Genomic DNA, 57,671 nt, shown 5'->3' on the forward strand with positions numbered 1-57,671 from the left:
CACTCGTTACGTGAACGTGTATGAACCGAATAGAGGTCCACGGGATGAGACGGACGGATCCTGCCTGCGTCACCAAAAGGCCTTTGGCGTCGATGACGTAAGCGGTTGTGATCATTGTGGATCCCACGCGAGGCATCACGACTTGCGTGGTAAAGCTGTACGAAGGAGGGTCGTCCGTCTGCAATCGAGGGCTCTCGTGCGTTCAAAATCAGAAAGCCGGGCTAACCCGGCTTTCATTACTCATCGGAACGGCCAGTAGCTGGTGGCGACCTGATACCATTGCTGTAGGTAGACCCAAGCGGTGCCGAGCGCTGCACCCACCACGAACACTACAACGAACAGTGCGACCGCAACAAAAATCGCTAGCACCTCAGGATTGCGATCACGCGCAAACTCGTCCGCCAATTTCTGCTCGTGGTACATGTGAAGCAGGCTTTTTCCGTTCATCTTACCGTTCCTGGTCGTCTCGATCGCGCTTGTCTTCGCGCTCCTGCCTCAGTTCATCAAGGCGGTTCAACTGCCTTGCCGGAGGCTCCGCCTGCGAGACTTCGCCTTCTCGGACCGCTGCCTTTTCTTCTACTACAGGACGCGCGTTCGGAGAAGTCTCAACCCCGACAGTCTTGTCATCAAGCTCCGGAACAACCTCGGCTTACCATCTGCGCCGGGCGACCAGTTCAAGACGCCATCGATGGCGGAATGACCAAAAGCCAATGTCGCGCCACTGAAGAGAAGAAATGGCGTAAAATACCGCATAATTTATAGGGTTTTCGGCCTGCTTTTAATCCCTGGAAATCGACCCTTGGAATGACTAGTCGGAAATCAACTCTGCGCGCTGGCCGGATTCGATATTTCCTATTTTGACAGGTTCGCAGTAAACCCCAAATTCGCGACCTGCTTTTCTCAATACCGTTCTAAGAATCTCCGGCTGTTCCGGCAGATCAGGCTGTGCGGCAAGGATCATTCCGCACCGTTTTGTGAGGTCTGTCACCTCGACCTCCGCCAGCCCGAAACTAATGACCTTACCGATCCATTGAAACTCAGCAAAACCTGTCACATTACTGGTTTCGAGCAGAATATTTGGCCGAAAGCGCAAACGGTCAACCGTACTATCCGATAACATTTGTTGAAGCTCAGCCAGTGACGAAGTGGTGACCAAGTGAAGTGCCGATCTCGAATATCGGTTCTCGACAGTGGGAAGAGAAGGAGCAAGCGGGTCCGCATCGATGAAACTTCCGATACCGACGTCGAACCCGAAATACTTCGAAAGTTCCAGTCGCAATTGAGGATCTTCAATATAGAAATTACACCCAGTTGGAAACGTGATCCGCACACCGCCATCATCAATGGCGCTGCGGAGGAAAAGTGCCGGCCGCCATCGAACGTCTTTTTCCGGCGCTGCGGCGATGCCGGATGCATTGTCGAACAGCGCAAAACGCCTGTCGCCGACGATGCCCGCTGGCTCTATTTCTGCGCATTTGCATCGTTCTCCACCAAGCGAGCTTACCGGGAAACGCCAGATCTCAGCGACTTTCCCGATAACGTGTTTTGAGCGAAAAGTGACCGTCATATCTATTCTGTCCGCTACGTCAGGCTGTGAGCAGCAAGTCGGCTGTCGTCGCCCGAATATCGTCGAGGATAGCCTGCGCGACCGCCTGCCCCAACTCCGCGGCGCTGGTGATACCTTGTACAAAGGGGTTCTTATGCAACAGGAATGGTATTGCCACGCAATAAAGCCGGTTGGATAACAAGCCGGTATCGCGTGGACGATAGCATTCGTCGACCTCGATACCACCGGTCCTCTTGAAGTTGTGGCCTGTCGTATCGGCTATTAATCCAGTCGAAGCCACGCGCGTGACAGCCGGTTTGACAGCTGCCTGCTTCACGAGCGAAGGAAACGGGAGGTCCCGTGCCGATAACGCCGTTTGGCCGGTCGCATCGATGAAACTTTCGAAGACTTCTTCCGAGCCGGCCGTGGTCACTCTGGCGCCCCGCGCAAGGCCACACGTGTCTATTGCGTAATCTTCTCCCAGCGCGATAATTTCCAACCTGCCAGCGTTTCGAAGCGCAAGCAAACGCTTGATCGAAAGGTGGGGTACGGTCGCATATTCATCGATGAATATACTTTTAAACGATCGGTTGAACCGCGCTAGGTCACGCGTGTCCAGGTGCGGGATTGCTCTGGCGATGATTTCATGTGTGATGAGTATGGCGTAGCGCCAAGGCACAGTGAATCGCTGCTCTGCGTTGCGTTCGACTTCGGCTAGGTTTGCTGCTGCCCAGACAAACGGATCCACTCCCGACCGGCGTGAGTAATATGCGTCAGCAAAAGTGTCCGCCGTCAGGCAATTTAGCCCTATTTCGGCTGCGTAGTCAGGATCGGCGGTCGCGATTTCCCGCTTGAAGAGCTCGAAAACCCTGTCGAGCAAACCGGCAGAGCCAATCTCGATTTCGCTATTGACAGCTTCCTGCGTGCAAACACTCGGTGTCCGGTAGGGAAGCGGGCAATAGAAATCCGCCTCCGGTAACAGTCCCTTGCGGGACATCATCACGGCTGTGAAGTTTTCGTGCCCGGCGGATGCGTGAAACCTCATTGTTCCCGTGTCGTCATAAACAAACGAGCCGCAGGATACCGCGACGGTCAAAAGCGCGTCGATACTGCTGAGCGACGTCCCAAGTATCCCAAGCCTTCCATAGCAGGAACTTTTGAGCGCGGAAGCGGGCCACGGAGACGCAAAGTAGCCTGGTTGCACTTCGGTCTTATCAGGCCAATTATGGCCCGTTGCCATCACGACGTGGTCATAGATCGCGTCGAACTTTCCGTCAGGGCTTTCGACGCAAATTCGGATATGGTCGACGTCGAGCGATATATCACTGACGCGGTGCCCGGGGCGGATATCGATCTGGTGACCTTTCTCGACTCCATAATCCACAAGCGCACTGAACTGCTCTTGAAAATAATCACCGAGAACCAACCTCGGGTAAAACGCACGCTCGCTGATGGCATCGCGTACAATGGCAAAACGGTTAAGATAATCGTCTTCCTGGCGAGATAGCCATTCCACCAGTGACAGCGGCAACGGCGGTATCTCGATGCTCGGAATGTTGGAAAGCATGACAGGATCATTTGAGCCGGGAAGATAGGGCGTTCCCTTCCCCGCCAGCATTTCTGCTTCAAAGACAGTAATACTCATTGGGGAAGGAGAATGAATAAGGCGCTGAAGGGAAAAGATTCCGGTCGGACCCGAACCAATAATGCAAATGCGACTGTTCATGCATACCATCTCCAACGCCACCCTTTGCAGCGCCGGTTTATAACGGTGTGCAGCGCGGACTGTTCCAGGGACTGCAAAATCACGTTCGATCGATGCGCTGTGACGCGGCGATTCTGCCAATGACGCTGGTGTGCGGATTCGTTAGGGATAGGATATCGCCCGTTCCATCTTGTCACTACGATATCAGAATACCAAATCATGACGGTTAACTCACTGCGGTTTTCATGACAGTCATAGCTTCCTACATCTACCGCCTTGGCCAGCGTGCCGAAGAACTCCCCTTGACTGGCCGACCGTTCCCCGAGAGGGACGGCGAGTTTGCCTGGATCGGTATTACCGAGCCGACCGTCGAGGAAATGGCGAGCCTGAAGTCGATGTTTGACCTGCATCCACTCGCCGTCGAAGACGCACTGAACGGGAGGCAGGTGCCGAAAGTTGAGGTGTACGGCAATCAGCTCTTCGTCATCATCAAGACCGCTCATCTTGAGGGCGACAAGATTGCCTATGGCGAAACCTGTATTTTCGTCGGACGGCACCATGTGATTTCGGTCCGGCACGGTTCGGCACGCTCCCACAAGGAATTGAGGGAGCATCTCGAACAGTCTCCGCAACTCCTCGAACATCGCCCGGACTATGTCCTGCACGGTATCATCGATTTCGTCGTCGACGGTTATCTGCCGATGGTCGAGACGCTGGAGGACAAGGTGCTTGAGATGGAAAAGCACATGCTGATTGCATTTCTCGAAAGGGAGCAGATCAGACGGCTTTTCCGCATGCGACGGCAGGTGATCCGCTTTCAGCGCATTCTAGGCCCGATGGAGGAGGTCGCTGGCAAGCTCGCCAATCTGGAGCTGCCCTGTATTGATGAGAACGCCAAAGCCTATTTTCGGGACGTGCTTGACCATGTACGGCGCGTCGAATTCATGATGTCAGGCTTGCGGGAAGTTATCACTTCCGTGTTCGAGGCCTCGAACCTGCTTGAACAGCAGCGCCAGGGTATGATCACCCGCCAGCTTGCAGCCTGGGCCGCGATCCTGGCTGTTCCAACGGCGATCGCCGGCATTTATGGAATGAACTTCGAGCACATGCCGGAACTGAAATCGGAATACGGCTATTATGTCGTGATCGCCGTAATCATCACCCTTTGCGCGATACTTTATTACCGGTTCAAGAAGACAGGATGGCTGTGATATATCGAGCAACCTTTACTCTCCATTCTGTGCAACGGCCCCAAATCACGGACAACGCTGAACCTGTTCAGGAGTTAAATTGGCTACCGGATTGATCGCATTGTTTGACGACGTGGCAGCGATAGCTAAGGCTGCCTCCGCGTCCCTCGACGACGTCGCAACCCAGACTGCCAAAGCCAGTGTGAAGGCGGCAGGTGTCGTGATCGACGACACCGCCGTCACGCCGGCCTACGTCGTCGGTCTGGCTCCCGCGCGTGAACTGCCGATCATTGGCAAAATTGCGCTTGGATCGCTTAAAAACAAGCTGATCTTCCTCCTGCCCATCGCTCTCGTCCTCGGATATTTCGCTCCCTGGCTCATCACACCGCTCCTGATGATCGGTGGCATATACTTGAGCTACGAAGGCGCGGAGAAGCTACATGAGGCATTTTTCGCTCATGCCCCGGAACACGGTCCGGACGACAACGCGGCGCTTGATGCAACAGATCTGGAAAACCGCAAGGTCGCAGGCGCGATTCGTACCGACTTTATCCTCTCGGCCGAGATCATGGCGCTGACACTCGCTGGTGTCTCCTCCTCCGGCATCTATACCCAGGCAGGGGTCCTGGCGGCGGTTGGCATCCTGCTCACCGCAGCCGTTTATGGCGTGGTCGCGCTCATCGTCAAAGCAGATGACGTCGGATTGCACCTGACGAAGTCCGGTGGACCCTTGTCAAGAACGGTCGGTGCCGGCCTGGTCAAAGGTGTACCGTTTCTTCTCAAGGCATTGGCAATCGTCGGAACGGCGGCGATGCTCTGGGTAGGCGGAAGCATTATCGTACACAGCCTCGCTGGGATCGGATGGCATCAGCCTGAACATCTGATCGAAACAGTCGCATCAAGGATAGAACAAACCCTGGTGATTGTCCCCTCCGTGACAAATTGGCTGGCCACCGCGTTTATTCAGGCGGTAATCGGTATAGCGACCGGCGGTGTCACGATCTTATTGCTGTCGATCTGGACGAAATTCACGCGTCGTATCGAACGACCCTAGTCACGTCTCCCGAACTTCTTGATCTATCCATGACGCTCGCCGAGCCACCTCCTCTCGGTGATCGTCGCGCGCGTTCTCGCCCTTTCCTGTCGATAATCGTGCAAAGCGAGCGCTCCACAAAAACTCGCGGGCAAGTTTTGACCTGAGACACGTTTAGCGCTCGGTGGTTTGATAGGTCAAAGTCTATATGCGCCGGTTGTCATTTAACCGCGCGCTAACTCTGGGAGCGGGTTTTCTCAAGCAGGGTGAACCGATCCCCGGCCGTACGTTTTGTTAGGTAGATGCGGAGGAGGAAACATGAAGCTCATAAAGATCGGATTCGGTTTGTTGCTGATCTGCGGTGCTCTTTATGTGGTGCTTGGGGAGCAGCTTAGCGGCGCGAGTGCGAATGCGTTCATAAATGCCCGTTTGACGACGATACGCGCTCCCATCGCTGGCAAAATTGAATTGATTTCCAGGCCGCTGGGCGCCCAGGTTGCGCAAGGCGATCCACTGGGCTCTCTTGAGGATCCTCTTGTTGACGGCATCCGTCTCCTTGATCTCGAACTTCAACAGGCCGATGCTCAGACCGAAATAAAAAGGCTCGAGACCGTCGTCACGTCTTTCGATGAATCGATTGATGAGTTGCAGACCCGCGCGGCTATCTATCGTGAGGAAAGAAAACGCCAGCTCGCGGCTCAGGCTCAGTCTGCCGACGCCTCGCGTGCTGCGTCCGAGGCACGTCTGAAATACGCGGAACTCAGCCGCGAGCGATCATCACGGCTAAGCGGTCAGGGCATTTCTACCGCACAGTCCCTTGAACAGGCCCAGTCACTTTCCGAGGTTTCCGCGCTGGAGGTCGCAAATGCAAAGGCTCAGGCCGCCGAAATCGTTGTGGCACAGAAGGCGGCCGAGCGGGGAGTATTCCTCGGAGACGGATTTAACGACGCCCCCTACTCCGAACAGAGGATTTCCGAGATCGACGTGCAGCGTCTGGAATTAAAAGCGCAACTTGAGGCGAAGAAACTGGCATTGGCTGCAATTTCCGATCGGCTGGCAAACGAGCGTCTTCGTGTAAACAGACTTTCTTCCTCAGATCTGGTGGCGAATGTGAATGGTGCGCTGTGGGAGTACCTCTCCGCTTCGGGCGAAACGGTCCAGCGCGGTCAGGACCTCATGCGCCTGATCGACTGCGACTCCGCAATTGTGACCTTATCCGTGTCGGAAAGCGTCTACAATTCCCTCAGGGTCGGCGCACCCGCGACCTTTCGCCTTAACCGAAGCCGTCAGGTTCTTCAGGGATCGGTAATCCGCCTTGCGGGTTCCGGCGCGGCTACGATCTATGAAAACATGGCAATAGCACCGAGTCAGCGCCACCTCCAAAGGTACGACGTGGCACTTGATGTGCCGGCTCTGCGGGACGACCCCGACCTTCGGTGCCTCGCAGGGCGCACGGGCAGGGTGTTTTTCGAAACGCGCGCTTTTGACTGGCTGCGAGGACTATGGAGATAGGACTTGGACAGTTTTCTCTATCTTAGCGAACTTCAGTCGAGCTTCGCTCATCTGGCTCTGGCCTTCGGGTGCGCACTCGTCCTGCCATACCTCCTGAACAATCGTAACTGGACCCACAGGACGTTCCTTTTCGCAATCGGAATGGCTTTAGCGGTGCGATATATCTGGTGGCGAGGAACCCAGACCCTGGCCCCGCCCGGCTTCACGCTGGACTGTCTGTTCAGTTGGTCATTCTTTGCTCTGGAAGCATTATCTGTTCTCTCGTCGCTGAGCGCATTTACAATCCTGACCAGAACCACCGATCGGTCCCCTGAAGTCGAGGAGAATAAATCCTGGTGGCAACCGGATCCGCCTCCAAAAGTCGCGATTCTGATCGCCACATACAACGAGGAGCAAGCCGTTCTGGAACGGACGGTCGTCGGGGCAAAGGCCAGCGATCATCCGGACGTCCAGGTTCTTGTGCTGGATGACGGGCGCCGTGACTGGCTGCGTGACTTCTGCGAGGAGCACGACGTTCGATACCTTCGCAGGCCAGATAACAAGGGCTCGAAAGCCGGCAACATCAATCATGCCCTGGGCGTTCTTGCGCAAGACGATCAACCGCCAGACTTCATAGCCGTGCTGGACGCGGACTTCGTTCCTCACACGGATTTTGTCTCGCGCGCACTTGCGCTTTTCCACGACCAGGAGGTCGGACTGGTTCAAACACCCCAGCACTTCTTCAATCCGGATCCTATCCAGCATAATCTCGGGCTCAGCCGATCGTATCCCGACGAGCAGCGCTTTTTCTTTGACCATTTACAACCAAGCCGCGACGGGTGGGGCATCGCATTCTGCTGCGGCACGTCGTCGGTGATCAGATGGAGGGCAGTGCAGGCCTCCGGTGGGTTCCCGACAGACAGCATCACGGAAGATTTCATGCTGACGCTTCAGTTGCAGGAGCACGGCTATCGGACGGTCTATCTGAACGAAGCGTTGACCGAGGGCCTTGCTCCGGAGGGGTTGAAGGAATACGTCACTCAGCGAGCGCGATGGTGCCTGGGGCTCATGCAGATTGCCCGGGGAAGGCTGGGTCCCTTCTCGCGGAACAATTTGCGGCTGCGGGACCGCTGGAGTGTCGTTGACTCGGTATTTTTCTGGCTCACCACCTTCACATTCCGCATCGCCTCCATGACCTTTCCTCTCTTTTACTGGTTTTTCAACATCACGGTGGTCAACGCATCTGTCTCCGATGTCATCAGCTATTTCGGGGCGTATATGGTCTGGATCCTGTTCGTGTTGAACTTCATCTCGTCCGGAATGGTGATCCCCATCGTCAATGACGTCAGCCAGTTGCTTGGTGCGCTCCCCATATCGAGAGCCGCCATTGTGGGGCTTGTGAAGCCGAAAGGTCATCCTTTCAGTGTTACGGCAAAGGGAGGAGACCGAACCAAAGTCGTTGTCCAATGGCGTCTTATGCGCCCCTTCCTCCTTTTGACGTTTCTGACCGTCGCCGGGGTCCTGATAGGTCTGGTCTCTGACCGTTTCGCGTTCAATGACGCAGGAGACGGGAAGGTCGTTATCCTGTTCTGGACTGTTTACAATCTGGTGATCCTTGCCGTAACGCTGCTGGTCTGTGTCGAATTGCCACGACGTGAGAAACACTATGCGGACCGTCCCGAGCGGGTCGTAATATCCCTCGGCGGTGCGCTGAAGCGCGTCTGGATGACGGACCTGACGCAGGAAACGGCCCGTCTCAGAGGGGTAGACGCGCCTATAGCTACCCAGATCATCATGAAACTCAAAGAAATCGGAGATTTCACCGCCACGGTGCTGAATCGGACCGACGACGGCCTGGTCGTTGCGCTGGGGTTGGATGAAACACAGTACCAGCTCTTGCTGAAAAGACTTTACGCTGGAGGGAGCGTACCAAGTGTCACGTCAACACGGCTATCGGCGATCATCAAGGATGCCACCACCCGTTTTGCCCGCCAGTAGTGGTCCAGCTTACTTAACCGCCGTCCTGCCGGTCTGCACTTGCCTGCAAGCGAGAAATTGCCGAGCCGATTGTCGCTAGTTCGGAAGTTCTCCTGCTCTCGTAGGGATATACGTTCTGTCCATCCGCAACGGCTTTGGCATTGACGGCGAGGTGATGGAACGGCCGGATAAACGAGACAATGAACAATGACATGAGGAGCAGAAGGAGCAGGGTCAGAAGAGACAAACTAATAAAAAGACCGCTGGAGAAGCTACTGGCCGCATTGCTGAATGCGTTCGCATCGATCCTCGCGACAATGGACCAACCGAACCTCGGTAGGCTTTGGTAGCTGGCCTCGGGAAGCGTGGCTACGAAGTAATTCTTGCCATCAGGCCATAACTCGAGGCTCACGCCGGCGGCACCTGTCCTTGCTCTTCGAAAGCTTGGCAGATCCAGGTTTGAAGGGCTCTCGTTCGTGGACGATATAACAGCCCTGCCCTCGGGATTGACTATGAGGACGTCGACGTCCAGGGCATCACTCAGCTCACGAATGTAGGCTTTTGCCCACTCCAGATTGAGATGAAGCCCAAGAACTCCTGTTACTGACTGACCAACACCGGTTACAGGGGCTGCCAGGTCGAGGAACCGTAACGGCTCCCCACTTTCGGGAGCAGGAAGTTTAGCCGCAAGAAGAACCGCTTCGTGCGCATCCCCGGCGAAGTTGCCCTGAAGTCCCCTCTGAAACCACGGACGGGATGACACGTCGGCGCCGACCAACAGACCGTTTGACGCGACACGGACTTTGCCGTCATTTCCGGCATAACCTGCCCACGACACAACCCGTCCGCTTCCCACGAGCGTTGAAAGATCGTCCTGGATCTCTTCAGGCTGGCTCACCGCAAGCGACCTTCCCAGCGTTTCGAGGTTTGTCCATTCTCGATAAAGGGAAGCGGCGAAGGCTGTTTGAACGCCCCGTACCCTGGTTTCCACGGCAGTACGCAGACTTGCCTCCTGGAAACTGAGCATTCGATCGTCAATCACCTTGAACACAATCGCGGCACCGACGAGGATACAGGCAAACATGAAGCCCGCCGTGACCGCACTCAACGATGGCAGGCGACTTTTTGGTTCATTGGACATGGACACCCGCGCGTTTTGTCGTGTCAACCTCGACCGAAACTAGATAACGGCCGGCGGGCGAGCAATCTGCCGATTATCAGGGGTTGTTTTTTCGGCGTGAGGTCGCGAATTCGGATCTGCCAGGCATCGCGACCAACCTCGTTCCTGCACGGAGCCAATGTGACGAGCTTGGAAGGCTTGCATCCCATTGGTGTTGAGACGAACGAAGCATTTCGCCAAAAGCAGGTCGTGTTTTGCGATAACAGGGCGAGGAACAAGCGGGGGAGCAGAGTTACCTGGCTCCGCCCGCCGCGGAGTGCGACGGTTGATCAGCAGTTTACGTTATACGACTGTCGGTCAGGCCAGAAACCCGCGTGACCGGGCAGCGTCGAGACGGGATCAGGGGTCGAGAGCAGCGCGCGAGCAGCATTCGGCGACAAGGGCCGTGCGAGTAGAAAGCCCTGCAGATGATGGCAACCGAGGCTCTCCAGAGCATCGCGCTGCTCCGTTGTCTCAACACCCTCAGCCGTAATCTTCAACCCCTTGGCCCGCGCGACATTGATCATGGCAGTGACGAGGGCCCTGTTGTCGCTTCTGTGGATTTCCTCGATGAATGATCTGTCAATCTTGATGCGATCCACCTCAATCTTTTGAACCCGCGAGAATGACGAATATCCTGTTCCGAAATCATCAATCGCAAATCTGACTCCGGCTGCGCGCAGGGCCGCAATGGTCCGTTCCGATCGGCCGTCCTCTCCGGTAGCTGCGCTTTCCGTTATTTCGATTTCCAGGCGGTTAGCCGAAACCTTCCATTTTTCGAGCGCAGCAATCACGTTCAGCGGATAGGCCGGCGAACACAGTTCCAGCAAGGAGGCGTTGAGCGCGATGTCGATGTCGGGAAAGTGCGCCAGCATGGAACAGGCGTCTTCTAGCACAATGGCTCCGATTTCGTGGATCAAACCGCACTCTTCGGCCAGCGGAATAAACTCTCCGGGGCTTACGTATCCAAGTGTGGGGTGGTTCCATCGGGCCAGCGCCTCGAGGGAACAGAGCATCCCGTCCCGTGCTGAGAAGACTGGCTGATAGAATATCTCTATCTCCGCGCGGCCGTTGACCGCCTTCCGCAGGTCAGCTTCCATAGCCCTTCTCTTGCGAAGCAACTCGTCCATGTGCTCGCCGAATATTGCGTAAGTATTCCTGCCAGCTGCTTTGGCGTGATACAGTGCGATGTCGGCCTGACGTATCGCCTCGTTTGCATCAAAGGCGCCGTTCTTTACGGCCACTCCGACGCTGGCACCAATTGTGACTTGCGTCTCCTCGATCTCGAAAGGCAATCGAAGGTCGTCCACAATGGCTTTTGCAACATGCTCGGGCTTTAGCAAATCGTTCGATGTGACAAGGACGGTAAATTCATCACCACCGATCCGCGCAACAAGACTGTCGGGCAAAAGGCTCGTGAGCCGTGCCCCGACAAGTGATATCAATCTATCGCCTGCAGGATGTCCAAGTGAATCGTTCACCTCCTTGAACCTGTCGAGATCGATGAACAGCACGGCGTGTGCCTCGTCTTCCCTCGCATTTTGCGCGGCGGTCGCAACTCTCGCATTGAATTCCGATCGATTGGCAAGGCCGGTTAGAATGTCGTGTGCCGCCTGATACTGCAACTGCTCCTGGTTCGCCTTCAATCGGTTCGACCGTCTCCAGAGGGCGTTTCCGCCGACGCTCGCTGCACTGAATATGGCAAAAAAAGCAAATGCGATCGCGGGAATGGTAGCTTCAAGGACTTGCTGGCCGGGCCTGAACGGCTGCCATTCGAAGTAGCCAACGACCTGTCCGGATGTTGAATGCAACGCAAGATAAGAAAAACGCGGGTCCGTTGGCTGATGAAGGGCAAATCGAAGATTTTCGAACTGGTATTCCTGCCCCACCGTTGCTGCGAGATCTCCGTCCAGAAATCGGACCGCAACATGCAGATTTTCTCGCCCCGGTTGCTGCTCGATATCACCCGTGTCGGAAACGATCGGTTTTATGCTTACGATCGCCGGACGTGAGCCAACGTAGACGATGTCGGCTTCTCCTATGGAGAGCACCTTGCTACTCGTTCCGTCCTGATCGCCTGCGATAAGGCGTTCCTTCAGCTTCGTCGCTAACGGGAGATAGGCGGTCCGCAAACCATCGGCGGTGGACGCGTCATTGTGATCGACAAGAAATTGATAGATCGGATCAAGGTCCGCTGTCAGCACGATTGCTGCATCGTGTCCGAAATAGGTATTCATCCATACGCCGAGATTGGTTTCCATCCAGTCTGGATTACGGGCAAGGGAGTTCGTGACGGCGTCATCCCAGACAGTGGCGCTTTCCTGATCATGAGCAATCGATGACTTGAGTTTCGATACCGTCAGGGCGACCACGTCACGCTGCCTTGCAACTGCGATACCGTCGCTTGCGATCGCCGCAAAATAGAGTGACAAGAGAAGCAGCCCGCAGATGGCGAATGACGCCATGACGGGCAGGCTAAATCTCCAAAACCATTTCGACTGCAGAAGGGTTTGCATCGTTTCATATCCGCCTGTGTTTCGTCCAGACTACGTGAACGAAACTTAAAGCGGCTGGAACCAACATGGTTAAGTCCGGTCGAAATCGCTTTCGTACGGTGCCGCACAAAACGGTTTCGAAAGAGGGATTGCGCTGTCACGGAGCGACCTGGCAATCTCTCCACCGACATGGTTGTAACGATGGTATTTTCATTCCGCAGGAGTAACACCCGGTGCCGGTCCGCTTCCAACTTGGCTTACGATGGCAACCTCTTGGCTTGCCGGCGCTCAGCCCGACTGCAAAGTTGCCAGACGCGATGAGGCACCAAAATAACAGAAAATTTGGGCGACTGGTCAAAACGGTGGAGCACCGTCGCTTCACGGGCGTGCGCATTTTGAGGTTCGTTATTTGAAGTTCGGGCACGCGCTGCGTCCGCTTCTCCTACCCCTGGCTCTGCAGTGGCAATTTTACCTGATGATTTCGTCTCGGTTGCGCTTCCTGGCGATTTGGCCATATTTGTCGGCTCAATAGTCACGGGGAAAGAAAAAATGTCGATAAATGCTAGGTCTCGGGTCGCGGTGGTGATGGCTGCGCTTCTCTTGGGGGCGAGCTCTGCGCTTGCAGAAACAGTGTTACACCGCGGTAATGCCGGCGAACCACAGACGCTCGATCAGGCACAGACCTCCATCAACATCGAGGCCTTCATCGTCAAGGATCTCTATGAAGGTCTGACCATCTATGACGCGACCGGCAAGATCATTCCGGGCACGGCCGAAAGCTGGACGCTGTCTGACGATGGTACCGTTTACACGTTCAAACTGCGCGCCGATGCGAAGTGGTCGGACGGTACACCCGTGACGGCGGAAGATTTTGTCTTCTCTTATAAGCGCGTCGAAGACCCGAAGACCGCAGCGAAATACGCCAATATTCTCTACCCGATCAAGAACGCCGAAAAGATCAACAAGGGCGAAACGCCTGTTGACCAGCTTGGCGTCAAGGCGGTGGATGACAAGACCCTGGAGATCACGCTCGAGCGGCCGACGCCGTTCTTCCTTGAACTGCTCGCCCATCAAACGGCTCTGCCCATTTCCAAGGCGAGTTACGAAAAGAACGGCGCGGATTTCGTGAAACCGGGCGTGATGGTGTCGAACGGCGCCTACAAACTCGAAGCTCATGTTCCGAACGACAGCCTCACTGTGGTCAAGAACACCAATTTCTGGGACGCTGCCAATACCAAGATCGACAAGGTGATCTTCTACCCGGTTGACGACCAGGCCGCCTCCGTTCGCCGTTTCGAGGCGAAGGAAATGGACCTCGCCTACAATTTTTCAGCTGACCAGATCGACCGTCTGCGCAAATCCTATGGCGACCAGGTGCACGTTTCACCGACGCTCGCGACCTACTACTACACCTTCGATACGCGCGAAGCGCCATATGACGACGTCCGCGTGCGCCGGGCGCTATCCATGGCTGTCGACCGCGAATTCCTCGCCAAGGAAATCTACAGCGGCTCGCAGGTTCCGGCCTATTCGATGGTTCCACCCGGCATGGATTCCTACGGTGAGCCCGCCAAGGCCGACTTTGCAACCCTGTCGCAGCTTGATCGCGAAGACGAAGCTCTAAAGCTCATGAAGGAGGCGGGTTACGGTGAAGGCGGCAAGCCTTTATCCATCGAAATCCGGTACAATACCAACCCCAACCACGAACGCGTTGCGACCGCCATTGCCGACATGTGGAAAAACACCTTCGGCGCCAAGGTCTCCCTCGTGAACCTCGACGTTGCCTCGCACTACGGCTACCTCCAGGAAGGCGGCAGGTTCAATGTGGCGCGTGCTGGCTGGGTCGCTGACTATGCGGATGCGGAAAACTTCCTTGCGCTCTCCATCTCGTCCAACAAGACCTTCAATTACTCGAAGTTCAACAACGCCGAGTATGATGCATTGCTGAAGAAGTCCTATGAGGAAAAGGATCCGGCAGCTCGCTCCAAGCTGCTGCACGAGGCCGAAGCAATCCTCATGAAGGAACAGCCGGTAGCGCCGCTTCTGACGCAGGCCGATCTTTGGCTAGTGTCCAACCGCGTCAAGGGTTGGGTGGACAACGCTGCCAATCAACACCTCAGCCGCTTCCTGAGCGTTTCCGAATAAGCAGCACTGGCACGGTGGCCCCGCCACCGTGCCATGCCGGAGCCCAAAAACATGATCTCGTTTATTCTGCGCCGTTTGGCGAGCGCCGTGCCGACGTTGTTTATCGTCGTCACGATCTCGTTTTTCCTGATGCGTTTTGCGCCCGGTGGTCCGTTCAATCTCGAACGTCCTCTCCCCCCGCAGACCATGGAAAATCTGATGAGAACCTATCATCTGGATGAGCCACTATGGCGCCAGTATCTCATCTATCTCGGCAATGCCGTCACCGGCGATTTTGGCCCAAGCTACATCTATAAGGACAACACCGTCGCGCAGCTGATCGGCAAGGGCCTACCCTATTCGCTCGAACTGGGTTGTTATGCTCTGTTGCTGGCTCTGGTGGGCGGCGTGCTCGCCGGCACGCTCGCAGCACTCAGGCAAAACAGCGCTTTCGATTTCTCGATCATGTCAATCTCGACAGTGGGCGTCACCGTCCCGAACTTCGTCGTGGCCCCTGTTCTCACGCTTGTATTTGCCGTGCTGCTCGGGCTTCTTCCGGCAGGCAGCTGGGGTGACGGGTCGCTACGCTACCTCATTCTTCCGATGATCGCACTTGCGCTGCCGCAGCTTGCGGTCATTGCCCGGCTGACGCGCGGTGCCATGATCGAGGCACTGCGAATGGACCACATCCGCACGGCCAAGGCCTATGGCCTTCCCGCGCGCAGCGTCGTCGTTTTCCACGCCATGCGCGCGGCAATGCTGCCGGTCGTTTCCTATCTCGCTCCCTGCGCCGCCGCGCTTTTGACTGGCTCGGCAGTCATCGAAACGATCTTCACCATTCCCGGTGTCGGCCGCTACTTCGTTCTCGGCGCCATCAATCGTGACTATACGCTGGTGATGGGCACCGTTGTTCTCGTCGCCATTTTCGTCATCCTGTTCAATCTAGTCGTCGATATTCTCTACGGCCTTCTTGATCCGAGGGTCAGACATGACTGATAGCCCCGGCACTAACCCTCATTCGCAACAAATCAAAAGCCGCAGCCTGTTCCAGCTGGCAGCCCTGCGTTTCAGACGCAACAAGGCGGCCATGGCGGGTTCCGTCATGTTGCTCCTTATCACTCTGTTCTCGTTCGTCGGGCCTCATTTCCTGGCACATACCTATGATCAGGTGTTTTCCTCCTATGTCTCGGTGGCGCCCAGTCTCGAGCCACGCCCGGATGTGAATAACCTTCAGGACGTGATGGAGGGTGTTGCGAGCCGGGCCCGCGTCGAGCTGAAGGAATTTGCCGTTGAAGGCCAGACTTTCACGGCGACCATCGCCTCCAGCAGCGCAATCGATCCGCGCGCAACACGCTACTTCGACCGTGCAAATGAATTCAAAAATACCAGGGTGACTGCGACCGAAGACGACGGACGCACGCTGAAGCTGGAAGGCGACGTCAACCGCGAATACTTTTTCTTCGGTACAGATTCCAACGGCCGCGACATGCTTGCGCGCGTCATGCTTGGCGGTCAGATTTCGATTGCGGTCGGTGTCCTGGCGAGCCTCGTTTCCTTGGGAATTGGCGTGGTCTACGGTGCAACAGCGGGCTATATCGGCGGGCGCGTCGACAACGTGATGATGCGCTTCGTCGAAATCCTCTATTCACTGCCGTTCGTCTTCCTGGTTGTGGTTCTGGTCGTCTTTTTTGGCCGCAGCTTCATCCTGATCTTCCTCGTCATCGGCGCAGTGGAATGGCTGGACATGGCGCGCATCGTGCGTGGCCAGACACTCGCCTTGAAACGACGGGAGTTTGTCAGTGCGGCGCAGGCTCTGGGACTAAGCGACTGGCAGATTATCCGCCGTCATATCATCCCCAATACAATCGGACCCGTGGTCGTTTTCGTTACGGTCGTCGTGCCCAAAGTCATTCTTCTGGAAAGCTTCCTATCCTTCCTCGGGCTCGGCGTTCAGGCGCCGTTGACAAGTTGGGGAGCGCTGATTTCCGAAGGTGCCAACAATATCCAGTCCGCCCCGTGGCTTCTGATATTCCCGGCGATCTTTTTCGTGCTGACCCTGTTTTCGCTGAATTTCGTCGGCGATGGGTTGCGTGATGCACTCGATCCCAAGGATCGTTGACATGAAGACGACAACTGACACCATTCTTTCCGTTCGCGACCTCAAGGTCGATTTCACCACGCCGGATGGCACTGTCCATGCCGTCAAGGGCATCGACCTTGACGTTAAACAGGGCGAAACGCTCGCAGTCGTCGGCGAGTCCGGTTCGGGCAAAAGCCAGACAATGATGGGCATCATGGGGTTGCTTGCATCCAATGGCGCCATCAGCGGCTCGGCGAAATATCGCGGAAAGGAACTTCTTGGACTGCCTGTCGGCGAGCTGAACAAAATCCGTGGCGCGAAAGTCACCATGATCTTCCAGGAGCCGATGACCTCGCTCGATCCTCTCTACCGGATCGGTGCGCAGATCGCCGAGCCGATCATTCACCACCGCGGTGGCAGTAAAAAGGAGGCGCGCGCACGCGTTCTCGAACTGCTGAGGCTCGTCGGAATTCCGGAGCCCGAGCGGCGTATAGACAGCTATCCTCACGAGCTTTCCGGTGGTCAGCGCCAGCGCGTCATGATCGCCATGGCGCTCGCGAACGAGCCGGACATCCTGATTGCGGATGAGCCGACCACCGCCCTCGACGTTACGATCCAGGCCCAGATCCTTGATCTTTTGAAGTCGCTGCAGCAGCGTTTCGGGATGGCGATCGTGCTGATCACGCATGATCTCGGTGTCGTCCGCCACTTTGCCGATCGCGTCGCGGTCATGCGACGGGGGGAAATCGTGGAGGCTGGGACAACGGAGGATATCTTCGAGCGCCCGAAGGCGGATTATACCCGGATGCTTCTCGATGCCGAGCCCCGAGGGAACAAGCCTGCAGTCAGCCGAGAGGCTCCGATCGTGCTTTCCGGCCAGACCGTAACGATCGATTACACAATTCCGGGCGGCTTCCTGTCGAAATCGAGCAAGTTCCGGGCCGTTGATGGCGTGAACGTCAATCTTCATCAGGGACAGACGATCGGCATTGTTGGCGAATCCGGGTCAGGCAAATCCACGCTCGGTCGCGCTCTGCTGCGCCTGATCCAGGCCGATGGCCGGATTTTCTTCGGAAAACAGGAAATCACCGGGCTTGATCGAAAGGCCATGCGGCCGCTACGGCGGCATCTCCAACTGGTGTTCCAGGACCCCTATGGTTCGCTTTCGCCGCGACAGACAGTAGGCGAGATCATCACCGAGGGGCTCTTCGTCCACGACCAGAACCTCAACCGTACGGAACGGGACAGGCGCGCAATCGAGGCGCTGAAGGAAGTGGGCCTCGATCCCGCCGCCCGCAACCGCTACCCCCACGAATTTTCCGGGGGGCAACGCCAACGTATCGCCATTGCCCGCGCCATTATTCTCAAACCAGAGGTCATCATTCTTGACGAACCCACGTCGGCGCTGGACCGGTCCGTTCAGGGCCAGGTTATCGACCTCCTGCGTGATCTACAGAAGGCCCACGGCCTTTCCTATATCTTCATCAGCCACGACCTGTCCGTCATCAAGGCCATTTCGGATTACGTCATCGTCATGAGAAACGGAAAGATTGTCGAGGAGGGAGAGACAAACGCCATCTTCAACCGGCCTTCGGCTGAGTACACTAGAACACTTATCAAATCAGCTTTTTCGCCCGCCGTCGTGCCGTAGATAAAAAAAGGAGCGCACGCAGACCGCAGCGCCGTAGTCCCGCCCGCGCGAAACCAGTTGCTTTTGGGCAGGTGCTCATCAGGCTATGACGTCCGGCGCGGGTGGCACAGTGCAACATATCGGGGTTAGCACCTCCTTAGTCGCTCAATTGTGAGGCTCGCGACTTGTCAGAGCCTTGCCGACCGTTGAGAGGTCGATGCGCTCGTTGCGCGCGTCATTGCAACCGGTATTGAACGCCGGGCACTATCGAGGGTGCTGATTTCGCACAAACCTCAGGGCGCCTCGCCATTGCGGACGTGCGAGCTGACGACCACGCGTCATCCCTTAGGAGCACAGGAGCCCGTTATTACCCGCCTGCCGCTGGTTATCATTTTTTTGCTCGCTCTTCGAATGTTCGATGACGTGGAAATGCCAGGAAAGACCGGCAATCGGACCATGCAAACTTCCGCCCTCATCAGCCGTTGAACGCCCTCGACCGACTAAAGACGATCGTCTTCCCACTCGATGATCGATCGTAAGTATTGCCTGACATAAACTGGCTTCACCCAAGCACCGGATTGATCTATCCTGTTAGCAGACATGACAGTCGATTTGCATCCGGACGGCGAGGGTCGCCAAGGCAATGTCCGGCCGCGACGATCTCGCCAAGCGGGCGCGAAAGGTCGATGATCCGCTGAAATTGGTCATCGTGCGCGACATGTGGCTGACGGGCTTCGATGCGCCCTGCATGCACACGATGTATATCGACAAGCCGATGCGCGGTCATGGGTTGATCCAGGCGATCGCCCGCGTCAACCGTGTCTTCAAGGAGAAGCCAGACGGCCTCGTGGTCGATTACATCGGCATCGCCACCAACCTGAAGAAGGCGCTCGCGCAGTATTCCCAATCCGATCGAGACAAGACAGGGATTGATGAAGAGGAAGCCGTCGCCGTCCTCCTGGAGAAATACGAGATCGTCCGGGGCATGTTCACCGGGCATGACTACAGCCTTGGGTGTCACGGGCAAGCCTATCGAGCGGCTGAAGGCGCTGGCAGACGGCATCGACTGGATCTTGAAGTGGCAGCAGGCGGAAGCAGCAAAAGTCGAAAGCCCAGAGGTCAAGAAGCAGGCGCATCGCCGATATCAGGATGCGGTTTTGGAGCTGAGCAAGGCCTATGCCCTTGCCTCCGCCAGCGATGCGGCAACGGAAATTCGTGATGAGGTGTGCTTCTTCCAGGCCGTTCGCGCCGCTCTGGTGAAAACCACGGCTACCGGCAAGATGTCCGACAAGGCCAAATCAATGGCGGTGGAGCAGCTTCTCAACCAGGCCGTAGCCAACGCCGAGATCGTAGACATCCTGAAGGCTGCGGGGCGGCAGTCGCCCGACATCTCTGTTCTCTCTGACCAGTTCCTGATGGACGTCCAGAAGATGGAAAAGAAGAACCTCGCGCTGGAAGCTCTGAAGAAGCTTCTGAACGGGGAGATCAAGAGCCAGTCCAAAACCAACGTCGTTCAGTCCAAGACCTTCTCTCGACGCCTTGCGGAGGCGGTGGCCCGGTATCATGCCAATGCGATTTCGACGGTCGAAATGATTCAGGAACTGATCGCGCTGGCGAAGGAGATCCAAACGGCGACCGCACGTGGTGATGAGCTTGGTCTCTCTCCGGAGGAGATCGCCTTTTATGACGCGCTTGCTGGCAATGAGACGGCCGTCGAGGTCATGGGTAGCGAACAGTTGCGTGTGATCGCCCACGAACTGGCGCATCCTAGTGAAACCCATCCTCAAGAAGTTTGGATATCCGCCAGACCTGGAGCAGGAGGCCATACAAATGGTGCTCGCACAGGCAGAGCTACTTTTGCATGAGATAAGTCGAGGCTGAAGAAAACGCCACTGCACTCTTTGGTCAACCAAGAGCGCAAAGCGAACTTTTTCGAGGCCTAGGCACGAAGACTTTACCCACGGTGCGACGTTCGCGACACTTATCTAACAGCCAAGCCAACGATGATGATCCTCACACAACAATTATGTGGGTCACTTTGTGAGGCGAAGGCGCAAATTAACTACAACACATTGATAAAATTACGCTTTTTTGCATCAATGGCGGAGAGGGTGGGATTCGAACCCACGATACCCTTGCAGGTATGCCGCATTTCGAGTGCGGTGCATTCGACCACTCTGCCACCTCTCCGCATGCGCGAACGCTTGCGTTGCGCGCTCCTCTTAAACATCAATGGCCGGGCTGACAAGCGGAATTTCGCGTTTGTGTCACAAATTATTCGTCTTGAACGAGCTCACGGAATGGGGTTGGAGTTTGATTGTTTTTGCCGATATTTACTGATGACACGCCTCGGATTTTGCCAGGCGCGTGTGATTGATTGATCGGGTTTACAGGCGCTGATAGCGCCGGAGGATGTCAATGATCCGGTCATCCTGATCAGGATCCGGCAGGAGCGCCGGCTGTCGGCTGGCGCCGACGGAAGGGTCCTGGAGATAAAGCGAACGTTTTACCATGGCCGGCGCGAAACCGAGGGCATAAAGATCGGTGCGGAAAGCCGCATAAATGGCCTGCTGGCGTTCGGCTTCGGCGATGTCGCCGGCGTTGAAAGCATCAAGAATGCCGGCGAGGACGTCCGGAAGTGCGTTGCCGAGACCGGAAATGCAGCCTGCCGCACCGTTCTGCAGCGACCACAGAACGAGATGGTCCGGGCCGGAATAGACCTCGAAGCCGGGCACATCCTTCGCCACCCGAAGATAGGCTTCGAGCGTCTGCTGTGCACCGCCGGAATCCTTGATGCCGGCGATATTGCCGTGAGTGGCGAGTTTGCGGGCGGTTTCCGGTTCTATGTGGTTCTGGGTGCGGGCGGGAATGTCATAGAGATAGACCGGCGTGTCGACAGCGTCGGCCACCGTCGAGAAATGGCGGATCAGGCCATCCTGCGTACAGGCGATGAAGAAGGGCGTGATGACGGCGATGCCGTCGACACCAATACGGTCGAAGGATCTCGCGAGCTGCAGGGTTTCGAAGGTGGCCGGCATGCCGGCATTCACGATGACCCTGGCGCGGCCGGCCACCTCATCCACCACCTCCTCCGTCAGCCGGATCTTTTCATCATACGTCAGCGCGGTAAAATCGCCGTTGGTACCGGCGCACATGATGTTGTTGCCGGCGGCTACCTGGCGGCGCACCTGCGCACGCGTCGCCTCATAATTGATGGTTTCGTCTTCATTAAAACAGGTGACGAGCGCAACGAAGGCTTGTTTGCTCATGAAAGAACTCCGCTTGAATTTCCGGTGGCCTGGACAGGCGATGCAGCCTTATGTCCGGACTCCCTATCGGGGTCGGGGTCGAGACTGGCTGAAAGGAGCGCGCGCGTGTAAGCCTCGCCCGGCGCTTCGAAAATCTGGCGGACGGTGCCGAATTCCACCACCTCCCCGCGCTGCATGACCATGACGTGATCGGCAAAATCCCGCACCACCGGCAGGTCGTGAGCGATGAAGATAAAAGAGAGGCCCATTTCGCGGCGCAGCTTGTCCAGCAGCGCAATAACCTGCGCCTGAACCGAAACGTCGAGTGCAGAAACCGCTTCGTCGCAGATGATCAGCTTCGGCTCCAGCGCCAGCGCCCGGGCAATGGCGATGCGCTGCCGCTGGCCGCCGGAAAACTGATGCGGATACCGGCGCATATGATCCGGTGAAAGACCCACCTGCTGCAGCAATTCGGCAACCCGTTCGCGCCATTTCGCCCTCGGCACTATGTCCGGATGGATGACCCAGGCTTCGGAAATCAGCTGGAACACCGTCATGCGGGGATTGAGCGACTGGGTAGGGTCCTGAAACACCATTTGCAGATCGCGCCGAAGCGCATAAAGCTCCGCTGGCGACAGCCTGAACAGGTCGCGCCCCTTCCAGACGGCGCTGCCGGCATCCGGCTCATCGAGCCGCAGCAGGATGCGGGCGAGCGTCGACTTGCCGGAACCGCTTTCGCCGACGACGGCGATGGTTTCTCCGGCCATCAGGTCGAAAGAGACACCTTTCAACGCCTCGAAGGCGCCGTAACGCTTGCGCACATTGCGCACGCTGAGCAATGGCTCACCCGTTGCGTTCGGCTCATGCATCTCGCCCCGGCCGGGGGCGGCGTTGATCAGCTTGCGGGTGTAGGGGTGCTGCGGATTGCTGTAAACCTCGCGAACTGTGCCGGCCTCTACCAGAACGCCCTTCTCCATCACCACGACCCGGTCGGCAATTTCGGCGACTACGCCGAGATCATGGGTAATGATGAGCACTGCCATGCCCGTTTCCCGCTGCAGTTCCCTGAGCAGCGAAAGCACTTCCGCCTGCACCGTCACGTCGAGCGCGGTGGTGGGTTCATCGGCGATCAGAAGATCGGGGCGCAACGCCAGCGCCATGGCGATCATCACGCGCTGGCGCTGGCCGCCGGAAAATTCATGCGGATATTTCGTCAGCGCCCTGTCAGGATCGGGAATGCCCACACGCGCTATAAGCCGCCTCGCTTCCGCTTCTGCCGCGGCCTTGCCCATGCCATGCGTGGTCATTGCCTCCCGGATCTGCCAGCCAACAGTGTAAACCGGGTTGAGATGGCTGAGCGGATCCTGAAAGATCATGGCGATGCGCCGGCCATTGATCTCGCGGCGCGCCTCGGTCGGCATGGTCAGCAGGTCCTTGCCGTCGAGCAATATTTCTCCACCGCCGATTCGGCCGGGCGGCATGTCGATGAGGTTCATGATGGCCGACGAGGATACCGACTTGCCGGAACCGCTTTCGCCAAGGATCGCCAGCGTCTCACCTCGGTCGATATGGTAGGAGACATCCTTCACCGCATGCACGACACCGCTTACGGTGTGGAATTCCACGGAAAGATTGCGCACCTCGAGAAGATGGTCAGCCATTTTTACGGCCCTTCATTTCCAGCCGCCAACGCTGCACCGGGTCGAGCGCGATGCGCAGCCAGTTGGACAGCAGGTTGAGCGACAGGGTGGTGAGAATGATGGCGAGCCCCGGCCAGAAGGACAGCCACCAGGCATTGGTGAGATATTGCCGCCCCTGCGAAATCATCAGGCCCCAGGTGATTTCCGGAGGCTGAATGCCGATGCCGAGGAAGGACAGCGCGCTTTCCGCGAGCATGACATAAGCGAAATCAAGCGTTGCCAAGGTCGTCAGTGTCGGCAGCACCACGGGCAGGATGTGGCGGAAGAGGATGCGTTTTCCCGAAGCGCCCATGACCCTTGCCGCCTGCACGAACATCCGTTCGCGCACCTCCAGCACCTCCGCCCGGGTGGTGCGGATATAAACGGGAATCCGTGTGATGGCGAGTACCAGCATCAGGTTGAGGATGGAGGAGCCCAGTAGATAAAGCACGATGACCGCAATCAGCAGCGATGGAAAGGACATGATCACATCCGCAAGCCGCATGATGATCTGGCCGGTGCGGCTGGAGGAAAAACCGGCGATGAGGCCGAGTACAGTTCCGGTGACGGCGGAGAGAAAAACCGCGCCGGCGGCGATCATCATCGTGTTTTGTGTGGCGGCGACGATGCGCGCGAGAAGCGGGCGGCCGAGTGCATCCGCCCCCAGCCAGAAATACCACTCGCGCTGCCAGTCGAACGGTGCCAGGTTGCGCCCGCGCAGGTTCTGTTTTGTCGCGAGATCGCCGAGCCAGGCCGGGCCGACAAAAGCGAGAATGACGACAATGACGAGAAAGATGGCCGCGCAGAGCGCAAACTTGTCCGCCCACAACATGCGCAGCATGCGGGTTGCGAAAGACGGTTCATCGATGATCTCAGTATCGGCGTTCATAAGGCTCATGGCTGGACGACCTCCTCAGTGCCGGATGCGCGGATCGAGCAGCGCATAGGCGATATCGATCAGAAGGTTCATCAGGAAGATGGCCAACGCCGTGACGAGGATGGCGGCCAGAACGACATTGAAATCCCGCTGAAGGATGGAATCGATCATCAGCTTGCCGACACCAGGGAAACCAAAGATGGTTTCAACCACGACGGCGCCGTTGAGAAGGCTCGCCGCCTGATCGCCGATAACGGTGATCACGGGCAACATGGCGTTGCGCAAGGCGTGGATGAAGATGATCGGACCCGATTTCACACCCTTGGCGCGCGCCGTTTTGACATAGGCCGAGGACAGAGCGCCGATCATCGCGCCGCGCACCACCTGCACGATAATGCCGAAGGGGCGCACAAACAGAACCGCGATAGGTAATATCCAGTGCAGCACGGACCCTGTGCCCGACGTGGGAAGCCAGGCCAGGTTGACGGAAAAAACCACGATCGCGACGATCGCCAGCCAGAAATCCGGCACGGATGCCCCGATGAGTGAGATACTCGAAGCGACGCGGTCAAAAAAGCCGCCGGAACGGAACGCCGCGAGCGAGCCGATGATGATGGCCGCCGTGGTGACCAGCGACATGGTGATAACGGCAAGCCAAAGCGTCCAGACGAAAGCCTCCAGCACCACATCCAGCGCCGGGCGCGCCTTTCGGAGAGATTCACCCAGGTCACCCGTCATCACATCGCCGGCATAGCGCAGAAACTGCACCATCAGCGGGTCGTTCAAACCGTGCAAGGCGCGAAACTGCTGCTTCAATTCCTCGGACGCTTCCACCGGCAGAAACAGCGCCGCAGGGTCCCCCGTCAGACGGGACAGGAAGAAAACCATCACGATGAGGCCGATCAGGGAGATCAGGCTCGCAAAGGAACGTTTTCGGATGAAGCTCAGCATTGTTGCCTCCGGTTTTTCAATGCGGCGGCGAAGCTTCCGCCGCGCCGCCGCTTCTTCATTGACAGGACACGGGACCTTATTTGATGCCGATTTCCGAAAGCTGCAGCATCGAGTTGGTGGCAATGGTCGGCTTGAAGTCCAACCGCTCGGAGACACGGGAGAAACCGACCATGTGGAACAGCAACACATCCGCTACCACGTCATCATGCAGATAAGCGATGAGTTCGGACCAGAGCTTGGCGCGCTCGTCACCCACGGCTGCGGAGGCGCGTTCGATCAGATCATCCACCTTCTTGTCAGAAAAGCCGGACTGGGTACCCTTGGTGGCATATTTGAAGAACATCGTGAAGGACGGGTCGCCCTTGGAATTGTCATGCATGGCGGCGACGATCTGCGGTCCACGGCCTTCCTTGAATGGCTTCGAATAATAGCTTTCGTGCTCGGCCACTTCCACGAATTTCAGGTCGATCTTGAAGCCGACTTCCTGCAATTGCTGCTGGATCGCTTCCATGATCTCGGTAACGTTCGGGAAATTCGCCGTGCGCGCGATGATGGTGATCGGTGTATCCACCTTTACGCCGGCGGCCTTTGCCTCTTCGAGCAGCTTTTTTGCACCCTCAGGGTCATAGGGGAAGACCTTGACGTCGGGATTCCAGCCGAGCGTGGTCGGCGGAACCAGCGCCGTCGCCAGGACCGCTCCTTCGGGAACCAGCGTGCCGAGAAATGCCTGCCTGTCGATGGCAAGGTTGAGCGCGCGGCGCACCCTGACATCGTTCAGCGGCGCGATATTATGATCGAGGCGCATATAGACCGTTTCACTGTCGAGATAGGAAAAATCGGTCTTAGGATTTGTCGCGTCTAGCTGTGAAATGGAGGGGGAGAGATCGGCCTCGCCAGTCTGCACCATGGCGGCCCGCACCGAGGGATCGGCGCGAAAGAGATAGGTCGCTTCCGTGACCTGCGGCTTCTTGCCCCAATAATCATCACGCGACGTCAGTACGATCTGCTGGCCGGGAGTCCAGTTGGTCAGCTTGTAGGGCCCGGTGCCGACAGGCTCGCGGATGAATTCCATCTTGGTTTCTTCGGGAACGATGGTCACGAGCGACATCAGCAGCGGCAGGATCGGCTGGGCCGGATCCGTCTTGAAATCGATCGTATGGTCGTCGACAACCGTCGGCGTCACCGTCATGCCGCCGAAATAGCGACGGGACTCGCAGGCGTTCTTGTCGCTCATGATGCGCTCGAAGCTGTGCTTCACATCCTTGGCGTCAAAATCCGTACCGTCGGAAAATTTCACGCCCTGACGCAGGTGGAAGCGCCAGCTGCCATCCGAGTTCTGCTCCCATTTTTCAGCAAGGCGCGGCTGAACGCCGTTCTTGCCGCGCACATCAAGCTCGGTCAGGGTCTCACTGACATTTTCCATAATGATACGGCCAATGTTGGAGCGCGTGGCCATGCAGGGCTCAAGCAGGTCCGCTTCTTCCGCCAGCACGATCTTGATCGGCCCCGAAGCTGCAAACGCCGGCGAGCCGGCGGCGCTGAGGGAACCCAAAACAAGGGCGCCCGCAATCAATGACTTCTTCATTCCGTTCTCCTCCCAGATCAGAAATTCAGCAACATGGCGGTGGACCGCAAGAGGCAGTTGAAGGCCCCGTCTCCCGCATCGGGGAGCATGGCGTGCGGATGATCATCTCCTCCACCCGTCATCAAAGCATCGACGCTATCGCATTTTTTGTCAATTTATTTTTCCTTACCGATTTCAGATCAGTCTCTGTTTATAATTTTTATTGTTGTCAATCAATATATTAGATATAAAACTGCGAATGAATATCACGATAATTTTTTCATAATAAACTTGACAACTTTTTGAATATGTCATTTTCATCTGCCCAAGAGGAGATCAAGATGACCCCTGATGACATCGCTCAGGCCATGACCGGAGATATCCACGTCACGTCAGAAAAACGGCGTGAAGCCTTTCTGCCATCGCCCATGATCCAGAACCATGCGAGCTTCCTGCATCTTCTGGACGATGGCGTGCTGCTCTGCGCATGGTTCGGGGGAACGCTCGAGGGAAAGTCGGATATTTCCATCTTCGCATCCGTGCTGACGCCCGGAGCCGGACGCTGGGGAGCGCCGCAGCGCCTCAGTCATGATACGGCCCGCTCCGAACAGAATCCTGTTCTTTTCACCGCGCCGGATGGCGCTCTCTGGCTGTTTCACACCGCCCAGCCCTCCGGCAATCAAGATGAGTGCCGCATCCGCATGGCGAAAATCCATCGTAATCGGTCGGAACCGGAGAAGCTCATTTCAGAGGATGGACGATTTCTCGATCTTCCCAAGGGCTGTTTCATCCGCGCGCCGCTGCGCATCCGCGACGATGGAGCATGGCTGTTGCCGATCTTCCGTTGCGTTCAGCGACCCGGACAGAAATGGAACGGCAGCCACGATACGGCAGGGCTCGGCATTTCCACGGACGATGGCGAGACATGGACATTGCAGGAATTGCCGGACTCGATCGGCTGCGTGCATATGAGCCCGGTGGCGGGAACGGACGGGCAACACTCCGCTTTTTTCCGCCGCCGCCAGGCCGATTTTGTCTACCGCACCGAAAGCAAGGATGGCGGTCGCTCATGGTCAAGGCCGCATCCGACCGATGTGCCGAACAACAATTCTTCCATCGCCGTGACAAGGCTCGGTAGCGGCCGGCTGGCAATGATTTGCAATCCCGTCAACGCCGCCCAGTCGAGCGACCGCCGCGCCTCGCTTTATGACGAACTCGGAGAGGACGATGGCAGGCCGGATGCTGATCCAAGCGGCGGATGCGTGCCCGTCTGGGGTGTGCCGCGCGCACCCGTCACAATCTGCCTTTCCGATGACGACGGGCGCAGCTTTCCGACCCGTATCCTGATCGAGGACGGGCCGGGCACGTGTCTGTCGAACGATTCGACAGATGGCCGAAACCTGGAAATGTCCTATCCATGGCTTCTGGAGACACCTGACGGTGCGCTGCACGCAAGCTACACCTATCATCGTCGCGCCATCAAATATGTGCGGCTGGAGCCCGGCTGGGCCGAAACTGCGGACGGGAGAAAAAGATGAGCAATATTATCGGCATCACGATGGGCGATCCTTGCGGGGTTGGCCCCGAGATCACTGTCCGGGCATTTGCTGAAATGTCCGCTTCCGACCAGGCCGCAACGCGGATTTACGGAAACCTCGCCACGCTGGAGGCAGCAAGGCAGGCGCTCGGTCTCGATATCGATCTTGCCCCGCACGTGGCAGACTTGCCCGTTGAGGGTGCGCCTTTGCCCTGGGGCACGCTTTCACCGGTGGCCGGCGACGCCGCATTCCGCTTCATCGAAACGGCTGTGCGGGACGCCGAGGCAGGGCGGATCGGCTGCATCGTCACCGCGCCGATCAATAAGGAAGCGTTGAACCTTGCGGGCCATCATTATGACGGCCACACCGGCATGCTGCGCAGCCTGACAGGTGCCTCGGCCGCTTATATGCTGCTCGCGTCCGAGCGGCTGAAGGTCATTCATGTTTCGACCCACGTTTCGCTGCAGGAGGCCATACGCCGGGCGACGACGGAGCGGGTGCTGGCCACCATTCGCGCCGGCAACGCCCACTTGAAGCGCATCGGCTACGAACGACCCCGCATCGCGGTGGCGGGCATCAATCCGCATTGCGGCGAAAACGGTCTTTTCGGCACCGAGGATGACGATCAGATCGCGCCGGCGGTTGCGGCCGCACGCGCCGAAGGCATCGAAGTACAGGGTCCTGTTTCCGCCGATACCGTATTTCATCGCGCCTATTCAGGCGCTTTCGATCTCGTCGTCGCGCAATATCATGATCAGGGGCATATCCCCATCAAACTCGTCGCCTTTGACACCGCCGTCAATGTCTCCGTCGACCTGCCGATAGACCGTACCTCCGTCGATCACGGCACCGCCTTCGACATAGCCGGCAAGGGCATCGCCAATCACGGCAACATGAATGCGGCCATCGCCTATGCGCGCAAGCTCGTGGCAGGCAAGGGTGGAAAGGGATGAGCACCATGTCTACGGCTCCCATTCTTATCCACCAGCCGCGCAGGCTCGCGGTTGGCGCAGGCACCGTCACGCAGGTTGGTGACTGGGCCGGCAAAACCGCCTCAACACTGGTAATCGCAACGCCGCTGACGGCAAAATTCGCCGAACGTCTGCAACTGCAAGGGCCCTTTGCCGTCTTCGACGCCATTCCGGGTGAGCCGGATACGGCGACACTGGACGCCGCTCTCAACGCGGCGCGCACTGCCAGGCCCGATCTCATCATCGGCCTCGGCGGCGGTTCGGTGATGGATGTGGCAAAGCTTGTCGCCGCATTGTGGAATTCAGATCAGACGCTCGAGGACGTCGCCGGACCTAACAAGGTCGCCCGTCGCGATACGCGCCTCGTGCAGATAGCAACCACGGCCGGCACCGGCTCGGAAGCAGGCATCCGCTCACTGATCACCGATCCCCTCAAGGGCACCAAGATCGCCGTCGAAAGCCCATATCTGATCGCGGATTTCGCTATTCTCGATCCGGAACTCACCTACTCCGTACCATCGGCCGTAACTGCGGCAACAGGCATCGACGCCATGGCCCATTGCGTCGAAGCCTTTACCAACCGCAAGGCCCATCCGATGATTGACGGCTTTGCCCGCATGGGCTTCACGCTGGTCGGGAAATATCTCGCCCGCGCCGTTCGCGACGGATCGGATACGGAAGCGCGGGAAGGCATGATGCTCGCCTCCTATTATGGCGGCATTTGCCTCGGGCCGGTCAACACGGCGGCCGGCCACGCCATCGCCTATCCGCTCGGCACGCGTCTCAGCCTGCCGCACGGGCTGGCCAACGCCATCGTCTTTCCACATGTGCTGGCCTTCAATCAGCCTGCGGTTTCCGCGAAGACGGCGGAAGTGGCCAGAGCGCTGGGGCTTCGTGACCATCTCTCGCCCGGTGATCTGCGCAAGGCAGCAACCGATTTCTGCGCGGCGCTCGGCATCGAAATGTCGCTTGCCAAACACGGAGCAGCCGAGGCCGATCTGACCCGCTATGCCGAGGATGCCCATGCCATCCGCAGGTTGATGGATAACAACCCCGTCGACATGACCCTGCAGGACGTGCTGGGAATTTACCGTCACGCCTACTGAAGCAGAACCGATGCGCGTGACCGCGCATCGGTTCTCGGGCCGTTTACTTGAGCCGCCTAATCTCCGTGCGATGACTCGAAAAGCCGGTCGCGCGATCCTGTCAGGTGCTGCAGCATCAATTGGCGGGCTGAATCGGCATCTCCATCCGCGATCGCCTTTGCGATGGCCTCGTGCTCGGCAAAAACGCGGGTCAGGCCTGAGGCCTCGCGCTTTACGGACATGCCGTGGAATTTCATCCCGACCGCGATATGATCCTTGAGAGCCTCCATCGCGGTGGAGAAATAGCTGTTCCGCGCCGCCCGCGCGATGGCAAGGTGGAACTGATAGTCGGCATCCTCGCGGTGGGACTGGCGGTTGGTCGCATCCCGCATCAGCTCAAGCGCCTTCCTGATGGCCGCAAGTCTTTCGGCGTCATGCCGTAATGCCGCGGCAGCGGCCGCCGCGGGCTCGAGCGTCAGCCTGAATTCGTAGCAATTCAGAAGGTCCGCAACGTTTTCCAGCTGTCCGAAGCCAAGCGGTTCACGCAAACCGAAGGCCCGGACATAGCTGCCGGAACCCCTGCGGGAGTAAATGAAACCCTGCTCGCGTAATCGCCGTAGTGCCTCGCGAACGACCGGCCGGGACACTTCGAATTCCATGGCGAGTTCATGTTCGGTCGGCAATCTTTCATCCGGCTTGTAGGCGCCGGATTTTATCGCCCGGTGCATCCTTTCGAAAATAATGTCCGGAAGTGCCTTGCGCGCCGTTTCTTTCATCAGCCCCATCTGGTCAGCTCTCTCCAGCATCTGTCGCGCCAAGCATCATTTTCGCGATACGTTTCAGTGTGTCAGCTTGCCCAAAACCGCCCGATTTCGCAATGATGCATTGGTTTCCCGCCCAGCCGACACCGAGGCCCGGCAGGCACTCGCCGGCAAGACGCAGCCGCAAAATGCCCATCGCGCGCAGCACCGCCTCGGCCGTTGCCCCGCCCGACAGAAGCAGCCTGCCCGCGCCGGCCGTGAAGTGCGGAACGACCCCTTCCGCCAGCCGGTCTGAAACTTCAAGCGAAGAAAGATACTGATCCCCCTGGGTTGCCTGAATGAGGGAAAGGTCGACGTCTTCATCCGCGTCCCGAGGAACGGCACCGTTGGGCGCTTCAATGATCGACACCAGATCCGCGCTCTTGAGGACGTCAATCTGCTCCAATGTAATCGGATCGCGGGAACCGATGACAAAGATCCCCTTGCCAGGTGGAACGGTTGCAACATCGGGCAGGACGCGCGCCGCCATCACCGAAGCCAGCGTCTCTGCAAGACCACGCGCGCCAATGAAAAGATCAACCCCTTCAGCCTGCGCGGCAGAAAGGGCCTGCCTGATATCCTCAGTCGTTCGCGTATCGGGTATTGAACAACGCAGGGCATGTCTTCCCAGTTTTTCATCAATCGCGATGGCGGTTTCAACCCCAAAGCCCGAGACGGCGCCGCCGCTGACGATACGTCCGAAATCCGGAATTGCCGGCACGACAAGAGCGCGCCGGAAAGAAATTGCATCCATTTCAGCCGCAATATGTCCCTTCAGGCGGGAATCGATCTTTTTGAACAGGATCGTGTCGGCTGGAACCAGTGCCAGTAGTTCCTGTGTGCGACGTCGGGCCTCGTCCGCCTTCCCATCGCGGCATCCAAGATTGACGCTGAGAACGGCAGGGGCAGCGGCCAGCGCCGCATGCACGCCTTCCAGCCCCGTTGCCACCTCTGTCACCATTCCGCGCCCGGCAAAGGGGGCGGCCGCGTCGAGCGCGCCGGTCAGATCATCGGCAAAAATCAACAGCACGGCATCGCCTTCAAAAAGTTGTAAGGTTTTACGTCGATAAATTTATTTATATTCAATAGATAAAGAGATGTGAATAACAAAATTGATCGCACGGACCTTTCAAGTCGCCGGAGAGAAATGGAAAGCAAGATCAGCCATGCCCACCGGTAGCGGGGTGCCAGCAAGGATGACAAACCCGCGTCGCTAAACGAAACGGAAAGGCAGACCGGAGATAAGGGCTTTGACGAAGCGCTTTTTCTGAAAGCGGCCGTTCAGTGAAACACGCGGCAAGAGTGTGGGCTTTTCGAGACTGCCGAGGCCGAGAACCCCCGCCTGTGTGGTGACTGCCGCGGAAAACCCTGCGTCCGATACCGCCTTCGCCTCGCGCTCGCCCACCGCCTTCGTCCAACCATAGGGATAAGAAAAGGAGCGCGGTGGATGGCCCGCATATTCCTCTACGCGGCGCTTCGATTCCGCAATCTCGTAAGCCAGGCGTTCAGCGTCGATCTTGCGCATATTCACATGGGTCATGGTATGGGCGCCGAGATGCACCAGAGGATCCTCCGACAGCGCCCTGAGTTCTGCCGCATCCATGATGAGTTCGTCCACGATGGCAACCGGATCGATTCCACACTGTCGAGCGGCGCGATCGATCCTCTCCACCGCTTCATCTTCGGCGGCACTTTGGACAAAATTTTCCAGCCGCGCGAATGCATCCGCTTTTTGCAGGGGCGTTCCGCATGTCACGTGCTCCGGCCCTGCCCCGAAATCGAAATCGAACGACGCCGCCTTCTGCGTCAAGGCGGCGGCGGTCTCCCACCACAAGCCGCGTTTACGCTCGACAAAACCGGGCGTGATGAAGATCGTGTAGGGAACGTTATATTTGCGAAAGATCGGCGCGGCGTAGTCTGCGTTGTTGCGATAGCCATCATCAAGCGTGAAGGCACAAAACGAGCGGTCTTCTCCGCTGCCGGCAAGCAGTGCCGGAAGATCATGCAGGTGCACGGGAACGAGACCCGATTCGAGCGCCGCCTGTATGGCCTCTTCGAGGAACTCCGGCGTGACGGACAATTGTACATTGGGCGCGAAAGCCGAAACAGCGCCGCCCGGACGCACGTGGTGAAGCGTGAAGATGACACCTCGCCCGGCAAGCGAAGGGAATGCCGAGCGGACAGCCGGAAGGGAACTCACCTCCAGCCCGGCCCTTATGACGGTGTATTTCACAAGGCGTTTTACCGGCTGCAGAAAAAGTCCCGCCGGTTGTCGCGACGACAGGCCGGGTAATATCCGCTTTTTCAACACCCTGAAGGCTGTGAGCGGCAGGTCGATCAGGCCCGGCAGCGGGTCATTCAGCGCAAATGCAGCCCAACTGCGGACCTTGGCGAGGGCCGCAAGATAGTCGGCAGCCCGCACCTCCCCTCTCCGTCCCAGGGTAAATGCGGCAACAAGATCACGGACAAGATAGGACCACGACGTGCCGTTGCGGGCCTTGACCGGCTCGCCGGTCGGCTCTTCGTTGGCGGCACGCCATAACAATGCGCCAAGATCAATGCCGGCAGCAGAACAGAGGCCGAACCACGACCAAGGACGCGGATTCACATCGAGAAGTTTCAGCGTCCCGTCCCGGTCATCGAACTTGAATTCCACCTCGACCAGTCCGCTATGACCGGCGGACCTCAATATTGTCCGGGCGGCATCGATCGCCGACGGGTTGTCGACAATCTCGACGCGAGTGCTGGTGTAACCGAAATCGACGGGATACTGACGGATGCGACGGGCGGTGAATTCCGCCACTGGTTCTCCGTTCAGCCACAGGGCAGCATAGGAGAACTGGTTTCGTCCGCCACCTGGAATGAGTTCCTGCACCACCACATTGCCGGCGCCGATCTCTTCGCTGGCCTCGGCAAAGGCGGCTTTCAGGGCCTGCCGATCTTCGGCGCGGACGACCTTGGCGCGGGCGATCGCAGTATCGCCGCCGCCCATATTTGGCTTGAGAATGACGGGAAACAGCACGTCAAGCGCATCGATATCAGCGGCTGATGCGAGCGCATAGGTCCTGGGAATTCTGACGCCGAGTTCCGCCGCACGCCTGTATAGCAGCGGTTTTTCGCACAGCCATTGCAGCGCCGCCCAGTCCGGCAGAACGATCTTGTAGAGAGCCGAAAGTTCATCGTGATGCTGCGAAACGAGCTGAACCTCACCATCGCCGGATGGGACCAGCAGCCAACCCTTGAGATGATGCCTGTCGGCCATCTGCCGCAGGAAAGACATTGCCCCTGCGTCGTGCGGACCGGCCCAGCGTATTGTCTCCCGCACGAAACGCGACCAGCTAGGCAGGGGTGAGTCATGGGTGAGGTAATAAACAGGCACATTCAGGGCCCCGAGGCTGCGCGCGAGGGCGAGCGTGCCATGAGCGCCGCCGACAATAACAACACCTGGAATGGTCAAAGCCTGATCCCCGTCCTACTCCATATCTTGATCGCAAAAATTGATAAATAAATTCGATATTTCCGAAATATGGGGGTCGCGGAAAGGCCAAGGCGCTTGCGCTGCCGGTCTCTCCACGATGCGTTCCAGACAGCATCCGGAGGGAAAATCAACGCCTCATACGTCTTTCCGAACCGGGCGCGGCTCACCGTTCTCATCGACGGCGACCATGATGAAGACGGCCTCCGTCACCTTTTCACGCGAATCCCGATAGTGCCGGCGCGTCCAGGCTTCGATCTTCAGCGTGACGGAGGTGCGGCCAATCTTTTCGATGCGAGTATAGACGCACAGTGTATCACCGATCTTGACCGGCTTCTTGAAGACGATCTCGTTGACTGCGACGGTGACGGTTCGGCCCCCGGCCACATCATTGGCGCGGACGAAAGCGGCAAGGTCCATCTGCGACATGACCCAGCCGCCGAAAATATCGCCGGCCGGATTGGCATCGGCAGGCATGGCAAGCGTTCTGAGCGTCAGTTCCATATCGGCGGGCGGCTGCTGATCCATCGTCAAATTCCTTTCACAAACCTCCCGCTGCCGGACTTAAACAACCGCACCCCTTCCGCCAATAGCCGATTTGTCGCGGCAGCCCTTCCAAAACCGCAAGGAATCACAGGGGCATCGTAAGCTTCGGTTAACCATGATGGGGCACGATTCCAAAAAAGCGCGGGGGCGTACAAATGGCCTATGACTGGAGTGGAAACAACACGATACAGCAGCGTTACGATCGTATAGTTCTGGCGGTCGCTAGCGTTGTCGCCATCAGCCTGGCAACAGGTACACTGGCTTTCCGCTCACAGGTGGAGCCGAACAACACCATAAGTATCGCCAAACAACAGCGGCTCAACTCTGAAAAATGGCATTTGCGGCTCTGATACGCCTCGATCGGCACACCCGGCAGCACGACCATTGAGCTATTGCACGGCGCCCCCATCGCGCCTGTCCGTCCCGTCCTTCTGGGAGACGTGGTCTAGATGGGCGACCGCCGGAGAAAGAATCGACAGAAAAGTCTCGGACCGGCCGATATAAACAATCGCCGCGCCCTCGATCCCGTTCAAAACCCCGGCCAGCGTGTCCTGCGTCTGTTTTTCCAAGCCTTCCAGCAGATCGTCAATGACGATGAATTTCGGTTTCAGCAACAGCGCATTGGCAACCCGGATGCTGGCCTGTTCGTCCGAATCCAGTTTTTTGTCCCAACGGATGTTTTCATCAAGACGAGAGGCCATCTCGCCGAGACCCGATGCGGCGAGCGCCGAAACATAATCCTCATCCGCAAAGCGCTGGGGTGCACGCGGATAAGCCATGATTTCGCGCAGCGTTCCTGCCGGCAGATAACCGTGCTGAGCAATGAAAAGCGTGTCGGTTTGATCCGGCATCTCTATCCTGCCCTGGCCCCAGGGCCACAGCCCCGCCATAGCTGCGAACAAAAGCCGCCGGTTCACACCCTGCTCGCCATTGATCATCAGCCGTTCGCCCGGCCCGACCTTGACATCCGCCTCATGCAGCATGAACCCGCGTTCAATGTCCTGCCCACCCGCATCGCGGCAGATCGTAACCGACTGAAGACGGATTCTGTCATTTTCCGCACTGCGTTGCAGATCGATCGTCAGGCCGTGCTGTTCCACGCTGTCCATCTGGATCAAAGCGTTCCGGAACACGGAGACACGCTGCAACGTCGCCTTCCAGCTTGCGATCGGCCCGAAATTGTCGATATACCAGCGTAGCGCCGTATTCACCTGATTGAAGGCGCCGACCGCCATCATCAGCCCGCCGAAAGTGAGATTGCCGGAAAAATAGACCGGAGCCGCGATCAGGATCGGGGCCACCACCGCCAGCCAGCCATACCCCGCCGAGACCCAGGTCAGATGTGTCAGCGCCATGGCGAGTCCCCGGATGACACCGAGGACGGCATCGATATCGACGCCAATCCGCCGCCTCTCATTTTTTTCGCCACGCGCAAGGGCAATGGCGGCAAGATTTTCGCTGGCCCGCATTAACGAAAAGCGAAGCTCAGCCTCTTTGGAATAACGCTCCGCGTTCAGCCCCACCAGCCGATAACCGACGAGGTTGCTGAGCAGGGAAGCGGAACCGGCATAAAGGATTGCCGCCCAGACCATATAGCCGGGGATAGCATAGGTATCGCCGCTGATGGTAATGGCAAAGCCCGCCGAGAGCGACCAGAGGACGCCGATGAAGCTGACAAGCAGGATCGTCGCGTTCACAAGACCGATCGAAAGCGCCGTACTGCTTTCGGCGAGGTTGCGGACATCGTCATGGAGCCGCTGGTCCGGATTGATGGCTATCGTACCGAAACTGGCGAGGCGGGCGGCTCGACCCGGCTTCAGCCACTGGTCCACCATATCCTTGGCAAGACCCTCGCGCATGTTAAGCGCCGTCATCTGGTTGAGCCAGGTCTGAATGACGTTGAGGAGCAGCAACAGCCCGGCGATGACCGCGAAAACCTCGAGCTGATGAAGGAAGGCGTCGAGATCGCGCCGTTCCAGCGCGTTATAAAACGGCGCATTCCATTCATTGAGCCTGATCTGCCCGTAGGCCGTCAGCAATATCACCGTGAGAAGGGCCATCGACAGCAAGATCAGACGGTTGCGCACCGGCGATGTCCAGAAGGCGCGCCCCATCACGCGCAGCTGAGCCGGAAAATCGAGATCGAAGCCCGAAAGGTTAGCCGCGCCCTTGCGCTGATCGTCGCTTACCGATGTTGCCATTCATCCATTCCGAAACGTCAGTGGGCAAAGAAAGCCGGTCGCGATTCTGCGCCTTTCGATGCCAAGCAATAACACGCCGTTCGACCATGTCCACAATGCCGGCGAAATCTCCGCGGCGACAACCTGAAGGCCCGCGCAATTCTTCGTGCAGGCGAATGAAGCGGCTTCGACCAACAATGCGATTGCCCCAGGAAATGATCCTTGCTTTCTTTTCCTGCATTGCACAAAATCCGAGTAATTTCAGAGGGGCGGACAAACCGCATAAGCCGGAAAACCGGGCAAGGCAGATTAATGGCGATCAAAGCGAGCATCTATCATCTGACGCATTATAAATACGACAATCCGGTTCGCCTTGGACCACAGATCATCAGACTGAAGCCCGCCTCACATTCCAGAACCAGCGTCATCAGCCATTCTCTCAAGGTTTCACCCTCCAATCACTTCGTGAACCTTCAGCAGGATCCCTACGGTAATTACCTTGCCCGCTTCGTTTTTCCGGAACCGGTGAGCGAATTCAAGATCGAGGTCGATCTTGTCGCCGATATGACGGTTTATAATCCGTTCGATTTCTTTGTGGAGGAAGAGGCGACAAAGTGGCCCTTCGACTATCCACAGGAACTGCGCGACGATCTCTCCATCTACATGAAGCCGGAACCGACCGGTCCTCTGCTCGCCGCCTTCATGGCCACTGTCGACCGCACTCCAGGTCAACAGACGGTGGACATGGTCGTCGGCCTCAACGCCCGCCTGCAGCAGGAGATCGGTTACGTCATCCGCATGGAACCCGGCGTCCAGACACCTGAGGAGACGCTTGCTTCCGGCAAGGGGTCCTGCCGCGATACCAGCTGGCTGCTCGTGCAGGTCCTGAGGCATCTTGGCCTCGCTGCCCGTTTCGTGTCGGGATATCTCATCCAGTTGACACCGGACCTCAAGGCGCTGGACGGCCCATCCGGCACCGAGGTGGACTTCACCGATCTGCACGCATGGGCCGAGGTTTATATGCCGGGTGCGGGCTGGATCGGCCTCGACCCCACGTCCGGTCTATTGACCGGCGAGAGCCATATTCCTTTGGCGGCAACACCGCATTACCGCAACGCCGCGCCTATTTCTGGCGGCTATTACGGCCATGCCAACACGGAATTCGCCTTCGACATGCAGGTCCGGCGGGTTGCCGAGACGCCGCGCATCACCAAGCCTTTTTCGGACGAAAGCTGGGACGAACTCAATGCGCTCGGCCAGGAGGTCGATGAGGTTCTGAATACCCATGATGTCCGGTTGACCATGGGCGGCGAACCGACCTTCGTTTCCATCGACGATTTCGAATCCGATGAGTGGAACACCGGTGCGGTGGGGCCAACAAAGCGAGAAAAGGCCGACCTTCTGATCCGCCGCCTGCGCGAGCGTTTCGCACCGGGTGGGTTTTTGCATTACGGCCAGGGAAAATGGTATCCGGGCGAAAGCCTGCCGCGCTGGACGTTCTCGCTCTATTGGCGCAAGGATGGCCTGCCGATCTGGCAGAACCCGGCGCTTATCGCCGAGGAGGGCGCGAATACCGGCGCAAAGGCGGAAGACGCGCAGAAACTGCTGGGCGGCATCGCCTCCCATCTCGGCATCGAACGGGAGCTGGTGCTGCCGGCCTATGAGGATCCGGCGGAATGGATCATCAAGGAAGGAAGCCTTCCCGACAATGTTGACCCGTCAAATTCCAAGCTGAAGGACCCGGAGGAGCGAAACCGCATAGCCCGCGTCTTCGAGCGGGGACTGACGACACCGACCGGCTATATTCTTCCCGTTCAGGCGTGGAATGCGCGCGCCGCCGGCAAGCGCTGGATCAGCGAAAAATGGAAGACGCGGCGCGGTAAAATATTCCTCGTTCCGGGCGACAGCCCGGTGGGTTACCGCCTGCCACTGGGCACCCTGCCCTATGTGCCGCCATCCGCCTATCCCTATATTCACGAGGCAGACCCCTCGATCCCTCGCGGTCCGCTTCCCGACGTCTTCACGCCATCGGGCCGCGCCATGCCCGAAGCTTCTTTCCATGCCAGCGAAGCCGCGGGGCAGGAACGCGTAGAGCAGACGATCGGCGAAATCGGCGGCGCGGTGCGCACCGCCATGTCGGTGGAACCGCGTGATGGCAGGCTCTGCGTCTTCATGCCGCCAGTGGAACGCATCGAGGACTATCTCGAGCTGATTGCAGCAGCGGAGGCGGCTGCCGCCGAGCTTGGATTGCCAGTCCACATAGAGGGTTATGCGCCGCCGCATGATGAGCGTATCAATGTAATCCGCGTCGCGCCCGATCCAGGTGTAATAGAGGTCAACATCCACCCCGCTTCAAGCTGGAAGGACTGTGTCGACATTACCACCGCAGTCTACGAAGAGGCGCGCCAGTCACGTCTCGGTGCCGACAAATTCATGATCGATGGCCGTCATACCGGCACCGGCGGCGGCAACCATGTGGTGGTGGGCGGCGCCAATCCCAATGACAGCCCATTCCTGCGCCGACCCGATCTTCTGAAAAGTCTTGTGCTGCACTGGCAGCGGCACCCCTCGCTTTCCTATCTCTTCTCAGGGCTCTTCATCGGCCCGACGAGCCAGGCGCCACGTATCGACGAAGCCCGCCACGACAGTCTCTACGAACTGGAGATCGCGCTTGCGCAGGTGCCGCTGCCCGGTGAAGGCGTTCCGCCCTTGCCATGGCTGGTTGACCGCCTGTTCCGCAATCTTCTGACGGATGTAACGGGCAATACCCACCGCGCCGAAATCTGCATCGACAAGCTGTTTTCGCCTGATGGACCGACCGGCCGCCTCGGGCTGGTGGAATTTCGCGGTTTCGAAATGCCGCCAAATGCGCGCATGTCGCTTGCCCAGCAGTTGCTGGTGCGTGCTCTCATCGCGCGTTTCTGGAAAAACCCGGCCGTCGGCAAATTCGTGCGCTGGGGCACGGCACTCGCCGATCGTTTCATGCTACCACATTATATCTGGGCGGATTTCCTGGATGTGCTTGCAGACCTCAGGGAAAACGGTTTCGACCTGAAGCCCGAATGGTTCACCGCCCAGCAGGAATTCCGTTTCCCCTTCTTCGGGGAGGTGGAATATGAAGGATCAAAGCTGGAATTGCGCCAGGCGCTGGAACCCTGGCATGTGATGGGCGAACAGGGCGCCATCGGCGGCACCGTGCGTTATGTCGACAGCTCCGTCGAGCGCCTGCAGGTGCGGCTCGAAACGTCCAATCCCGCCCGCTACGCGGTGGCCTGCAACGGCCGCGCCGTTCCGCTGACTCCAACGGAAAACCGCAGCGTCGCGGTTGCCGGCGTCCGCTTCAAGGCATGGCAGCCCGCTTCCGGCCTGCATCCCGTGCTGCCCGTCAATTCACCCTTGACCTTTGACATTTATGATACATGGTCGAGGCGATCGATCGGCGGATGCATCTATCATGTTGCTCATCCGGGCGGGCGCAATTACGAGACATTTCCCGTCAACGGCAATGAGGCGGAGGCACGCCGCCTCGCCCGTTTCGAACCATGGGGGCATACGGCAGGGCAATATCCGCTTCGGGCGGAAACCGTGTCGCCAGAATTTCCGCTGACGCTCGATCTGCGCCGGCCTTACGGAGTATAAATTGTCCAAAGCCCCGGCAACGGAACGCAAGACGGAAACGAGCGCGCGACCAAGCGGGCTTGAATATTCCCCTTTGCCTGGCGTTGCCGACGAAATGCTCGATAACAACGGCACGGTGAGACCGGTCTGGAAGACCCTGCTCGAGGCCCTCTCGCGCATGTCTGAGCGGGAGCTGCATGAGCGTTTTGCCCGCACTGACCGCTATCTGCGCGATGCCGGCGTGTTCTACCGCGATTACGGCAAGGGCAGCAGCGAAAGAAACTGGCCGATCTCCCATATTCCGGTGCTGATCGACGACCGGGAATGGACGGTTCTTGCCGAGGGGTTGAAGCAGCGCGCCAATCTTCTGGAAGCCATGGTCGCCGATTTTTACGGCGAAAACCGACTGGTGAAGGAAGGTTATGTGCCGCCAGCGCTGATTGCCTCCAATCCCGAATATCTGCGCCCCATGGTCGGCGTAAAGCCGGCAAGCGGTCATTACCTGCATTTCTGTTCCTTCGAGATCGGGCGTGGGCCAGATGGCAACTGGTGGGTGCTGGCCGACAGGACACAGGCGCCCTCCGGTGCGGGTTTCGCGCTCGAAAACCGGGTAGCGACCACGCGTGCGCTCTCCGACATCTATGCCGAAACCCATGTTCACCGTCTGGCCTCGTTTTTTGGTGCTTTCCGCGACACGCTGCAGGCGCAAAGAAAACACCCCGACGACCGGATCGCCGTGTTAACGCCCGGCCCGGCCAACGAGACCTATTTCGAACACGCCTATATCGCCCGTTATCTTGGCTTCATGCTGCTGGAGGGCGAAGACCTGACCGTTGTCAATGGCCGCGTCATGGTCAGAACGGTTGCCGGGTTGAAGCCGATCGGCGTCCTCTGGCGGCGTCTCGACGCATCCTATTCCGATCCGCTGGAGCTCAACCAGCAATCCCATATCGGCACGCCGGGCATGGTACAGGCATTGCGCAATGAAGCGCTCACCATCGTCAACGCGCTCGGCAGCGGAATTCTGGAAACGCGGGCGCTGCTTGCCTTCATGCCGCGCATCTGCCGCCACATTCTCGGCGAAGAACTGAAATTGCCGTCCATCGCCACCTGGTGGTGCGGACAGGAGGCTGAACGCCGTCACGTCGCCGGCAATATCGAAGGCATGGTCATTGGCCCGGCCTATTCCCGGCTTCCATTCTTCGACGATAACGGCCAGTCCGTGCTCGGCTCTTCCCTGAGAGAAACTGCAAAGGAATCGATCAGCGACTGGCTTGCCTCCGATGGCCACAGGCTGGTGGGCCAGGAAGTGGTGAAGCTTTCAACCACCCCGGCCTATATCGACAACAAGCTCGTGCCGCGCCCGATGAGCCTTCGTGTATTTGCCGCCCGTACCCAGGATGGCTGGCAGATCATGCCGGGTGGCTTTGCCCGGATCGGCAGCGGTGACGACGTGTCCGCCATCGCCATGCAATCGGGCGGAAGCGCGGCTGATGTCTGGATCGTCAGCGACAGACCGGTGGAGCGCACCACGCTTCTGCCGGCGGAAGAGAGCTTCACCCGCAACATGCCGGGCAGCCTGCCAAGCCGCGCGGCCGACAATCTCTTCTGGCTGGGTCGTTACATTGAGCGCTCTGAAGGCGCCTTGCGCATCCTTCGCGCCTGGCATGGGCGTTATGCCGAATCCGCTGATCCGCGCCAGCCGCTGCTCGCGCATGTCACGCGGTATCTCGAAGCGCTTGATGTGGAGATGAACGATGCCGTGCCGGAAAGCCTGCTTACCAACATCAACAGCGCGCTTTATTCCGCCAGCAACATTCGTGACCGCTTTTCACCGGACGGATGGCTGGCGCTGAACGATCTTGCCAAGACAGCCCGCCGTTTCCACGCGAAAGTGGCTCCCGGCGACGACGCGACCCATGCCATGACGGTCCTCTTGCGCAAGCTTGCGGGCTTTGCCGGCCTGGTGCACGAAAACATGTATCGCTTTACCGGCTGGCGTTTCCTGTCGATCGGCCGTTATCTCGAACGTGGACTGCATATGACGCGTCTTCTCGGCCATATGACCGGCCCGGACGCGCCAGATGGATCCTATGACATGCTGCTTGAAATCGGCGACAGCGTCATGACCCATCGCCGGCGGTATAACGTCAATACGGCAGGTCTGACCGTGACCGATCTTCTGGCACTCGACCCGCTCAATCCCCGCTCGATCCTGTTTCAGCTGAACGAGATCCGCACCGAGGTGGAGCAGCTTCCAAACGCCTTCGTCAACGGCCAGATGTCGCCCTTCTACCGCGAGACGATGCGTCTGCATTCCGGGTTGGCGGTCATGACGCCGGAAAACATGAATGGCGCGATCTACCGCCAGCTCGAAACCGACATGGAGCATCTTTCCGATGTTCTGGCCCGGACCTATCTCGGATAATCCTATGCTCTATGATCTTTCCCTGCATATGGGTTACACCTACGACACGCCGGCACATGGCGCACGCCACATCATCCGCGTCCTGCCGCTCTCCATCCCGGGTCGACAGCGGCTCGTCGCCGGCTCCATCGACGTTTCGCCGACGCCGGAAGAACGGGCCGTCTTCGAGGATTTCTTTCATCTCTCGGCAACATCGGTGCATCTGCGCGCACCGCATGAAAAGCTCGATATTCGCATGCAGGCGCGGGTGATGGTGGAAGCCCCGGCATTGACGGCGGATTTTTCGCCCGAGCTTTCCCGCCTGCCGCAGGACCTCGCCGGTGTGTGGTCGCTCGATTTCCAGTCGCCGCACCACTTTATCGGCGCTAGTCCAAGGATCGGAATGGACACGGCGATATCCGCCTATGCCCGGGAAGTGCTGAAGCCCGGAATGACCATTCGCGAAATTGCGCTCTCTCTGTGCAAACGGATCCATAAGGACTTCACCTATGACGGCGAGGCGACGACCGTTGATACGACACCTGCGGAAGCCTTCAAACTAAAGCGCGGCGTGTGCCAGGATTTTTCGCATATCATGATCATGGCCTTGCGCAGCCTCGGCATTCCCGCCGGTTATGTCAGCGGTTTCCTGCGTACCATTCCTCCGCCCGGCAAGGAACGGCTTGAAGGCGCCGACGCAATGCACGCCTGGGTGCGCATCTGGTGCGGCGAGGCTGCCGGTTATCTGGAGCTCGATCCCACCAACGACATCGTGGCGGGGAGCGACCATATCGTCGTCGGTTATGGCAGGGATTATTCCGATGTCGCCCCCGTTATCGGGGTATTGAAGAGCTACGGCAATCAGCAGATAAAACAGGCGGTCGACGTGATCCCCGTCCAGCAATGACACAACGTGTATTATTCCAGACCTTCGCGACGACAATTCTTGAAAATACTTTGAAAGCTGCGTCAATTTGACCACTGCGTAAAATTGAACCGATCACCTTAGCGGATTTTACATCGTTTGCGGGTTTCCTGCGCTCAGTCGAATATTCTAATCGGTGAGCCCCCTATGACCGCCTCCGCACCTGACAAATTGAAGCGCCGTTTCCTGACCGATAAGAGCGGCAATTTCGGCATCATGACGGCAATCCTGCTGCCTGTCTTGCTCGGTTTTGCCGGTGCCGGCATGGAGTTGGCGAATGTGATGCAGGTGAAAGCGGACATGCAGAACACTGCGGATTCAGCCGCCCTTGCGGCGGCAACCGAGGCGCGGCTGAAAAAGGGCGATCTGACGGATGAGCAGATCAAGGAAATCGCCAAAGGCTTCATTGCGGCGCAGATGGAAAAAAGCCTGACCGAAGAAGAAAAGAAGAAACTGGAGGAGAATTCTCCAACCAGCATCACGACGACGGAAAATGCCCGCGGCAAGACCTACACGATCGAAACCACGATCAACCACAAGGTTCAGCTCAATCCGCTGCTCGGGTTCATTGGCGCAAAAACACTCGATCTTTCGGTAACCGGCACCGCAAAGAGCACCGTCAACAAGGGTGCTCCGATCTCCATGTATCTGGCGCTTGATCGTTCCGGCTCGATGTCGTTCAAGACGGATACAATCGATACCAAAAAAACGTCATGCCAGAACTACACGGCTGATAATTGGGGTAAATATCCCAATCTGGGCAAGACATCCCCCTGCTATGTCAACAAGGCCACGTCGCTCAAAACCGCGGTCGGATTTCTCGTCGCCACATTGAACAAGGCCGACCCGACTTACACTGCGAACGGCAGTTCGCAACTGGTGCGGACAGGTGCCTCGGTCTATACGCACGAGACCTATGCCGTCCAGCCCCTTAGCTGGGGCACGAGCAGTGTTGTCAGCTATGTGGACAAACAGATTCCGGAATTTCCCACCGGCGGCACGGATGCCCGCAGCAGCCTGAACGCCGCCTATAACGCACTCAAGAAAGCCAATCCCGACGAGGCGAAGGCACATAAAACGCAGGGGAACGAATCCTTCGAGCGCTATATTGTTCTGATGACCGATGGCGAAATGACGGGAAACAGCGCCTCGTGGAATTCCAGCATCGACCAGTCGGTGCGCACCACCTGCGAGACTGCCAAGAAAGATGGAATCAAGATTTTCAGCGTCGCCTTCATGGCGCCGGACAAGGGCAAGGCGCTGCTGCAATATTGCGCATCGAGCGCTGACAATTATTACGCCCCTGAAAACATGGAGCAGATCGTAACAGCCTTTGGCGAAATCGCCCGCAAGGCTGCAGGCAGCATAGCCACGCTCACCAACTGATCGGCTTCCGGCGCCGCCGTGCCGGAGCGCCTTGTCCGCTGCATGGCTGACAGAACATGTGCGGCAGGTGACAGCGGCGGCGGCCCGTGGCATAGGAGGGCCGCTCCCATTCACAGGCCCTGTCATGATCCGCATCGAAAACATCAGCAAGTCGAACAGTCACCGCATTCTCTATATCGAGGCCTCCGCCGCGCTCAATCGCGGTGAGAAGATCGGCCTTGTCGGTCCGAACGGTGCCGGCAAGACCACGCTTTTCCGGATGATCACCGGCGAGGAGCAGCCGGACGAGGGTCAGGTCGTCGTCGAGAAGGGCATGACGGTCGGCTATTTTGATCAGGATGTCGGTGAAATGTCCGGCCGCTCTGCCGTGGCCGAGGTTATGGAGGGTGCAGGCCCGGTCAGCGAGGTCGCGGCGGAGCTTCGGGAACTGGAAGCCGCCATGTCCGATCCCGACCGGATGGACGAGATGGACGCCATAATCGAACGTTACGGCGAAGTGCAGGCGCGGTACGAAGAGCTTGATGGTTACGCGCTGGAAGGCCGTGCGCGTGAGGTGCTGGACGGGTTGAGCTTCAGCCAGGAGATGATGGACGGCGATGTTTCCAAGCTTTCCGGCGGCTGGAAGATGCGCGTCGCGCTTGCCCGCATCCTTTTGATGCGGCCGGACGTGATGCTGCTCGACGAACCCTCCAACCATCTCGATCTTGAAAGCCTAATCTGGCTTGAGGATTTCCTGAAGAATTATGACGGCGCGCTGCTGATGACCTCGCACGACCGGGAATTCATGAACCGCATCGTCAACAAGATCATCGAAATCGACGGCGGCAGTCTCACCACCTATTCCGGCGACTACGGCTTTTACGAACAGCAGCGCGCGCAGAATGAAAAGCAGCAGCAGGCACAGTTTGAACGCCAGCAGGCCATGCTCGCCAAGGAAATCAAGTTCATCGAGCGTTTCAAGGCGCGCGCCTCGCATGCCGCGCAGGTGCAGAGCCGCGTGAAAAAACTCGACAAGATTGATCGCGTCGAGCCGCCACGCCGGCGCCAGACTGTTGCTTTCGAATTCGCGCCGGCGCCCCGCTCGGGTGAGGATGTCGTGGCGCTGAAGAAGGTGAACAAGGCCTATGGCAGCCGCACCATTTATGGCGATCTCGACTTCATGGTGCGGCGCAAGGAACGCTGGTGCATCATGGGCGTCAATGGTGCAGGAAAATCAACGCTGTTGAAGCTCGTGACCGGCACGGCGGAACCGGATTCGGGCAAGGTTACCCTCGGCGCCAGCGTCAAGCTCGGTTACTTCGCCCAGCACGCCATGGATGTTCTTGACGGTGACAGCACCATCCTGGAATGGCTGGAAGAGCGCTTTCCAAAGGCGGGGCAGGCGCCGTTGCGCGCCCTTGCAGGCTGTTTCGGTTTTTCCGGCGACGACGTGGAAAAACGTTGCCGCGTTCTTTCCGGCGGGGAAAAGGCCCGTCTCGTCATGGCTGCCATGCTGTTCGATCCGCCGAATTTCCTCGTGCTGGACGAGCCGACCAACCATCTCGATCTCGACACCAAGGAAATGCTGATCAAGGCGCTCTCGGACTATGAAGGCACGATGCTGTTCGTCTCGCATGACCGTCATTTCCTGGCCGCCCTTTCGAACCGGGTTCTGGAACTGACGCCCGATGGTATCCATCAATATGGTGGCGGGTACACCGAATATGTCGAAAGCACCGGACAGGAAGCCCCGGGCCTTCACAGCTGAGCCATCTGCCGAACGCACCGCCCCGTGACGGCAGCTTTCTTTTGGAGACTGGAGAAGCAGATGCGGATCGTGGTTTACAGCGCCAAGCCCTACGACCGGCAGTTCCTTGACGCTGCCGCCCACCCTGGCATGAAGATGCAATATTGCGAAGCGCGCCTGTCTGCCGAAACGGTGGCGTTGGCGGAGGGAGCGATGGCGATCTGTGCCTTCGTCAATGACGACCTGTCCGGACCGGTGCTCGAGAAACTTGCGGCAATGGGTGTGCGACTTGTCGCCCTGCGATGCGCCGGGTTCAATCAGGTGGACCTTCAGGCCGCCGAAAAGCTCGGCCTCACCATTGCGCGCGTGCCGGCCTATTCGCCTTATGCGGTGGCGGAACACACCATGGCGCTCATCCTGTCGCTCAACCGCAAGATTCACCGCGCCTATAATCGCGTTCGCGAGGGAAATTTCGCACTTGACGGGCTGCTTGGCTTCGATCTTCACGGGAAGACGGTTGGTGTTGTGGGGACGGGAAAGATCGGAGCGATCTTCACGCGTATCGCGGCCGGCTTCGGCTGCCGTCTGCTCGGCCACGATATCCGCCAGAATCCGGATTGCGTGGCGCTGGGCATGACCTATGTCACGCGAGAGGAGCTGTTCCGCGCGTCGGACGTACTCACACTGATGTGCCCGCTGACACCGGAGACCCGCCATCTCATTCGTAGCGAAACGCTGCCGCTGCTGAAAAAGGGCGTAATGCTCATCAATACCAGCCGCGGCGCCATCATCGACACGCAGGCCGCGATTGCCGGATTGAAAGACGGCACAATCGGTTCCCTCGGCATTGACGTCTACGAGGAGGAAGCCGATCTCTTTTTCGAGGATCTGTCCAATGACGTGTTGCGCGATGACGTTTTCGCGCGGTTGTTGACCTTTCCCAATGTTCTGGTAACCGGTCATCAGGGTTTCTTCACACAGGAAGCACTCACAAACATTGCGGTCACGACAATCGCCAACATTGCGAGCTTTCTTGATACCGGCAAGGCGCTGCATGCCGTCTCGAGGACCTAGGTCGCCGGGATCGCTAACCGCCTGAGAACTGCAAAATTCGCCCCGGACGCAATTGCCCGCCCCTGAGACCCGGTATAGGTTCACTCGATCTTTTTCGAGCTTTCAAAGCTGACCGGTCGGGCAACAGATGCAACTCAAAGACTGCTATAATTTCCACGATTTTCGCCGCATGGCCAAACAGCGTCTTCCCGGACCGATCTTCAACTACATCGACGGCGCAGCCGATGACGAGGTGACGTATCGACGAAACACGGCCGCCTTCGAAAAATGCGATCTGGTTCCGGACGTGCTGCGCGGCGTTGCCGATGTGGATATGTCGGTCACCGTCATGGGGCAGAAGCTGTCAATGCCGGTCTATTGTTCCCCGACGGCACTTCAGCGCCTCTTTCACCATCAGGGAGAACGGGCGGTTGCTGCGGCGGCCGGCAAATTCGGCACGATGTTCGGCGTGTCCTCTCTCGGCACCACAAGTCTGGAGGAAGCGCGCCGCATCAGCGGCGGGCCGCAGGTCTATCAGTTTTATTTCCACAAGGACCGTGGCCTCAACCGCGATATGATGGCGCGCGCAAAAAGCGCCGGTGTGGAAACCATGATGCTGACGGTGGACAGCATCACCGGCGGAAACCGCGAGCGCGACAAGCGCACCGGCTTTGCCATTCCCTTCAAGCTCAATCTTTCCGGCATTGCGCAATTTGCCATGAAGCCGGCATGGGGCATCAATTATCTGACCCATGAGCGCTTCAGCCTGCCGCAACTCGACGATCACATCAAGATGGACGGTGGAGCGCTATCCATCAGCCGCTATTTCACCGAAATGCTCGATCCTTCAATGAATTGGGAGGACGTGGAGCAGATGGTGCGCGAATGGGGCGGACCTTTTTGTCTGAAAGGCATCATGTCGGTGGACGACGCCCGGCGCGCCGTCGAGATCGGCTGCAGCGGCATCGTGCTCTCCAATCATGGTGGCCGCCAGCTTGATGGTTCCCGCAGCGCTTTCGACCAGCTGGCCGAGATCGTCGATGCGGTCGGTGACCGGATTGACGTGATGATGGATGGCGGCATTCAGCGTGGCACCCATGTACTAAAAGCCCTGTCTCTGGGGGCAAAAGCCGTGGGGCTTGGCCGCTATTATCTTTTCCCGCTTGCCGCTGCAGGCCAGGCGGGGGTCGAGAGGGCCTTGGAAACAATGCGTATCGAAATCGAGCGCGGCATGAAGCTGATGGGCTGCACAACTGTCGAGCAGTTGACCCGCCGCAACCTCCGGTTCCGGGACTAGGGAAGCGTTCCACGATCTCAGGGCAGGTCAAAGCCTGCCACTGCCACCGCAGGCCATTTCAGCCGCGTTTCGTTGATGTTCCTGAAGCGCCAGACCGATGTTCCAAGTGAGCGCCAGGGATACCAGCACGCAAATGCCACCGGAAATCAGCGAACGATGGCGCCTGGCGCCAGACAAAAACAACCAGCCGATGACGGCATAGGCCAAAAACGCCGGCACGGCAGCGACAAGAACCGATAGGGGGCCGTCGCAATCGATAGCCTCGATACCGACGGCGCGATATTCATTTGGCGTTCCCACAAGCCCGAGGGCGGCGACGGGGAACATCGCAACCAAAACGGCATAACGGAAAAAGCGGGGCGTATCGGGCATATCTGCTCCCTGACCGGATTATTGACCTCCCTGGTGCGGCAGAGAGGCGCTTTATCGGTGCATGGAAGGAGGATCGCCAATATTTGCCAAGAAAGCCAGTCCTTATGCCGAGATGGCCTTGGCAGACCGTTCCGCATGTGTATATGGTTGCATTATGCAACCATATTGGATTAACCATGCCTGAACAGCCCCTTCCCATACACGATATCCGCTCCATCTCGCGGCGGCTTGTTCGCGAACTCGGCTTTATGGGAGGAGATTTTGCCGGCACTGATCTGCCGCCCTCCGCCGTGCACGCGCTGATCGAGATCGAGGCGTGCCCCGGCATCACAGCTCGGGATCTGGCGAAGTTGCTCAGGCTGGAGAAATCGAGCGTCAGCCGAATGCTTCGCAAACTCGTCCTTTCAGGAGACCTCCTGGAGGAGACGGATATCGACGATAGCCGAATCAAACGGCTCCGCCTGACTAAACCCGGCCAGAAGAGGGTGGGAACCATTCACGCCTTCGCAAATCGGCAGGTATCGAGCGCCTTAACACGGATCGGCCCGGCGCAAGCTCTCACGGTTCTGGAAGGGCTACGCCTTTATGCCGATGCGCTGGGAGACAGGGGCGATGTCACGGCTCCCGCCGTCGAGGTCATCGAAGGCTACAGGCCAGGGCTCATCGCTCGCATCACGCAGATGCATGCGCTTTATTACGCCCAGACATCCGGCTTCGGCCAGCGTTTCGAATCCGTTGTAGCAGAGGGCCTCGCGGCTTTTTGCAACCGGCTGGACAGCCCGAAGAACGCGATCTGGGTTGCAATGCGCAGCCAGCAAATCATCGGCTCCGTCGCGATCGACGGTGAAGATCTCGGAGCGAATATTGCGCATCTGCGCTGGTTTATTGTCGACGACGGTGTGCGCGGCAGCGGTGTCGGACGGAGACTGCTCGAAACAGCACTGGCCTTTGTCGACAAAAATGGCTTCGCCGCAACCCATCTCTGGACATTCAACGGTCTCTCGACCGCACGCCACCTTTACGAAACCCATGGTTTTACATGCGTCGAGGAATATCCGGGCAGCCAATGGGGAAGCGAGGTCTTGGAGCAACGCTTTGTCCGGCGGCGGCCCGGTTGATCGTCTGCACGTGGTGCACTTTCAGGTTCGCGCCAGCCGCAAGGCGCTCCAGAAGCCACGCAACTGCGCGGTCAACTCCGCATAAAGACCATAACGCCGCGCATAATGCGAGACTTGCGCAGCGTCCGGCTGGTAGGCATTCGCAACCCGTGTCATCGCCGAAACCGCCTCCTCATAATCGGGATAAAGTCCAATCGCCACGGCCGCACCAATGGCAGCACCGAGCGCACCTGTCTCGCGGGCCTCCGCGACACGCAGCGGAATTTCCAGGACATCAGCCATGATCTGTGGCCAATGCTGGCTGCGGGAACCGCCGCCGGACATCACGGCGCTTTCCACCGGCAAGCCCGCTTCGCGCAAGACGCCGATGTGGCGGCGATGCTCAAAACACACACCCTCGAACAGGGCGCGCAACATGTGGCCTTCACCATGCCATCCCGCGAGGCCGTAAAAGCCGCCGCGAAATTCCGCACCCAGCCGCGAGCCGAAAATGAACGGATGGAAGAACGGATCGTCGGCGCGCGGGGTAACGGAGCCGACCAATTCGTTGCAGCGCTCGAAGGCGTGGTCGCCGTGGTCACCGCGAACACGATGCACGTACCATTCGAGATTGGCGGCGGAGGTGGCGCTGGATTCGATATTGACATAGCGGTTGCGGCCAAAGGTCGTAACCATGAAGACATCGGGACTGATGACCGGCCTGTCTGCGAAAACCTGGTTGATGCTCCAGGTGCCGGCGATGATCGAAGCTTCCCCGGCATTGATGACGCCCGACCCCATGGCGCTGGAGACCACATCGAAGAAACCGCCGATCACGGGTGTGCCTTCGGACAGCCCCGCGATGGCCGCAGCCTCGCCCGTCACCCGGCCTACGATGTCGGCCGATTCCACGCGATGGGGGAAAAACGCGAACGCGTCCTCGATATCGTAAAGAGACAGAAGCTCGCGGTCGAGCCGCGCTTCCGGCAAAGCCAAAAGTCCCGCGCCGCTGAGATCGGAAATATCATTGGCAAGGCATCCCGTCAGCCGAAAATTGACGAAATCCTTGCAAAACAACACCGTGCCGGTCCGGGCGTAAAGATCGGGTGCATGTCGCTTCACCCAAGCCAAAAGGCTCGGGGTTTGCGCAGGCCATGGCCGCTGCAGGCAGCGGGCCTGCAATTGCGCTCCGCTTTTCCCGTCAAGCTCGGCCGCCACATCGGCGGCGCGGCTGTCGAGCGACTGGATGCCGATCAGGGGCTGTTGTTTCTTGTCTAGAAGATAAAGACCATTGCCATGGCCGGCGCAGCCTACCGCGAGGATGCTGCGAGGATCGACAGCCGCTTTTACCAGAAGCTGCCGGATCGCCTCGCAACCGTTGCGCCACAATTCCTCGAGATCGCGCTCGACATAGCCGGGCTGCGGGAATGTCGACTGTCCGTCGATCGCGTGTTGCGCAACCTGTCGGCCCGCCGTGTCGAACAGCACGGCCTTGATGACCGTGTTGCCGACATCCAGACCCAATATGTGATTTTTGTCAGCCACGATTATAGATATCCCATGCTTCCTCACCACCCGCACCCTGATGGATGATGGCCATCAACGCCGCAACAACGGCCTTGGGATTGTCGTGCTGGTAAATATTGCGCCCGTAAACCATGCCGTTTGCACCTTCGGCCACCAGAGCCGCCGATTTCGCCAATACATTGCGCAAGTCCTCACGCCCCCCGCCCCGCACCAGCACGGGGCACCGCGCCGCCTCGATCACCCTGTGAAAGTCCTGCGGGTTACTGGTCGGATCGGCCTTGATGATATCGGCTCCCATTTCCGAGGCAAGACGAACCAGCGTAACGATCTTTTCGGCATCGCCATCCACCTGATAACCGCCGCGCACATCATTCGGCAGCATGACCAAAGGTTCGATCATCAGCGGCATGCCGAAACGATGGCAATCGGCACGCACGCGGCTGATGTTTTCAACACATTGACGAAAGAGCTCAGGTTCGTCCGGCAGCATGAACAGGTTCACGACGACGCAGGCGGCATCCATTTCCAGCGCGCCGATGATCGGGTCATGATAATTCTGAAGCTGCGACCACATGGTCCTGTGGCGTGTTGAGTTATAGGGGTTGCCCATGTCGATGCGCATGACAAGCGCCGGCTTGTCGCGCTCCCGCCGCTGCTGCAGCAGGTCTGCCTGGCCGTAGGCCATCTGGATGGCGTCGGGGCGAGCCTCTACCAGCCTTTCCACGGTCTGCGACATATCCTCCAGCCCGACGAGGAAGCTCGGCTCGTTACAAACCCCGTGATCGATGGCCACATCCAGACAGCCGCCATTGCGGAACAGCCTGTTCATGCGCGCCTTCTTCGAAATCCGCATCATCATGCATTCTCCTTGCATCTGTGTTGAAGCATTGCCGGCGTGACCCCGTAAAAGGTCTCCAACTCGTGAATGAGCCGCTGACGTTCCGCTGACGCCTGATTTGGCAGCCAACCCAACTCGCGCGCTGCGACGGCGAGCATCGCGTCGATCAGATCGGCATCGATGACGCCGGTGATGGCGAGCGTCGTGCGACGCAGGACGAGATCGGTCAGGTGCCGCACCTGTTCGCAACGGATGAGCCAGACCACTTCCGCTGCCGTGATCGGCGATTTTTCTGAAAGCCACACGTCATCCGAACGATCCCGGCAAAAACCCATCAGCTCAAACGCGCGGGAGCCGTAAGCCAGGGCCAGATGCTCCGCCCGGTCTTCGGCAATCGAAAACTCCTCCGACAACAAGGCAGGCAGGCCGCCTGCACCGGCCGGAAAATTCCTGCCGCCGCCGATTGCGCGGTCCATGGTGCCGGTCAGTCGCTTTCGTCCAAGAAAGGCCAGAACCTCGTCGGTCACCTGTTCGCCAAAAGCTCTGAAAGTGGTCCACTTGCCGCCGATCATGCAGAGCTGCGGCGGATCACTCGCAACGCGGTGGATGAAATGGCTGCGGGATATTTTCCCGGTGAAGGCGGCATCGCTTCGCGGCAGCGGGCGTATACCGCTGAAACTGAAGACGATGTCGGAGCGATCGACGGCAATCTGCGGAAAGACCTGCCGGATCGCGTCCAGAATGTAGTCCCGTTCCTCGGGCTCGCAGCGCACCCGCTCGGGCCGATCCACCTTGATATCGGTCGATCCCGCAAGAACCCGGTCGAGATAAGGGAAGAGGATGCAGACCCGGTTGTCCGTGTTTTCAAAGAAAATCATGTGGCCGTTCAGCGCCTTGAGAAGTTCCTCATTGGCAAGGATCAGATGCGATCCCTTGGTGCCTGAAACGGTGGGTTTTGCCCTGTCCGACGCCGGGCCATCGGCCAATACACCGATCGTCTCGTCGATCCAGGCTCCAGTTGCATTGATGATGATCCGGGGCCGTATCGGCAGGATTTCGTCCGCTTCCTCCGTCCGCAGACCATATTCATCACCCGCACGGACGAGTTCGGCATAGTTCAGTGCAACGCTTTGCGGCGCATCCGACTGGCTGTCGATCAGAAGCTCCAGAGCAAGCCGTTCGGGCTGGCTTATCCAAGCATCGTAATAGGTGGCGGAATATCTGATCTCCAGTGTCAGATCCGGCCAATGCTGCAAAGTATCGGCCGCGCCGCGAAAGACGTGACGGGGCAGCATGCGGTTTTTGCGGGTGACGAAATCATAGAGCATCAGACCCGCCTTGATGGCGAGCGCGCCCCGGCTTGCGGGTTTCCCACCGGAGCCGGCAAAGGTTGCTGCCGCATTGAACAGGCCGCTGAAAGTCGAAAAAATCGGGATCGTGGTCGGCAGCGGCCGAACCATATGCGGTGCGAGCCTCAGAAGTGCATCGCGCTCCCGCAGGGATTCCGCCACCAGGCCGAATTCGCCGTTTTCCAGATAACGCAGGCCGCCATGGATCATCCGCGAGGGAGCAGCGCTGCAGCCCGAGGAGAAATCGCTGCGCTCGACCAGAAGAACTCTCAGCCCCTGCAGGGCAAGATCACGATAGGCGGCGATGCCATTGATACCGCCGCCGATGACCACAGCGTCGAAATCACCGTCTTGCCGGATGCGATGGAGAGCGTCCTCGCGAAAACTGGGCATAGGAATACCGTTCGCTGGCTGATGACCAGCGTCCCAATGTTGTTGACCGTTAAGCGACATGAGAAAGGGAACGAAATTATGCGATGTGCGCCTGAAACCCCGTTCCAGCTACATAATCAGGTATCGAGACCCACGAGATGCTCCGCGATACCAGTGCTGATGAGCGCCAACTCACTCTCTGTGAGGCGAAGACGCGCCGCGGCGGCGTTTTCAACCGCCTGAGCCGGATCGCGTGCGCCACACAGCGAGAATGTTATACCCGGCTGGGCAATCGTCCAGGCAATCACCACCTGTGCCACTGAGGCGCAATGGGCGGCCGCCACCGGTTTCAGCACGCCGATCAAACGCGCGATCTTTTCACGGTTGGCCTGGCTGAAGCGCGGATTGCCATGGCGCTGGTCATCTTCCGCAAAAACCCGCTCCGGCCCGACCTTGCCCGAGAGGAGACCGAGCGCCAGGGACGAATAGCTGAGAACCGAGACGGCATTCTCCCGGCAAACGGGCAGGAGCGTCGTCTCGATATCGCGCTTTACCATGGAATATTCTTCCTGAATGGCATCCAGTGCCCCGGTGGCGATATAGGCTTCCAGATCGGCCTGCGAGACGTTGCTTGCCCCGATGGAACGGATCTTCCCCTCTTCCTTCAGCCGCACCAAAGCCCCGACTGTCTCGGCAATCGGCGTCGTCGCATCCTGCCAATGGGTGACGTAGTGGTCGATATAATCTGTCCCAAGCCGTTTCAGGCTCTCTTCGATCTCGTACCGGATGGATACGGCGCCGAGATAACGGTGAACCGGCTTGCCATCCTGATGGAAGAAATAAGCGCCCTCATTCACATGCCACACAAGCCCGCATTTGCTGACCAGCACCACCTTGTCGCGTCTGCCGGCAATTGCCTTGCCAACGATGGTTTCGGCAAGCCCCATGCCATAGGCTGGCGCAGTATCGATGAGGGAAATCCCCGCATCGATGGAGGCCTGGATGGCTGCTATGGACTGCCGCTCCTCGGTGCCGCCCCACATCCAGCCACCGATGGCCCAGGTTCCAAGCCCCACGGCAGATGCGTTGATACCGCTTTTGCCTATCGTCCGGGTCAATATTGCGTTGTCCGTCACGAGGTCTCCCCTCCTTCATGATCCAATAAGTAGCCGGCTATCGCTTCATCCACGACCAGCGAGGTCAGATAGTGGCCGGCAAGCGTGGCCGCCACCGGGCCGGCCTTGATGGCGCCTGCTGCGACACCGATGATGTTTGGGCACCGGGCAAGCTGCCCGGGGTCCAGCGCCACGACGCGCGAGTTGAGATCGATCCGGGCAAGCTGCCCGTCCGCCATGGTGAGGTGGGCGAGAAACTCGCCGGCAATGCCGGCATCCACCAGCGCCTGTCCGCCACGGGCGGCATCCGGCAGAAGATCGTAATAGCCAGAGCCTGGCGCCTCCACCGAACCAATGCCGACCAGCGCCACCTGCGCCTGACGCGCAAGATCGAAAACCTCACGGATCGACGCAACATTCATGAGGAGATCGCGCTGTTCCTCGTCTTCGGCGAATAACGGTGCGTGCAGCAGCGAGGCGCTGCCGCCAAGTTTTTCCGCCAGTTGCGTGGCGAGATGATTGACATCGGTGTAATGCTTGCCCTGCACCCCGCCGGTGAGCGGCACTACCCGCACATCGAAACGGCGCTCCGCCTGCAGATTGTCGACAACCGCACTCACCGCCTTGCCGCCCGTAATCGCGATCACATCGCCGTCGCGGATCGTTTCCAGCAAATGGTTTGCGGCCACCCGCCCGACCATTTGCAAGGCTGTTTCCGGATTGTCCGATACCGTTGGCGTAACGACGGATTGTCTAAGGCCAAACCGGCGGGTGATCTCGTTTTCAAGGTCCACAAGCCGCTGATAAGGACTGGAGATGCTGATCTTCACCATGCCCGCCTTGCGGCCGGCCGCAATCATGCGGTTCACCTTGGTGTGGGAAAGGTTGAGCCGCTCGGCGATTTCGGACTGTTTCACCCCTTCGATGAAATGCAGCACCAGGACGGAATACATCTGCCTCTGTTGATCGAAATCGTCCTTGATATCCAGCATGATCGTCTTTCTCCAGTTACCTTCGGGCGAGCGAACGGCGCTCAACGGCGGCGCCTGACCAGATAGTGGTCGAACAGTACCGCAGCCAGCAAGATGCTGCCCCTGATGATGTCCTGCCAGTAGACAGACACATTGAGCAAGGCAAGCGAACTGGAAACCACCGAGAGAAGGATGGCTCCCAGGATCGCGCCAAGAATCGTACCCGAACCGCCCGAAAGGCTGGCGCCGCCGATGACCGCGGCCGCAATGACGT

Annotated in this window: 43 protein-coding genes, 1 tRNA gene and 2 pseudogenes (1 of these 46 running past the window's edge); 22 read left to right on the top strand and 24 right to left on the bottom strand. The window is 58.4% G+C overall.

The window, feature by feature from the left end:
- Positions 1-240: 240 nt before the first annotated feature.
- The 3 genes from WA845_RS24650 to WA845_RS24660 all read right to left on the bottom strand — a co-directional run bounded on the left by WA845_RS24650 (position 241) and on the right by WA845_RS24660 (position 3,272).
- Positions 241-447 carry a hypothetical protein gene (locus tag WA845_RS24650; RefSeq protein ID WP_112555276.1) on the bottom strand — a complete coding sequence of 69 codons (207 nt, stop codon included), beginning with the start codon at positions 445-447 and terminating at the stop codon, positions 241-243.
- A gap of 361 nt (positions 448-808) precedes the next feature.
- On the bottom strand, positions 809-1,567 hold the full coding sequence (locus WA845_RS24655) for an MOSC domain-containing protein (RefSeq protein ID WP_113344267.1): 759 nt from the start codon (positions 1,565-1,567) through the stop codon (positions 809-811).
- Between the two features lie 19 nt (positions 1,568-1,586).
- Positions 1,587-3,272 (bottom strand): FAD/NAD(P)-binding protein, encoded by a 1,686-nt coding sequence (locus WA845_RS24660; RefSeq protein WP_112555272.1) that lies wholly within the window; start codon positions 3,270-3,272, stop codon positions 1,587-1,589.
- A 224-nt stretch (positions 3,273-3,496) separates the two neighbouring features.
- On the opposite strand from WA845_RS24660, the gene WA845_RS24665 reads away from it, so the two are divergent.
- The 4 genes from WA845_RS24665 (at position 3,497) to WA845_RS24680 (ending at position 8,963) form a co-directional block, all read left to right on the top strand.
- The gene (locus tag WA845_RS24665) at positions 3,497-4,462 is read left to right on the top strand and encodes a CorA family divalent cation transporter (protein WP_112555270.1); all 966 of its coding nucleotides are present in this window, start codon (positions 3,497-3,499) and stop codon (positions 4,460-4,462) included.
- Between the two features lie 79 nt (positions 4,463-4,541).
- On the top strand, positions 4,542-5,495 hold the full coding sequence (locus tag WA845_RS24670; protein ID WP_037090478.1) for a DUF808 domain-containing protein: 954 nt from the start codon (positions 4,542-4,544) through the stop codon (positions 5,493-5,495).
- A 297-nt stretch (positions 5,496-5,792) separates the two neighbouring features.
- Positions 5,793-6,986 carry an HlyD family secretion protein gene (locus WA845_RS24675; protein WP_004437388.1) on the top strand — a complete coding sequence of 398 codons (1,194 nt, stop codon included), beginning with the start codon at positions 5,793-5,795 and terminating at the stop codon, positions 6,984-6,986.
- Between the two features lie 3 nt (positions 6,987-6,989).
- Positions 6,990-8,963: a glycosyltransferase gene (locus tag WA845_RS24680; protein ID WP_112555268.1), complete on the top strand. Its 1,974-nt coding sequence runs from the start codon at positions 6,990-6,992 to the stop codon at positions 8,961-8,963.
- Between the two features lie 13 nt (positions 8,964-8,976).
- Here the strand turns inward: WA845_RS24680 and WA845_RS24685 are convergent, their stop codons facing one another.
- Together WA845_RS24685 and WA845_RS24690 are read right to left on the bottom strand one after the other, a co-directional pair.
- Positions 8,977-10,083 (bottom strand): cache domain-containing protein, encoded by a 1,107-nt coding sequence (locus WA845_RS24685; protein WP_112555266.1) that lies wholly within the window; start codon positions 10,081-10,083, stop codon positions 8,977-8,979.
- Positions 10,084-10,391: 308 nt separating this feature from the next.
- Complete coding sequence (locus WA845_RS24690; RefSeq protein WP_112555264.1) at positions 10,392-12,617, bottom strand: putative bifunctional diguanylate cyclase/phosphodiesterase; 2,226 nt, start codon at positions 12,615-12,617, stop codon at positions 10,392-10,394.
- Positions 12,618-13,145: 528 nt separating this feature from the next.
- On the opposite strand from WA845_RS24690, the gene WA845_RS24695 reads away from it, so the two are divergent.
- The 6 genes and pseudogenes from WA845_RS24695 (at position 13,146) to WA845_RS24715 (ending at position 20,311) form a co-directional block, all read left to right on the top strand.
- The gene (locus WA845_RS24695; protein ID WP_112555263.1) at positions 13,146-14,741 is read left to right on the top strand and encodes a peptide ABC transporter substrate-binding protein; all 1,596 of its coding nucleotides are present in this window, start codon (positions 13,146-13,148) and stop codon (positions 14,739-14,741) included.
- 51 nt (positions 14,742-14,792) lie between these two features.
- On the top strand, positions 14,793-15,716 hold the full coding sequence (oppB, locus tag WA845_RS24700) for an oligopeptide ABC transporter permease OppB (protein WP_004437372.1): 924 nt from the start codon (positions 14,793-14,795) through the stop codon (positions 15,714-15,716).
- Positions 15,709-16,839: an ABC transporter permease gene (locus WA845_RS24705; protein WP_112555261.1), complete on the top strand. Its 1,131-nt coding sequence runs from the start codon at positions 15,709-15,711 to the stop codon at positions 16,837-16,839. Before oppB ends, WA845_RS24705 begins: the two co-directional genes overlap by 8 nt.
- Before the next feature lies 1 nt (position 16,840).
- Positions 16,841-18,451, top strand: a complete 1,611-nt coding sequence (locus WA845_RS24710) for an ABC transporter ATP-binding protein (protein ID WP_162719221.1) — start codon at positions 16,841-16,843, stop codon at positions 18,449-18,451.
- A gap of 622 nt (positions 18,452-19,073) precedes the next feature.
- Positions 19,074-19,229, top strand: a pseudogene (locus tag WA845_RS25335) (type I restriction enzyme subunit R domain-containing protein); the annotation flags it as partial.
- A 199-nt stretch (positions 19,230-19,428) separates the two neighbouring features.
- Positions 19,429-20,311 (top strand): annotated as a pseudogene (locus tag WA845_RS24715) (DUF3387 domain-containing protein).
- Between the two features lie 219 nt (positions 20,312-20,530).
- Here WA845_RS24715 and WA845_RS24720 read toward each other — a convergent pair.
- The 6 genes from WA845_RS24720 to WA845_RS24745 form a co-directional block, all read right to left on the bottom strand.
- Positions 20,531-20,620, bottom strand: a tRNA-Ser gene (locus tag WA845_RS24720).
- Positions 20,621-20,817: 197 nt separating this feature from the next.
- Positions 20,818-21,699 (bottom strand): dihydrodipicolinate synthase family protein, encoded by an 882-nt coding sequence (locus WA845_RS24725; protein ID WP_112555229.1) that lies wholly within the window; start codon positions 21,697-21,699, stop codon positions 20,818-20,820.
- Positions 21,696-23,339 carry an ABC transporter ATP-binding protein gene (locus tag WA845_RS24730; RefSeq protein ID WP_112555227.1) on the bottom strand — a complete coding sequence of 548 codons (1,644 nt, stop codon included), beginning with the start codon at positions 23,337-23,339 and terminating at the stop codon, positions 21,696-21,698. The genes WA845_RS24725 and WA845_RS24730 overlap by 4 nt, the downstream gene beginning before the upstream one ends.
- On the bottom strand, positions 23,332-24,255 hold the full coding sequence (locus tag WA845_RS24735) for an ABC transporter permease (protein WP_022563330.1): 924 nt from the start codon (positions 24,253-24,255) through the stop codon (positions 23,332-23,334). The genes WA845_RS24730 and WA845_RS24735 overlap by 8 nt, the downstream gene beginning before the upstream one ends.
- A gap of 15 nt (positions 24,256-24,270) precedes the next feature.
- A complete protein-coding gene (locus WA845_RS24740) occupies positions 24,271-25,185 on the bottom strand; it encodes an ABC transporter permease (RefSeq protein ID WP_044459550.1) in 915 nt (304 codons plus the stop codon).
- A gap of 76 nt (positions 25,186-25,261) precedes the next feature.
- Positions 25,262-26,770: an ABC transporter substrate-binding protein gene (locus WA845_RS24745; RefSeq protein ID WP_112555225.1), complete on the bottom strand. Its 1,509-nt coding sequence runs from the start codon at positions 26,768-26,770 to the stop codon at positions 25,262-25,264.
- 320 nt (positions 26,771-27,090) lie between these two features.
- Here WA845_RS24745 and WA845_RS24750 point away from each other — a divergent pair, with 320 nt between their 5' ends.
- Genes WA845_RS24750 through WA845_RS24760 form a run of 3 tightly spaced genes read left to right on the top strand, consistent with a single transcriptional unit; the run spans position 27,091 to position 30,364 of the window.
- A complete protein-coding gene (locus tag WA845_RS24750) occupies positions 27,091-28,287 on the top strand; it encodes a sialidase family protein (protein ID WP_112555221.1) in 1,197 nt (398 codons plus the stop codon).
- Positions 28,284-29,240 carry a 4-hydroxythreonine-4-phosphate dehydrogenase PdxA gene (gene pdxA / locus WA845_RS24755; protein ID WP_044459553.1) on the top strand — a complete coding sequence of 319 codons (957 nt, stop codon included), beginning with the start codon at positions 28,284-28,286 and terminating at the stop codon, positions 29,238-29,240. Before WA845_RS24750 ends, pdxA begins: the two co-directional genes overlap by 4 nt.
- On the top strand, positions 29,237-30,364 hold the full coding sequence (locus WA845_RS24760) for an iron-containing alcohol dehydrogenase (RefSeq protein WP_112555217.1): 1,128 nt from the start codon (positions 29,237-29,239) through the stop codon (positions 30,362-30,364). Before pdxA ends, WA845_RS24760 begins: the two co-directional genes overlap by 4 nt.
- Before the next feature lie 56 nt (positions 30,365-30,420).
- Here the strand turns inward: WA845_RS24760 and WA845_RS24765 are convergent, their stop codons facing one another.
- The 4 genes from WA845_RS24765 to WA845_RS24780 all read right to left on the bottom strand — a co-directional run bounded on the left by WA845_RS24765 (position 30,421) and on the right by WA845_RS24780 (position 35,146).
- The gene (locus WA845_RS24765) at positions 30,421-31,128 is read right to left on the bottom strand and encodes a FadR/GntR family transcriptional regulator (RefSeq protein ID WP_004437348.1); all 708 of its coding nucleotides are present in this window, start codon (positions 31,126-31,128) and stop codon (positions 30,421-30,423) included.
- A 4-nt stretch (positions 31,129-31,132) separates the two neighbouring features.
- Positions 31,133-32,173 (bottom strand): four-carbon acid sugar kinase family protein, encoded by a 1,041-nt coding sequence (locus WA845_RS24770; protein ID WP_100911292.1) that lies wholly within the window; start codon positions 32,171-32,173, stop codon positions 31,133-31,135.
- Between the two features lie 183 nt (positions 32,174-32,356).
- Entirely contained in the window at positions 32,357-34,600 is a 2,244-nt protein-coding gene (locus WA845_RS24775) for a polysaccharide deacetylase family protein (RefSeq protein WP_112555215.1), read from the bottom strand.
- Between the two features lie 156 nt (positions 34,601-34,756).
- Complete coding sequence (locus WA845_RS24780) at positions 34,757-35,146, bottom strand: acyl-CoA thioesterase (protein WP_004437343.1); 390 nt, start codon at positions 35,144-35,146, stop codon at positions 34,757-34,759.
- Positions 35,147-35,319: 173 nt separating this feature from the next.
- Here WA845_RS24780 and WA845_RS24785 point away from each other — a divergent pair, with 173 nt between their 5' ends.
- A complete protein-coding gene (locus tag WA845_RS24785) occupies positions 35,320-35,514 on the top strand; it encodes a hypothetical protein (RefSeq protein WP_004437341.1) in 195 nt (64 codons plus the stop codon).
- Between the two features lie 39 nt (positions 35,515-35,553).
- On the opposite strand, the gene WA845_RS24790 is transcribed toward WA845_RS24785, so the two are convergent.
- Together WA845_RS24790 and WA845_RS24795 are read right to left on the bottom strand one after the other, a co-directional pair.
- Positions 35,554-37,365 carry an ABC transporter ATP-binding protein/permease gene (locus WA845_RS24790; protein WP_112555213.1) on the bottom strand — a complete coding sequence of 604 codons (1,812 nt, stop codon included), beginning with the start codon at positions 37,363-37,365 and terminating at the stop codon, positions 35,554-35,556.
- The gene (locus WA845_RS24795; protein ID WP_112555212.1) at positions 37,322-37,585 is read right to left on the bottom strand and encodes a hypothetical protein; all 264 of its coding nucleotides are present in this window, start codon (positions 37,583-37,585) and stop codon (positions 37,322-37,324) included. The genes WA845_RS24790 and WA845_RS24795 overlap by 44 nt, the downstream gene beginning before the upstream one ends.
- Before the next feature lie 71 nt (positions 37,586-37,656).
- Here WA845_RS24795 and WA845_RS24800 point away from each other — a divergent pair, with 71 nt between their 5' ends.
- The 7 genes from WA845_RS24800 to WA845_RS24830 all read left to right on the top strand — a co-directional run bounded on the left by WA845_RS24800 (position 37,657) and on the right by WA845_RS24830 (position 49,756).
- The gene (locus WA845_RS24800; RefSeq protein WP_112555210.1) at positions 37,657-40,983 is read left to right on the top strand and encodes a transglutaminase family protein; all 3,327 of its coding nucleotides are present in this window, start codon (positions 37,657-37,659) and stop codon (positions 40,981-40,983) included.
- A gap of 1 nt (position 40,984) precedes the next feature.
- Complete coding sequence (locus WA845_RS24805) at positions 40,985-43,390, top strand: circularly permuted type 2 ATP-grasp protein (protein WP_044459559.1); 2,406 nt, start codon at positions 40,985-40,987, stop codon at positions 43,388-43,390.
- A gap of 4 nt (positions 43,391-43,394) precedes the next feature.
- Entirely contained in the window at positions 43,395-44,276 is an 882-nt protein-coding gene (locus tag WA845_RS24810; protein WP_045534650.1) for a transglutaminase family protein, read from the top strand.
- Between the two features lie 165 nt (positions 44,277-44,441).
- Positions 44,442-45,680 carry a vWA domain-containing protein gene (locus WA845_RS24815; RefSeq protein ID WP_037090436.1) on the top strand — a complete coding sequence of 413 codons (1,239 nt, stop codon included), beginning with the start codon at positions 44,442-44,444 and terminating at the stop codon, positions 45,678-45,680.
- A 124-nt stretch (positions 45,681-45,804) separates the two neighbouring features.
- Positions 45,805-47,427 carry an ABC-F family ATP-binding cassette domain-containing protein gene (locus WA845_RS24820; protein ID WP_112555208.1) on the top strand — a complete coding sequence of 541 codons (1,623 nt, stop codon included), beginning with the start codon at positions 45,805-45,807 and terminating at the stop codon, positions 47,425-47,427.
- Positions 47,428-47,487: 60 nt separating this feature from the next.
- Positions 47,488-48,480 carry a 2-hydroxyacid dehydrogenase gene (locus WA845_RS24825; protein ID WP_022563315.1) on the top strand — a complete coding sequence of 331 codons (993 nt, stop codon included), beginning with the start codon at positions 47,488-47,490 and terminating at the stop codon, positions 48,478-48,480.
- 127 nt (positions 48,481-48,607) lie between these two features.
- Entirely contained in the window at positions 48,608-49,756 is a 1,149-nt protein-coding gene (locus WA845_RS24830; RefSeq protein WP_022563314.1) for an alpha-hydroxy acid oxidase, read from the top strand.
- A 27-nt stretch (positions 49,757-49,783) separates the two neighbouring features.
- On the opposite strand, the gene WA845_RS24835 is transcribed toward WA845_RS24830, so the two are convergent.
- Entirely contained in the window at positions 49,784-50,128 is a 345-nt protein-coding gene (locus tag WA845_RS24835; protein ID WP_337322837.1) for a hypothetical protein, read from the bottom strand.
- Positions 50,129-50,304: 176 nt separating this feature from the next.
- Here WA845_RS24835 and WA845_RS24840 point away from each other — a divergent pair, with 176 nt between their 5' ends.
- Positions 50,305-51,246, top strand: a complete 942-nt coding sequence (locus WA845_RS24840; protein WP_162719218.1) for a bifunctional helix-turn-helix transcriptional regulator/GNAT family N-acetyltransferase — start codon at positions 50,305-50,307, stop codon at positions 51,244-51,246.
- A gap of 21 nt (positions 51,247-51,267) precedes the next feature.
- Here the strand turns inward: WA845_RS24840 and WA845_RS24845 are convergent, their stop codons facing one another.
- From WA845_RS24845 to WA845_RS24870, 6 genes are all read right to left on the bottom strand, one after another.
- Entirely contained in the window at positions 51,268-52,770 is a 1,503-nt protein-coding gene (locus WA845_RS24845) for an FGGY-family carbohydrate kinase (protein WP_162719217.1), read from the bottom strand.
- On the bottom strand, positions 52,763-53,605 hold the full coding sequence (locus tag WA845_RS24850; RefSeq protein WP_174150542.1) for a class I fructose-bisphosphate aldolase: 843 nt from the start codon (positions 53,603-53,605) through the stop codon (positions 52,763-52,765). The genes WA845_RS24845 and WA845_RS24850 overlap by 8 nt, the downstream gene beginning before the upstream one ends.
- A gap of 2 nt (positions 53,606-53,607) precedes the next feature.
- Positions 53,608-55,332, bottom strand: coding sequence for a glycerol-3-phosphate dehydrogenase/oxidase (locus tag WA845_RS24855; protein WP_112555206.1), 1,725 nt, complete (start codon positions 55,330-55,332; stop codon positions 53,608-53,610).
- 116 nt (positions 55,333-55,448) lie between these two features.
- A complete protein-coding gene (locus WA845_RS24860; RefSeq protein WP_112555204.1) occupies positions 55,449-56,447 on the bottom strand; it encodes an aldo/keto reductase in 999 nt (332 codons plus the stop codon).
- Positions 56,444-57,418 (bottom strand): sugar-binding transcriptional regulator, encoded by a 975-nt coding sequence (locus WA845_RS24865; RefSeq protein ID WP_004437314.1) that lies wholly within the window; start codon positions 57,416-57,418, stop codon positions 56,444-56,446. Before WA845_RS24865 ends, WA845_RS24860 begins: the two co-directional genes overlap by 4 nt.
- Before the next feature lie 41 nt (positions 57,419-57,459).
- On the bottom strand, positions 57,460-57,671 hold the end of the coding sequence (locus WA845_RS24870) for an ABC transporter permease (protein WP_112555202.1). It continues 790 nt past the right edge of the window; only the last 212 of its 1,002 coding nucleotides appear in the window; its start codon lies beyond the right edge, outside the window; it ends in the stop codon at positions 57,460-57,462.

This window comes from Agrobacterium sp. CMT1 (genome assembly GCF_037203725.1).
Classification (GTDB): domain Bacteria; phylum Pseudomonadota; class Alphaproteobacteria; order Rhizobiales; family Rhizobiaceae; genus Agrobacterium; species Agrobacterium pusense.

Excerpts from the sequence above, each read along its gene's own strand:
- WA845_RS24695 (WP_112555263.1), top strand. The coding sequence starts at position 13,146 with ATGTCGATAAATGCTAGGTCTCGGGTCGCGGTGGTGATGGCTGCGCTT.
- WA845_RS24725 (WP_112555229.1), bottom strand. The coding sequence starts at position 21,699 with ATGAGCAAACAAGCCTTCGTTGCGCTCGTCACCTGTTTTAATGAAGAC.
- WA845_RS24765 (WP_004437348.1), bottom strand. The coding sequence starts at position 31,128 with ATGGGGCTGATGAAAGAAACGGCGCGCAAGGCACTTCCGGACATTATT.
- WA845_RS24815 (WP_037090436.1), top strand. The coding sequence starts at position 44,442 with ATGACCGCCTCCGCACCTGACAAATTGAAGCGCCGTTTCCTGACCGAT.
- WA845_RS24825 (WP_022563315.1), top strand. The coding sequence starts at position 47,488 with ATGCGGATCGTGGTTTACAGCGCCAAGCCCTACGACCGGCAGTTCCTT.
- WA845_RS24785 (WP_004437341.1), top strand. The coding sequence starts at position 35,320 with ATGGCCTATGACTGGAGTGGAAACAACACGATACAGCAGCGTTACGAT.
- WA845_RS24760 (WP_112555217.1), top strand. The coding sequence starts at position 29,237 with ATGAGCACCATGTCTACGGCTCCCATTCTTATCCACCAGCCGCGCAGG.
- WA845_RS24705 (WP_112555261.1), top strand. The coding sequence starts at position 15,709 with ATGACTGATAGCCCCGGCACTAACCCTCATTCGCAACAAATCAAAAGC.
- WA845_RS24800 (WP_112555210.1), top strand. The coding sequence starts at position 37,657 with ATGGCGATCAAAGCGAGCATCTATCATCTGACGCATTATAAATACGAC.
- WA845_RS24835 (WP_337322837.1), bottom strand. The coding sequence starts at position 50,128 with ATGCCCGATACGCCCCGCTTTTTCCGTTATGCCGTTTTGGTTGCGATG.
- WA845_RS24655 (WP_113344267.1), bottom strand. The coding sequence starts at position 1,567 with ATGACGGTCACTTTTCGCTCAAAACACGTTATCGGGAAAGTCGCTGAG.
- WA845_RS24795 (WP_112555212.1), bottom strand. The coding sequence starts at position 37,585 with ATGCAGGAAAAGAAAGCAAGGATCATTTCCTGGGGCAATCGCATTGTT.
- WA845_RS24840 (WP_162719218.1), top strand. The coding sequence starts at position 50,305 with ATGCCTGAACAGCCCCTTCCCATACACGATATCCGCTCCATCTCGCGG.
- WA845_RS24745 (WP_112555225.1), bottom strand. The coding sequence starts at position 26,770 with ATGAAGAAGTCATTGATTGCGGGCGCCCTTGTTTTGGGTTCCCTCAGC.
- WA845_RS24855 (WP_112555206.1), bottom strand. The coding sequence starts at position 55,332 with ATGCCCAGTTTTCGCGAGGACGCTCTCCATCGCATCCGGCAAGACGGT.
- WA845_RS24710 (WP_162719221.1), top strand. The coding sequence starts at position 16,841 with ATGAAGACGACAACTGACACCATTCTTTCCGTTCGCGACCTCAAGGTC.
- WA845_RS24685 (WP_112555266.1), bottom strand. The coding sequence starts at position 10,083 with ATGTCCAATGAACCAAAAAGTCGCCTGCCATCGTTGAGTGCGGTCACG.
- WA845_RS24790 (WP_112555213.1), bottom strand. The coding sequence starts at position 37,365 with ATGGCAACATCGGTAAGCGACGATCAGCGCAAGGGCGCGGCTAACCTT.
- pdxA (WP_044459553.1), top strand. The coding sequence starts at position 28,284 with ATGAGCAATATTATCGGCATCACGATGGGCGATCCTTGCGGGGTTGGC.
- WA845_RS24650 (WP_112555276.1), bottom strand. The coding sequence starts at position 447 with ATGAACGGAAAAAGCCTGCTTCACATGTACCACGAGCAGAAATTGGCG.
- WA845_RS24660 (WP_112555272.1), bottom strand. The coding sequence starts at position 3,272 with ATGAACAGTCGCATTTGCATTATTGGTTCGGGTCCGACCGGAATCTTT.
- WA845_RS24865 (WP_004437314.1), bottom strand. The coding sequence starts at position 57,418 with ATGCTGGATATCAAGGACGATTTCGATCAACAGAGGCAGATGTATTCC.
- WA845_RS24740 (WP_044459550.1), bottom strand. The coding sequence starts at position 25,185 with ATGCTGAGCTTCATCCGAAAACGTTCCTTTGCGAGCCTGATCTCCCTG.
- WA845_RS24850 (WP_174150542.1), bottom strand. The coding sequence starts at position 53,605 with ATGCGGATTTCGAAGAAGGCGCGCATGAACAGGCTGTTCCGCAATGGC.
- WA845_RS24730 (WP_112555227.1), bottom strand. The coding sequence starts at position 23,339 with ATGGCTGACCATCTTCTCGAGGTGCGCAATCTTTCCGTGGAATTCCAC.
- WA845_RS24675 (WP_004437388.1), top strand. The coding sequence starts at position 5,793 with ATGAAGCTCATAAAGATCGGATTCGGTTTGTTGCTGATCTGCGGTGCT.
- WA845_RS24780 (WP_004437343.1), bottom strand. The coding sequence starts at position 35,146 with ATGGATCAGCAGCCGCCCGCCGATATGGAACTGACGCTCAGAACGCTT.
- WA845_RS24810 (WP_045534650.1), top strand. The coding sequence starts at position 43,395 with ATGCTCTATGATCTTTCCCTGCATATGGGTTACACCTACGACACGCCG.
- WA845_RS24735 (WP_022563330.1), bottom strand. The coding sequence starts at position 24,255 with ATGAGCCTTATGAACGCCGATACTGAGATCATCGATGAACCGTCTTTC.
- WA845_RS24820 (WP_112555208.1), top strand. The coding sequence starts at position 45,805 with ATGATCCGCATCGAAAACATCAGCAAGTCGAACAGTCACCGCATTCTC.
- WA845_RS24750 (WP_112555221.1), top strand. The coding sequence starts at position 27,091 with ATGACCCCTGATGACATCGCTCAGGCCATGACCGGAGATATCCACGTC.
- WA845_RS24665 (WP_112555270.1), top strand. The coding sequence starts at position 3,497 with ATGACAGTCATAGCTTCCTACATCTACCGCCTTGGCCAGCGTGCCGAA.
- WA845_RS24690 (WP_112555264.1), bottom strand. The coding sequence starts at position 12,617 with ATGCAAACCCTTCTGCAGTCGAAATGGTTTTGGAGATTTAGCCTGCCC.
- WA845_RS24830 (WP_022563314.1), top strand. The coding sequence starts at position 48,608 with ATGCAACTCAAAGACTGCTATAATTTCCACGATTTTCGCCGCATGGCC.
- oppB (WP_004437372.1), top strand. The coding sequence starts at position 14,793 with ATGATCTCGTTTATTCTGCGCCGTTTGGCGAGCGCCGTGCCGACGTTG.